Raw genomic sequence first — 56,501 nt, 5'->3', positions numbered from 1 at the left:
AGTGCCGCACCCCGCGCGCCTCGAAACCGCGGGACTCGCGGGCGATCCTCATCCGCCGCAGCTCGTCGGTGATGACATCGCCGTAGCGGACCATGAACGACGCGATCTGCACCAGCAGCGGCGGGAGCCTCAGCCGCTGGAGGCCGAGCAGCAGTTCGCGCAGCTCGGTGGTGGAGGCGAGGAGGACGGAGGCGGCCACGCCCAGGGTGCCCTTGGCCAGGACGTTCCAGGCGCCCCACAGCCCGTTGACGCTCAGCGACAGCCCGAGGACCCCGACCCGCTCGCCCTCCGCCACGAACGGCAGCAGCACGGCGAAGGCGACGAACGGGACCTCGATCAGCAGCCGCTTGAGCAGGAAGCCGGCCGGCACGCGCGCGGTGTACGCGACGAGGCCGAGCAGTCCGGCGTACACGGCGAACGCCCACATCGCCTCGCGCGGGGTCGACACCACGACCACGACGAAGGCGAGGACGGCGGCGAGTTTGGTGTGCGGCGGCAGGGCGTGCACGGGGGAGTGCCCGTGCCGGTAGAGCCGGTGCGCGTGGCCCGCTCCCACGTCAGACGCTCACGTCGGTGGGCGAGCCGGCGTCGGCCCTGTCGTCCGTACGCCTGTCGTCCGTGCGCCTGTCGTCCGTGCGGCGCCTGCGGACCACCCAGAACACGCCGCTGCCCGCGACGACGGTCGCGCCGACGCCGAGCACGCCCGCGAGGCCGCCGGAGAGCCGGGCGTCGTCGACGTCCTCGACGCCGTAGTCGGCCAGCGGTGAGTCGGCGAGCGCGTGCTCCTCCGCCTTCTTGTCGATGCCGTGGTCGGTGGCGACCTTCTCCAGGCCGTCGGGGTCGGCGGAGGCGTAGAAGCTGACGAAGCCGGCGAGGACGAGCGACGTGACCAGACCGGTGATCCAGAGGGTGCGCCGGGAGCGGGCGGCGGCGGGGACGGGCTCCGGCACCGAGGTGTCCGGGGCGTCGACCAGTTCGCCGTTCACCCGCAGCTTCAGCCTCTGCCGCAGTCCGCGCGCCCCGTGCACCAGGTCCGGGCGCACGGCGACGACCGCGCCGACGGTCAGGGCGGTGATCACGGCCTCGCCGACGCCGATGAGGACGTGCACGCCCACCATGGCGGTGGCGACCTTGCCCAGCGAGACGTCGGTGGTGCCGCCGACGGCGTAGAGGAGCGTGAAGACGACCGCCGAGGCCGGGACGGAGACCAGCGCGGCGACGAAGGCCGAGGCCGTCATCGAGCGGCGCGTGCGGGGCAGCACCGTCACCAGGCCGCGGAAGAGCGCGTACGCGACGATCGTCGTGGTGATCGCCATGGTGGTGATGTTCACGCCGAGCGCGGTCAGCCCGCCGTCGGCGAAGAGGACGGCCTGCATCAGCAGGACGACGGAGACGCAGAGGACCCCGGTGTAGGGCCCGACGAGTATCGCGGCGAGGGCGCCGCCGAGCAGATGGCCGCTGGTTCCCGCCCCGACGGGGAAGTTCAGCATCTGCACGGCGAAGATGAACGCCGCGACCAGCCCCGCCAGCGGTGCCGTCTTCTCGTCGAGTTCCCTGCGGGCGCCGCGCAGGCTCACGGCGATCGCGCCGGCGGCGGCGAGACCGGCCACGGCGGACACGGGGGCGTTGATGAATCCGTCAGGTGCGTGCACGGATCCGATGATGTGGCCTGTTGCAACCCTTTTGCAAGAACGAGTCGCTCGTCCCGCCCGGCAGGCATCGCATATGTGATGTCCGCCTCCCGGACGCGCGGATTCCGGAAACGATGCACGATTGAACCGGGGGTGGGTATACGGAGTGCACGCCTTTCATGCACAGCGGGACGCAGCGTAAGGGGCCCACCGATGTCCGTTGTCGAACAGTACGCGCGAGTCCACATCGTCACCGATGCGAATCCCCGTCTCGAGGACCGCGGTGCCGTCTTCGTGGTGCTGCGGTACGACCCCGTGTCCGACCCCAGGCGCGTGCGCGTGAGGCTGCCCGGCACCGCGGACCGCGAGTGGGTCGTGGAGCGGGAGCTGCTGGAGAGGGGCCTGCGCGCCCCCGTGGCCAGCGGCGGCGTACGGGTGTGGCCGTGCGGCCGGGTGCAGGCCGTGATGGAGTTCCACGCCCCGCAGGGCGTCTCGGTGGTGGAGTTCGAGACGAAGACCCTGACCCGGTTCCTGCGCAGCACGTACGTCGCCGCCGCCGAGCCGGTCGCGCGCTGACCTGCCCGGCCCCCGGCTCAGCCGCCGTGCTTCAGCAGCTCCGCCACGATCGGTCCGGCCGTCGAGCCGCCGTGGCCGGCCGCCTGCACGACCCCTGCGGCCGCCAGGTCGCCACGGTACGCGGTGAACCAGCCGTTGGGCTTCTTCTGCCCGTCGACCTCGGCCGACCCGGTCTTCGCGCCCCGGTCACCGCTCACCCCGGCCATCGCCTCCGCCGCCGTGCCGTAGGAGGCGGTGTACGACATCAGCTCCCGCAGCTGCGCCAGCGTGCCGGCCGACAGCGTGCGCGAGGCCGTCGCCACCCGGCGCCCGTCGACCTCCGGTGAGACCAGGTACGGCTGGTGGAACACGCCCGCCTTGACCGTCGCCGCCACCGACGCCATGTTCAGCGGGTTCATCCGCACCCCGCCCTGCCCGATCAGGGAGGCCCCCATCGGGGCCGCCGACTGCACCGGCACCGAGCCGTCGAAGGTCGGCACGCCGACCTGCCAGTTGTTCAGCCCCAGCCCGAACACCTGCTGGGCCTGCTTGGTCAGGTCGTCGTTCTTCAGCTCGGGCGCCTGGCTGATGAAGGCCGTGTTGCAGGAGCGCGCGAAGCTCGCCTTGAACGAGCCGCCCTTGATCTCGAACTTGTCGTCGTTCTGGAACTTCCAGCCGCCGTAGCTGAAGTACTTCGGGCACGGGTGCTTCTCGTCCATCGAGGCGAGCCCCTTCTCGATCAGCATCGAGGCGGTGATCACCTTCATCGTGGAGCCCGGGGCGAGGGAGCCCTGGAACGCGGTGTTGAAACCCCGCGAGGAGTTCGCCACCGCGAGGATCTCGCCGGTCGACGGGCGCAGCACCACCACCGACGCCCGCTTCTTCTTCGCCACCTGCGCCTCGGCGGCGGCCTGCAGCGACGGGTTCAGCGTGGTTCTCACCGTGCCGGGCGTGCCCTCGCTCAGCTCCAGCAGGGTCTTGTCGGACAGCTTCGCCTTCTCCGACTCCTCGCCGCGTACGATGCGCAACTCGACGCCGGCCTTGCCGCCCGCCTTCTCGCCGTACTTCTCCCGCAGTCCGTCCAGCACCGACCCGAGGGACGGGTACGTCTCGGTGGTCAGCTCGCCGCCGTCCCGGTCCAGCGCCTTGACCGGCGGGGTGCCCGCCTCGCCGGTGACGAGCCTGTCGCCCTCCTTGAGGTCGGGGTGCACGACGGACGGCTCCCAGTGGACCCGCGGCTCCCCGTCCCCGGCCCGGCGCACGACGGTCAGCGCGCTGTCGTACGCCAGCGGCTCGGCGGCCTCCCCGTAGGACACCGTGCCCTTGACGGAGAAGGGGACCTCGGCCCCGGTGGCGGTGCCCGGGGTGAGGGTGACGTTCCCGATCCGGGCGTCCTTGGCGTACGCGGTGAGCAGGGCGGTGGCCGCCTCCGGGTCGTCCGTGGCGGCGGCGGCCTCGCTCGCCTCGCCCGACGCCCAGGCGGTGAGGAAACGCCCGGCCGCGGTGGTGACCTCGTCGGCGGACAGCGGGCCGGTCCTGACGTCGTCCTGCACGGAGGCGGCGCGGGTGCCGTCGTCGTCGGCGGCGGCACCGCCCCCGAGCAGCGCGTAGGCGCCGAAACCGCCTCCCCCGACGAGCACGGCGATCACTGCACCGACCACGGCGGGCTTCGTCTTCCGCCGCTCACCGGCGCGCGCTCTGTTCCCCACTGCTGTCCGTTCCTCCGCTGCCCGCCGGGCTCCCCGTGACCCGCGTGGCTCTTGTGGCGCCTCTGGCCCCCTGGCCCTCCGTGGCGCTCAGGTGCGCCACGACGGCCACCACCCTAGAGTCCCGCCCGGCACATGATGCGATCAGCCTCCTGCTCGTAGCACGGCTGCGACAATCGGGCCGGCCGCGTCGCCGCCGTGGCCGCCCTGCTGGGCCATGGCCGCCGCCGCGACGTCGCCCCGGAAGCCGGTGAACCAGCTGTCCGACGTGGCGTTGCCGTCGACCTCGGCCGACCCGGTCTTCGCGCCGATGTCGCCGTCGAGGCCGGCCATGGCCTTCTGCCCGGTGCCCTGGGTGGCGGTCAGCCGCACCATCTGCTTCAACTGGGCGGCCGTGCCCGCCGGCAGGCCCTTCGCCCGCGCCGGCTGCCTGCCGTCGAGGTCCGGGGAGACGACGTACGGCTGGCGGAAGGAGCCTGTGATGGCGGTGGCCGTCACCGAGGCCACGGTCAGCGGGTTCATCTGCACCTGGCCCTGCCCGATGGCGTTCGCCGCGCGGTCCGGGCCAGGTGCAGCGCGTTGTCCGTGTACGACGCCGCCCGGTCCGCCTGCCCCTCCTCCCACGCCGCGAAGAACGCCTCGGTCGTCTTCCTGACCTCGTCCTTGGAACGCCCGATGGGCAAGGGGGTCAGGGCCGCCGGACGACTCCCCCGTCACGCCCCCACGTCTTCTGAACGCGTTCAAAAGCCCGACGCGTGAGCACTCCATGCGGCCGGGATTCCGGGCCGGGACGTCTGTTTCCGTTCGTTGTCCGAACGGAGGCCGCGCCCCACGCGATCCGGCCACCACCCCGCGCACTACACCCAGGTGTCCAGCCACATCCGCGAGCGCCAGTCGTCGATCGGGATCGGGGTGCCGGTGAGGATCGGCCAGAAGTAGATGAAGTTCGTGTGGTCGGGGCCCGTAGGGCCCCGACCAGGACGTTTGTCTCTGGCCGGGGCCGGATCAGGCGGCTTGGGCCGTCCCGGGGCCGTGATCTTGAGGATTGGACGCCAGATAGAGGCTGTCGACTGCCTTCCGGGTGCGTCCCTCGCTGCTTGGCATGAGGTGCGTGTACGTCCGGAGCGTGAACCCGGGATCGCTGTGACCGAGGTACTGACTCAGGGCGCGGATGTTCTCGCCCGCGTCCAGCAGCACGGACGCGTAGAAGTGCCTGAGCGCGTGCATCCCGTGCTCGCGCGCGGACGCGTAGCGCTCGCCCGGCTTCGCCTTGGGGATGATGCCGGCGGCGGCCAGGGCGGGCTTCCAGTGGTGATCGTTGAAGACGCTCACGCGTACGTGGTTGCCCTCAACTCCGCTGAAGAGGAGCCGCTTGGTCATGAGAGGGCCGTCCGGCGTACGCCAGGGAAGCGTCACGTCGATAGGTGCGCATTCCTTCGAGTGTTCTCGGAGCACGGCCGCCACAGCCTTGGGAAGCGGTACGTCCCGGACCTTGCCGCCCTTGGGCAGAGCGAAGACGTACTTGCCGCGGATTCGCTTGAGTTGATGGCCCACGGCCAGCCATCCGCCCTCGAAGTCGAGTTCATTAATGGCCAGACCGAAGATCTCGCCCTGTCGCAGTCCACATCCGGCCCCGGCATCAACGGCGGCCTGGTAGCGCCGGGGAAGGGCGGCGCGTACGCCGAAGACCTGCTCCGCCGTCCACGGAATGACGCGCGGCTTACCGGGTTTCGGGAGCTGCACCGTGCGGGCCCGGCACGGGTTCTTGCTGAGTAGGCCGTCGTCGACAGCCGCGCTCAGCGCCGCGGAGACGGTGCCCACGATGATGCGCCGGTGCGACTCCGCCGGCACCGTGGCTTCAAGGGCGGCGATCCAGGCGCGGATGTGCTCGGGCTTGAAGGAGCCGAGCGGGCGCGAGCCGATGTGGGGATAGGCATGAAGCCGGAGCCGACGCTCCGCAGCCTCCCGGCTGTTGATCTCGCCGGTGTGCGTCTGCACCCAGCGTTCCGCGTACTGCCGGAACGTCGTCCGGGAGGATCGGGGGTCGACGTACTGACCGCGGGACATGTCCGCCTCGATGTGCGCGAGCCACTGTTTGGCAAGCCGCAGTTCCTTGTCACGGAACGACTTGCTCTTCTCGGTGCCGTCCGGGCCGACGTACCGGGCGCGGTAGCGCAGACCCGTCCCATGGCGGTCGGTCTTGACCTTGACGGGCTTCCCGTTGGCGTCGGTTTCTGTCTTGTACCAGCGGTCTTGGATGTGGCCTGCCATGTGGTGGCGGTCCTTTCTCAACGCAGCAGGGAGAGCCGCGTGCTGCGGCTCTCCCTGGTGTCTGTGGTGCTGTCTTGCTAGGCGGCGGTGGCGCTGTTCTTGCGGCTGGTTACGTAGGTGTGCACGTCAGCGGGGTCGTAGCGGAGGTGCTTGCCGATCCGGAAGCCGGACGGGCCGATGCGCTTCTTACGCCACTGGTAGACGGTCTCTTTCGGCACGCCGAAGATCTCGGCAATGTCGTCGGGGGTGAGGTACCGGTCGGGGAGGCCGCGTCGGAGAGTGGCGCGGGCGTCGGGGTCTCTCGGTTGTGCCATAGGGACTCCAGGAGGGAGGGCATGGCCGGGTCTGTCCGAGGTGCGGAATTCTGCGTCATCGCGTCGCCTGCGGCACTCGTCGCGCTGACCTGCGGTTTCAAGGTGACGCTGGGCTCTTGTGCGCGTCATCTGGTGACGCGGACCTTCGCCGTTGGGTGACGCGGTGACGCCGGGTGACGCAGCCTGAGGGCGCCTGCGTCATCTTTGTTGCGGCAGGTCGCGGGACGCTTGCCGTTTCTGGTGACGCGGGTGACGCTGCGTCTCTTTCCTTCGGACAAGAGAAGGGTTTGGTGTCTGTTGTGGTGCGGCTCCAAGCGTGTAGAGGGAGCCGCTTCGCGGCGCGACCATCGCAGGGCGGCTGCGCCGCCGAACAGCAAGAGGAGCACGCCGCGCGGGGGTGCTCCTCTTGCTTGTATGAGGGCGGGGGCGGCGCCGGTCAGAACGCGGGTGCCTGCTCGTGCGGGGACGCCGGGGCCGGCGGGCGGCTCATCTCGATGTAGCGGGCCGTGCGGGTGCGGCCCCAGTCGATGAGGACGCCTCGGGCCGCGAGGGTGGGCTGCAGACGCTTGAGGCGGTCCGAGAGGACCTTGCCCGTGGTCGGCCAGCCCTTGGGCAGGGGACGGCACTCCTCACCGCTGTAGAGGACAGTGAGGCAGTGCAACCACTCGGTGGACGTCATCCGCTGCTCTGCTCCCGCTTCCAGGCCGGCGGCGTGCTTGAGCACGGTCTGCGCTAGGAGGTCGCCCTCGATGACGTCGTCATTGAGGTCGTCCAAGGCGGCCCTGTAGGCCCCCAGAGCTCCGAGACCGGTGGCCGCGTCGAGCTGCGCGCACAGGTGGGCGAAGTCGGCCATGCGCAGGTCGGTGGGGATATCCGCTGTCGCCGCGCGCACCTGCACCGTGAGGTTGAGAAGCGATCCCAGGATCACGGGGAGGGCTTCTTCGAACTCTGCCCACAGTTCCGCTTCGGTGCGCCGGGTGTGGGGGCGTTCGAGTCGGAGCGGGAGGAGCCGTTCGGCGAGGTCGGGTCGGATGACGCCGACGTCGATGCCGGTGAGGAGCAGGGGGCGGCGGTAGCGGGCGCGGACGACGTCGCCGTCGGTGTAGAGGGCGCGTTTGATGGTTTCGGCGCCGGTGACGATGCAGCACATGAGGTCGGACAGGTCGGGGGCCAGGTGGGAGAGGTTGTCCAGGGCGGTGACCCATCCGGCGGCCACGGCCGCGATCAGGTTCTCCTCGTCCTTGGGGGCGCGGCGCAGGTCGCCGCTCATGCCCTCGATGATCCGGACGAGCATGCGGCCGCCGGTGGACTTGCCGGCGCCCTGGGGGCCGGTGAGGAACGGGGCGGGGACCGGCACGGACGGTTCGAGGCAGCCGATGAGCCAGGCGATGGCCAGGCACTCGGTTTCCGCGGTGGCGAAGTTGCACAGCCGCAGCAGGAGATCGATGCCCTTGCCATCGGTGTCTTTGACGGGCAGGGGCAGTTCGCCGGTGAGCTGGGTGCGTCGCCAGCACACCTCCCGTGGGTCGGGGGTGATGATGTCCCAACCGGTGGGGTGGATACGGACGGACTTCCCGTCGTTGCGGCCCAGGTCCAGCCACGTGGCGCCGTCGAAGCCTGGTGCGACGCGGATGTGCACGGACTGTACGTCCTGGCTCATCGCCAGTGCCTCGATCAAGTCGAGTGCCTCCTTGAGGGCGGTTCCGTTGAATACGCCGTGTCCGTCGTTGAAGAGGCCGACCATGAGTTCCTGCCGGTGGCTGCCCGAGGTGCCCTGTGAGCGGATCGGACGGGCCACGGGGTGGCCGTTCTTCTGCGCGTACACGGTTCCGTCGGCGGTGCGGAAGTACCGGAAGTGCGTCTGCGCGTAGTCCGCGATGACCTCGCGGGCGGGGGTCTTGTCGTCGTCGGACATGGTCACAGTCCCAACCGGGTGCGGGCGTTGGTCCACGCGTCGGTGCAGTGCCGCAGGGTTTCGCCCTTGGCCTGCGCGGCGGTGAACAGCCGGGCGACGTGGGCGTCGGTGAGGCAGCCGCATCGGCCGTGCGTGGACAGCACGGCGAGGAACGTCCGGTACACGGTCGCGTGGACCGCGCTGGACGCATCGGTGATGCGCTGCTCGGCCATGGCGATGCCACGGTCCAGGTAGGTGGGCGTGCGGTGGGGACACTCCCCGCCCCTGGCACCGGTGGGCACGACGGCCTCATACGGCGCCGGGCAGACCGTGGAAGGCGCCTTAACGGCCAGCGTCCGTACGGCGCCCGGCAGGTCGGCCATCGCGCCAGTGCCGGGCGCGAGATAGCGGGCGTAGGACATGGTCGACTTGATGTCGACCCCGAGACGCACCGCGTTGGACGAGCTCATGGTGCCCCGGTAGATCCAGTGTTCGCCGCGTGTCGTCGGCACCGTCCGGGTGGCGGGCAGGGTCTCTCGGGCCCATGCGACGGCCGCCGGGTCGTCCAGGTCGACCACGGTTAGACCGGCGCCGCCGGGGTGGTAGGCGACGGACACGGCCCGCCGCCATGCGGCCGTCCAGGCCGGGGAGGTGAGGACGGTCGGGTCGGTGGTGGCGGCGGCCCATGCGTGGCAGACGCCGGGGCACCGGCACGGGCCCGCAGTCTTCATGTTCGGCCGGCCGCCGCACGCGTTGTCCGCGCAGGAGCGGCAGTTGCCGAACGGCACCTTCCCCTGTCGCAGGGGCAGCACCGGCACACCGGTCGCGGCCAGTGTCAGCGCGGTCTGCAGGTGCTCGGACAGCCGCGGCCGTGGGCCGGGCACTCGCCGGATGGTAGTGGGTTGGGTCATGCTGGAGGCCTCCAACAGGTCTGTTGTGGATTGGTTGGGCAAGGGCGGCCCCGCATTCATTGGCGTGAGGTGGAGGCCGCCCTTGGCGTAGCTAGCTGTGGAAGTGGTTCCGCTTGAAGACGGCCCTGCGGATGTTCACCGTCGTGCCGCCCCTGTCGCCGCTCGTGCTGAGCACCTGGACGGCGATCCATCCGCCGAAGATGACGGCGGCGAGGATGATGAGCTGGGAGACGAACGCGGTCAGGGCGGCGATGAACGAGGTGAGCAGCAGCAGTCCGCCGCACACCGCGAGGAACCCGACGCCTCCGAGGGCGACGTTCACCGCCGTGCGGGAGACGGCAGGCTTGACCGCCACCGGTTCCGGGCGGGCGGGTTCGACGGCGTAGCCGGTGACGATCCGGCCGTCGGGCAGGACGATGCTCGCCACCGCCGGAACGTGGCCTGGCTGGGCGGGGACGACCGGCGCCGGGTGGACGACGGCGGGCGGGAGCGGGGTCGGGTGGTGGACTTCCACGGCCCGTTGGGCGGGGGCGTGGCGGAGGTTCTCGGGGTACATGCGGAATCCCTTCCAGTGCTGGCTCAGGGAGGCGGAGACACCCCCTTCGGGGTGCCGTATGGCGGGGTGTGTCGGGGGTCTGACCTGCGTGCCTCCCTGACTCCCTGAACGATCATTTGGGCAGGTCAGGGCCAGGGAGGCGGGTCAGGGAGGCGGTCAGGGAGTTCTCCCTGTCTCCCTGACCCGTCGCGGGTCGGCTCCCTGTCGTCAGTCGGCGGAAGCGGAACCGTCGGTGTCGCGGTTGGCGAGGGCGCGGGCGACGCGGTCGCGGGCGACGACCATCACGCCGTCGGACTTGTACGGCTCGGCGCCGGCGTCGTCCAGGACGCGCTTGAGGTCGATGAACGACCACTCGCCGTAGGCGCCCGGGTTCCGGGTGGCGAGCCGGGCGAGGACGTCCTTGGTGCGGACGCGGGGAGCGTCACCGATGACGGCGGCGATGTCGGCGAGCGGGTCACGCTCCTCGCCCCGGTCGATGGCGTGCAGGGTGGTGACGCCGTCGCGCATGGCCTTGGCTCGGTCGGTGATGGCGGTGGCGGCGTCGTCGTCGATGTAGTGCGTGCGCACCGTGATGGACGACTGTCCGGCCGGGATGGTGATCCCGTCGGAGGCAACCACCAGGGTTCCCCGGTCCAGTCCGGGCCGGAGCAGGTTGGGGGCGGCGCCGCCGTCGACGGCCTTGTCCCCCAGCGCCATGCGGGCCTGCGACTCGGTACCGAGGGCGAGGGAGGCGCGGGTGTGGGCGCCCTCGCGCACCAGCTTGGGCAGGTTCTCGTTGGTCGGGTCCTGCGTGCCCTGCCACATCAGCACGTTCACGGCCCGACCCTGGTTGTGAATCTTGCGGACGGCCATGAAGTACCGACTGTTGGCCTTGGACCCGCCGTAGGGGCGCTTGTCGGCGTCCTTGGCCGGGCACATGAACGCCACCTGCGCCTCGTCGACCAGCACGATGAGCGGCGGGAAGGTGGTGCCGGGCGGGGCCTGGATACGGCGGTTCATCTCGTCCACCGCGCTCTCGACCATCTCGGTCACCTGGATCACGTGCTCATCCGTCGGGCCCTGGATGAGGGTGGTGGCGAGTCCGTCGAACATGGCCCAGTCGCCCACGCCCTTGAGGTCACCCATGAGGAACTGCACCGACCGGTCCAGCGACAGCCACAGGGCCAGGGAGCGCAGGGCCACGGTCTTGCCCTGGTTCGACAGGCCGGTGATGAGCAGGTGGCGCTGGTAGAGGGACAGGGCGGCGGCGTCGCCGCGCAGGTCCTGCCCCCACGGGGCCTTGCCCTTGGCGTAGTCGGCGGTCATCGTCTCGTCGGTGACCAGCGGAGACGGGCCGATCGGCTCGTCCAGCGCCCCCGAGTCGGCGATCCACAGCCGCACGGTGCGGGCGGCCTGCGGGATGGTGATGAACACCTCGTGCTCGTGCCGGGTCAGGTTCTCGGCGAGCTTCCTGCGCTTGCTCTGCACCTCGTTGGTCGACACCCCCGAGGGAAGCGTGACGTCGACCTCCACGCCGCATCCGGCAATGGTGATAGGCCCGAGCATGCTCGCGCCGGCGTCGCCCATCTCCTTGATGGCACGGGCCAGGGCGGGCACCCCGAGGTCGCGCAGTGCCTTGACCACGATGGACGGCGTGATCGGCTCCCCCTCGCCGTTGCGGACGTTCGCAGGGAGGGCCCACTGGGGTGCGGCCTGCTGCTTGCGGCCGACCGACCACACGGCGAGCAGGGCGAGGAACGGGCCGATCGTGACCGCCGGGCCCCACACCACTTGCACGATGCGGATCAGTAAGGCGATGAAGTCGATGGTCGCCGACAGAGGCGTGACGACGTGCCCGACGTTCTCCGTGCTGATCGCCATCACTACTCCGAGGGCGACCAACACGCCGATGCTCATGCCGGCCCCGACGGCCACGCCCTTGGCGGCGTCGACCGGGGAGTGCAGGAGGTCCATGCGGCGGTGGTGTCGGGCGGCGCGGAAGCGCTGCAACCGCTCCTCCCACTCCTCGGCCGCTTCCAGGTTCCCCGCGGCCTCGGCGGCCCGGATCATGCGCTCGTAGCGGGCTCCGGTGCGGCCGTCCCAGGTGCGGCGGGCCACGATCCGCCCGCCGTTGAACGTGTAGAGGCCGTGCCGGACGACAGAACGGCCGGCCGCCCGGGTGCGCTCGTGCGTGACCGCGTGCTTCACCGCGCGGCCGGAGCGCACCCACAGCGGCACCGGCCGGGCGGGCGGCGCGTCCGGAGCCACGGTGAGCACCGTCGGGGCGTTGTCGACGGCCGCCGGTGTGTCGGTGTGCTTGTGGAGGTGAAAGACGTTCTCAGACATGCTGCAGGTGCTCCTGACTGCCCCCTTGGGGGGCGGGAGTGAGGGAGAGCCGGGGTGGCCAGGTCCGTGGAAAGAGCGGCCACCCCGGCGTGCGGGGGGTTGGCTGGTCACCACCAGCCGGAGGACTTCTTGGCGGCCTTGGCGCGGGCGGCCTCGGTGATGAGCCGCTGCCGCTCGCCGTGCAACGCGTTCAATTCCGCGGTCAGCCGCATCTCAGCAGCGCTGCCGGTGGACTCGATCTGCTGCTCCGCGCGGCCGGTGCTGCGGCCCCGTGCGACGCGGTAGGTGCCACTGGCGGCGGCGCGGAGCATGGCGCGACGCTCGCGGCCGTTCAGCGGCCACAACTCACCCCGCCGGACCGCTTCCAGCTTCTTCGTCGTCAGCCGGATCTCGCGGTCCAGGCGCCGCAGGTCAGCGTTACTCATGACGTGTGCTCCCTTCCGGCCCGTTCGGGTCGGGGTAGGCGCAGGGCACGCACGTGCCCAGCGTGGTGGGGATGACGTATCCGGCATCGCGCCGGCATGCGGGGCAGGTGCGGCGGGCGGCGTTGGCCTTGGCGAGCGCCGCCCTGCGGGCCGGGGTCATGGGCCGGACCGGCACGGCCAGGTCGACGCGGTAGAGGTAGGCGACCAGCGGGCCGCGCCGGCGGCGGGGGCGTTCGAGTTGCGCGGCCACGTCCTGACCGCCGGGCCGGAGCCCTTGGGCGCGGAGTTGGCGGCGGGTGGCGTAGCCGTCCGGGGCGAGGCGCCACCGGAACACCGGCAGCGCCCGCATCACGCGACGCGCTTCCACGCGGCCCGCAAGCGGACCTCGGATGCGGAGTGACCGGCGGCCCGGAAGCGGGCGGCCATCTCCCGGTAGGAGAGAGCCGGGGTCTCGCTGTGCCGGATCTCGTCGACGAGGACGTCCAGCGCCTCATCGGTGAGCGCGGGTGCGGCTTCCAGCGAGCGGGACGTGAGCGGCTCCGTCGGGCCCCAAATCGGGAGCTCCCAGCGGGGCGTGACGCCGGGTGTGACGCGGCCCGTCACGCTGGTCAGCGCCCTGCCGGTCTCCTCACCCGCGCGGGCCGTCTCCAGCGTCGACCACGCCCCGGAGAGGGTCTGCGCGGTCCGTGCCTGGACGCGCGCGACGCGGGCCCCCGCTTCCGTCACGGCCGTCAGCCGAGTCTCCTCTGTGGCAGCTTCCGCCCGCAGCCGGGCGCGGGCCACGGCCGCCTCGTCGCGCGCCTCCTGCTGAATCCCGCGGATCGCGTCCAGGGCAACCGGGGTGAGCGCGGTGCGCTCCCACAGACCGTGGACCAGCCACAGGGCCTTGGCCGCGATCGGCAGCCAAGCCACCGCCAGCCACGCCCCGGCGGACTCCTCGGCCGTGAGCGCGTGGGCGACCAGGACCCCGGACGCAATCACGCCGAAGGACCAGCCGACGGCGGTCACGGCCCGGTTGTGGTCGCCCTGCGCGGCGAGCCGTCGTTCGTAGGCGAGGGTGGCCAGCCATCCCCCGTCAATACCGAGACCCACGACCAGCGCAACCAGCCACGGCATGACCGGCCCGAGCCACATCACCACCACGGCCAGCGTGAGGACCATGGAGACGGCCGTCATCGCGACGGCCGGAAGAACGGTCTTGGCCCTCACGCGGCACCTCCCGGAAGGCTCGCCCCGGCCGCCCGGTTGAGGAGGGCGACGCGGGCGGCGAGGGCGCGGCGGCGGGCCCGGCGGATGCGCCGGTTGTCCAGCTCGGTCGGCGTGCGGTCCAGGGTGACGATGTGCGCGTCCAGCAGCTCGACGTCCGCCAGGATGACGGGCATCTCCCGCTCGATCGCGTCCAGTTCCGCGTTCGTCGGCTCCATGAAGTCGGCGAACGCGGTAACGGCGTCCTGAACAGTGACGATGTGCTTCATTGGGTCGTGTTCCTCTCACAGGTTGGACGGCCCGTCGCGGCTCCCGGGGGGGCATCCCGGGAGCCGCTCGCCGTTGGCGGGGTGTGGGTCAGTTCGTGCCGGTGATGCGTAGGGCGGTGACGGCCTTGTTACGGCAGCGCAGCTCCCGGCGGATCACGGACAGCGCGTCGGCCCGGGTGATCGGGAAGTCGAAGTGCGCGGTGTCGGTGATCTGCTCGCGCTCGTCGGTCTTCAGGTCGGTCACGGTCGCGGTGAACGTGAAGCTCCAGCGCGGCATGGCAGTCCTCTCAGACATGGTTGGGAGTGGAGACCGGCCCGGACAGCGGGCCCCGGCTCCCCGCACTCCCGCCCGTACGGCCCGCACAAGTGGGCGGGACGGGCGGGAGAGGCAGCCGGTCGCAGCGTCAGCGCTGCGAGACCAGAAAGCGGACCGAACTACTGCCCGGCGCCGCCGGCCGGTCCATCACGGCGACGCCCAGAGCTGTCGTTGACGCATGAGAACTCCTGGAGAGAACGGGTGTGACTGAGCTGCAAGGGGGCCCGAAGCCCCACTCTCCGGCCGTTGCTCGCGGTCACCGGGCCACCTCGCCAGTCGGGCCGAAGCCCTGTCCCCTGGCCTTGACGGGCGGTCTTGCAGCGTCCTCCGCCCTGCGTGCGGACAGCCCAAGGAGAGCCGTCCATACCCGCTGTCCCAGGACTGCGAGCCGCTGAGCAAGACTGTGACGCACAGTCCCAGGACTGTCAACAGTCCTGGGACTGTGTTTCACTTGTCCGTGTCGAGAGGAGTGCTGCATGGCGCCCAAGTGGCGGGAGCTTGCGGACCGGCTGGCCGAACAGATCAGGAATGGCGAGTACGCGCCCGGTGCTCAGTTGCCGCAGATCAGGGACCTAGTGGAAGCGGGCGAAGGCTCGAAGTCCACGGTCCATGCGGCCTACAAGGCGTTGGAAGCCGAAGGGCTGGTCACGTCGTCGCGCGGACACGGCACGGTCGTCCGCGAGCGGGCCCCGCTCAAGCGGCTCGGCATCACGCGATACGACAAGGCCAAGTGGCGGGATGGCGATGAAGTGGCGTTCATCGCGGACCGCGTGGCGTCCGGACGTACGTACAAGCGGAACGAACAGACCCAGACCGTCAGCCGTGTCCCGGCGCCAGCCGTCGTCGCTCAGGCGCACGGTCTGCCAGAGGGCGCAGAGGTCTACGCACGTGCGCGCGTGGTCAAGGAGGGCTCGCAGCCGACGCACACGCTGACGAGCTACTACCGTCCCGAGCACGTGGAAGGGACGCGCATCGTCGACCCGACGCCAGGGCCCGCCGGGCGAGGCGGTGGCTTCCGTGTCCTGTACGACGCCGGATACGAGATCGACCACATGCAGGAGACGCTGTTCGCCCGCATCCCCACGGCGGACGAAGTCCAGCTCCTCCAGCTCGCGCCGGGCGAATGGGTGGTGGAGCTGCACCGGACAACGTATACGGCCGATGGCACCGTGGTGGAGTTCGCGATCGGCGTTCACGCTGCGACGCGCTTCGCCTGGACGTACGACTTCAAGGTCCCCGACTCAGCAGAAGCGGAGGACGAGAGCAAGTGATCTCAGCGCAGGCATGGGCCGACGCTCAACGGCTCTGGGACTTTCAGCAGATGGGTCACGAGCTGCGTCCGTGCTCTGTTGCGATCGGACTCGGCAGTCATGACCTCGGAGTCGCGGACACAACCGCTGATCTCTACCACCGGGGGATGATGCCGCTGATCGTCTTCACCGGGGCGACCAGCCGCACCACACGCGACCGCATGCCGCGTGGCGAGGCTGAGCACTACCGCGAGCGGGCGATGGAACTGGGAGTGCCGGCTGATGTCATCCTCGTCGAGCCGCGGGCCCGGAACACAGGAGAGAACATCCGCTTCTCTCGCGCGCTGATCGAGGAACACCTGGCCGCCGTCTCGTCCGTCCTGCTGATCAGCAAGCCGTATGAGGAACGACGGGCCTACGCGACTGCCCGCAAACTGTGGCCCGAAGTGGAGTGGGTTAACGCATCCACCCCCATGACCCTGGCTGACTACGTCGACTCAATCGGAGACGCCCGCCTGGTCATCGACATGTTGGCGGGCGCGCAGCAGCGACTCATGATTTACCCACAGCAAGGATTCATGATCGAGCAGCGCGTGCCCAAGGACGTGGCTGCAGCGTACGAGCGCCTGCGGGATGCCGGGTTCACAAGTCGGCTCGTGACAGACACCGCAGTGTGGAGATGACGGTGCCACGGGCACCCTGTGAGCTCTTAGTCCACCTCCGGTCAACCTGCGCGCGACGCATGCCATACCCGGCGATGGCGCATATCGCGCGGGACGGACACGCGATAAATTGGCTGGTCTTGAGGATCGCCGTCCTCCCAGCGCTGTGCGCATTTCCTTCCTGCAGTAAGCGCCCGCACGGCCGCGCCGCCGCTGCGGCACGGCCTGCCTCCTGTCTGGCCTCGGCTGGCCGCGCCCGGCGGCTGCGGGCGTGAAGAGGGAGCCCCCTTCTGTGGCTGCCGACCTCTGCAAATACGTCAGCGGTAGATCGCGAGAATGTCGAGTGTTAGGGCTGGGCCGACCAGAGTCGTCTCGTCGGTCTGTTCTTGTCGAGCAGCTTGCCTGCGTTGCTGTCGACTCATCAAGGATGCGCCAGGAATCGCCAGAAGAGAGTGGGTTTCACCGTCTTTCAGTCGCTTGGCGACCTTCCCTAGGATGAAAACCTCTCCCTCAATCTCGTCGCGAATATAGTCCTTATGGAGCTTGCCGGTGACTTGAGGTCCGCCGTCTTCCTGGTCGCCGACGATGACCACATCTGATTTCATCGCTTTGCCGAAATCGCGGAAGGCTTTCGTTTCCTTCTTCCCGGGCATCCCTTCGAGGTCTTGGCCCAGCATGGGAGCCATTGCTCGGAAGGCTTCGATCATGTTCACCATGTCATCCAGCTGATCCGGCTGGCTGAACATTCGTACAAAGGGGGGAATTTCCACCTCACACTGCACTTGCATGATATCTGCCACGCTGATCGTGTCGAATTCCTCTCCCAGGTCCTCGACATCGCGATAACGCCATCGAGAGGAAGCTGCGTCGAGTGCAGTGATCAGGCGAATGAAGCGCTGACTAGCCGTCTCGCGGATGACCCGCTCTTCCTCGGATGTGGAGTCACTGCTTGCAGGTTCCCCTAGAGCAGCGGAACTTATTGCACCCGCGCTAGACGAACGCCGCATCTTTGACTCATCGGAAAGTCCTTCCTCTACTACGGAAAGGTATTCCCCAAGTCCTTTGTCGTCCAGGTAGAGGAATCGAGGGAGAGAGGGGATGGGCATGTACGGTCCTAGTCTGTCTTGTGACGGGTGCTATCTGTCAGTCTAAGGTGGGGTCGCTCGTCGATCTCAACTGTTCGAGGATGGTCGCGGCTTTGACTCGGTCTTGCTCGGTAATTTCCCCGGGCTCATTGCTGTAAGCGATGTACGCCCCGGGGCTGGTGATGTTTCCGAGCTGGATCGGAAAGGTCAGGAGATTGCTCCAATCCTTCTTATGGCCGAGCTTGCATTCGATTGTTGCCTGATGCTCTCGATGCTCAGGGGTGAAATTAGGGAACGGGGTGCTGAATTCTACGAACGCTTGAATGGCAGACCGACCCGACACCACGAAAACGCTAGGAAGTCGAGGGTCGTCATTTGTTTCAGGTCTAATCCTGTCGCGAGTAGTGCTCCAGGGTAGCGTGGCTTTATCTTGTGAAGAAGTCGAGAGAGTCAATCGCAAATTTTGTACGATGACTGGCTTCGGTCCGGTATTGAAGAAGACTAGCGGGATCCGAATGAGCGTCTTGCTGGGTGTTATCGCCGCAGCGAACGAGTGAGGGGTGTAAGACTTGAGCACCCCCTGACGCGCGTTGAGCCACCAGAATGAGGCGATGGTGAACAGCAGGGCGCACGCTGCTACCACTGCGGCAGCCGGAAGCGCCCCTGCACTGCTTGTATTCGTCGCTGCTAGCACCATCAGATTATGGCAGTCACGAAGTCTGCACGGGGCAGTTTTGGTTCAAATTGTATGGTCGCCATGGTCATGGACGGCTTGGCACAGTCGAGATGCCGGGTTGCTCCGAGCTGCCGCCGGTGCGACCTGAGTCCTTCTCTCGCTGACGGCTCCCGCCCACGGAAGCAGCGAGCGCGACGGCTGCTAGGCCGTCTTTGAGCCGTGCGAGGCCGACCGACCATGCCAGATGGTGCTCATGGGTGACCACCCCCCGCACCGCTCTGGCATGCTGCCTGAGTTGATCCTCGACTCGGACGAAGCCATGGCTAAGGTGGCTGGATAGACGTCTCCGGCTACACCTCCTGGGGTGAGTCACCCGACACAGGGGGTGCAGCGCTGTGGCCATCAGTGGGTCACGTAGCGCGTAGCCGTGTTGCGTGACAGTGCCTGTTTGCGCCCCATGCGCACTTGTGTGCGCCCCTGAACCGCCCCCTACGTTGCGACGTCAGCCAAGGGGCTTGTCGGAGGGGGAGCAACGTGAAGCCAGCAGCAGACGTACTCAGCGACCTCGCGCAGATGTCGAACGTTGCGGTGCATTCGGACGCAGCGCTGGTCGGCAGCGTAGCTGCGGCTGCGGCTAAGGATGACAAGAAGCGTAAGGAGAAGGAAGGCGAAGCGCTTCGGCGTAAGCCGGACCTGCAACCGGTATCCACTGGGGAAGTTGGCTCCCTGCAGCTGACCCCCTGGAACGTCTTGCACACGCTTGGTCGAGCCATCGCGCTGTCCCGGCGAGGCGCCGGCCGAGGGCTCGCTGAGCACTGGGGCAGTCTGAAGTACACCCAGGCTTTGGCCGGTAACTCCAGCGAGCACATGAAGCTCTCTGCTGAGGGGCGGGAGACAGCGGAGCACTACAAGGCGCTTCAGTCTGGGGAGCTGGGAGTCGGCTTCGCGTTGGCATTGGCCAAGGAAGTTCTGACTCGGCGCCACCCTGGGTACTGCGTTTCGATTGTCCCTGCCGATACGACTCTTCGGGCAGGTTGGGCCCTGAACAGTAGGGACAAGGGGCCCCGATCCGGGTACCGCTACCGTCCGCGATTCTTCGCTGAGGTCTGGAAGCCAGGTGCGGAGTCGTTGGTGGTCCCGATCGAGTGCCGAGGGCACCACGGTAACGCTGCGGACTCGGACGACCAGCTCGCGGCTGCTTCGGCCGCCGTAGAGGCAGTGCACATCGGGGGATGGAACGAAACGCCGTGCCTGGTATTCAGTACGGAGCTCCCCTTGAAAGGCCCGCTTACAGTCCACGTACTGCAGTCCACGGGCCGGGGTGGGCGTCTGACTGAGCGGGCGTCCTCCTATGAGAGAAGCCTGGACGATCGGCTCGAAGACGAGAACATCTATCCCGGCATCCAGCCGCCGTCTGAAGGCGACGAGACGCAGCCGTCCGTACCTGGTTTCCACGTGGGTCCGAAACACTATGAGTGGTTTCGCCACGTACTAGCGCGGACAGCGACTGCTGGGCTGACGGCCTTTGCTGGTGATGGGGCAGCAACAGCCCAGTATCTGACCAAGCGGCAGGGACAGCGTCACTTCACTGGCTTCGCCCATGCGGCTGCTGGCAGTGTTCAGGACGCCTACGGGGAGTTTCTGGGCATTCCCTGCGTCGGTACGGATCACGTGTTCCGCTTGAACAGAACGCGTGTGGAAGCCTTCTCGGGGATCGCTGAAGATCTATTCCGCCACCTCGAGGCGGGCAGGGTGGAGCAATACCGCAGCGAGGTGTACGTAAGGCGTGCGACCTGGCCACGTGACACCTGGGACCACGAGTGGTGGGGCCCTGTCTCAGTACACCCAGACGGATCCGTGCTGGCCATGCGCGTTCTGCAATGAGGTGACCTCCCCCAGCGCGTGCCTAGTAGATGTCAGCCAGCCCTCAGACCACATCAACGATGACGAGCCCGCAGGTCAGAGGATCTGAATCTGGTCCGTTGTAAGTCTGCTGAAGACCACAGCCGGGCCGTCACCGGGCCGTGCGAGGAGGACCAGCGACAGCCATTGACGACCAACAACGACCACGAGGGCGCGGCAGACCGCCGCGCCCTCGTGGTGTGTCTGCCCAGCTAGACCCAGGTGTCCAGCCACATCCGCGAGCGCCAGTCGTCGATCGGGATCGGGGTGCCGGTGAGGATCGGCCAGAAGTAGATGAAGTTCCACGCGATCAGCAGGGTCAGGACGCCCGCCGCCGTCGCGCCCGCGACGCGGCGGGCGTCGCCGGCGCGGGGTGGGCCGACGAGCGCTCCCAGGAGCATCGCCACGGCCAGGCACAGGAACGGGAGGAAGACGACGGCGTAGAAGAAGAAGATCGTGCGTTCCTGGTAGAGGAACCACGGCGCGTAGCCGGCCGCGACGCCGCAGGCGATGGCGCCCGCCCGCCAGTCCCGGCGGAAGAACCAGCGCCACAGCACGTACAGCAGGGCGAAACAGCCCACCCACCACAGCAGCGGCGTGCCGATGGCCAGGACCTCCTGGGCGCACTTCTCCCCGGCGTCCGACGGACAGCCGTCCACGCCGGGCGCGGGGGACTCGTAGAAGTACGACACCGGGCGGCCCGTGACGATCCAGCTCCACGGGTTGGACTCGTAGGTGTGCGGCGAGGACAGTCCCACGTGGAACTCGTACACCTGGTTCTCGTAGTGCCACAGGCTGCGCCACCAGTCCGGGAACAGCCACGACCAGTCGCTGTCGCGGCCGTCCTTGACCGCCCAGTCGCGGTAGTAGCCGCCGGTGCCGTCGGACGGCGAGAGGATCCAGCCGATCCAGGACGCGAAGTAGGTGACCACCGCCACCGGCACGGTCGACAGGAACGCCCAGCCCAGGTCACGCCGGAGGACCGCCGTCCGGGGCCGCACGGCGCCCGCCACCCTGCGCGCACCGACGTCCCACAGCACCGCCATCACGCAGAACGCGGCCATGATGTACAGGGCGTTCCACTTGGTGCCGATCGCCAGGCCCAGCATCAGGCCGGCCGCCAGCCGCCAGGGACGGAAACCGATCCGGGCGTGCTCGGCGACCTCCGCGTCCGGCCGCGTCCGGCCGTCCGCGTCCACCGGGAGCGCCGCGGCGAGTCTCTCCCGCGCCCGGTCCCGGTCGACCAGCAGACAGCCGAAGGCCGCGAGCACGAAGAACATCAGGACGCCGTCCAGCAGCGCGGTCCGGCTCATCACGAAGTGCAGCCCGTCCACCGCCATCAGCGCGCCCGCGAGACAGCCGAGGAACGTCGAACGGAACAGCCGCCGGCCGATCCGGCACAGCATCAGCACGGACAGCGTGCCCAGCAGGGCGGTCATGAACCGCCAGCCGAACGGGTCGAAGCCGAACATCAGCTCGCCCAGCCCGATGACGTACTTGCCGACCGGCGGATGCACCACGTACGCGGCGTCGGTGGGGATGGGGACGTCCCCGCCCGAGTCCAGAATCAGACGGTTGGCGTTCTTGTCCCAGTTGACCTCGAACCCGCGGTGGATCAGCGCCCACGCGTCCTTGGCGTAGTACGTCTCGTCGAATATCACCGCCTTGGGGCTGCCCAGGTTCCAGAACCGCAGGACCCCCGCCAGCAGCGTGACCAGCAGCGGACCGCCCCACGCCGACCAGCGGACGAGGCGCCCCGCGAACGGCGGTGACACCCCGAGCGTCGTCCACAGCCGGCCCGAGGGCTCGGTGTACGGCGGGACCAGGCGGTCACGGACGTCCCCTCTGGGGCCCGACGCCTGGTAGCCGAAACGGCGCAGCCGCTGCTGCCACGTCTGCCGCTCGTCGAGCGGCGACTGCTCCTGCCGGGTGTCCGTGGAGGACGCGGTACTGGTCACCGCGCCATCGTAGGGAACCGCGCTGTGTGAGTCCCGCGCATGGCCGGTATGCCCCGGCCGCGTCCGCGACTGGGAGGATGGGGGCGTGACCGGAACCCTCGTACTCGCAGGCACCCCCATCGGCGACATCTCGGACGCGCCGCCCCGGCTCGCCGAGGAACTGGCCGGCGCCGACGTCGTCGCCGCGGAGGACACGCGCCGGCTGCGGCGGCTGACCCAGGCGCTCGGCGTCACCCCCAGGGGGCGGGTCGTGTCGTACTTCGAGGGCAACGAGGCCGCCCGTACGCCCGAACTGGTCGAGGAACTGACGGGCGGCGCGCGCGTGCTGCTGGTGACCGACGCCGGGATGCCCTCCGTGTCCGACCCCGGGTACCGGCTGGTCGCCGCGGCCGTCGAGCGGGACGTCAAGGTCACCGCGGTGCCCGGGCCGTCCGCCGTCCTCACCGCGCTCGCCCTGTCCGGGCTGCCCGTGGACCGGTTCTGCTTCGAGGGGTTCCTGCCCCGCAAGGCCGGGGAGCGGCTGGGGCGGCTGCGCGAGGTCGCCGGGGAACGGCGCACCCTCGTCTACTTCGAGGCCCCGCACCGCCTCGACGACACGCTCGCCGCGATGGCCGAGGTGTTCGGGGCGGAGCGCCGGGCCGCCGTCTGCCGGGAGCTGACCAAGACGTACGAGGAGGTCAGGCGCGGCCCGCTGGCCGAGCTGGCCGCGTGGGCGGCCGAGGGCGTGCGCGGGGAGATCACCGTGGTGGTCGAGGGCGCGCCCGAGCACGGGCCCGAGGAGGTGGACGCCGCCGAGCTGGTGCGCAGGGTGCGGGTGCGGGAGGAGGCGGGGGAGCGGCGCAAGGAGGCGATCGCCGCAGTGGCGGTGGAGGCGGGCCTGCCCAAGAGGCAGGTGTTCGACGCGGTGGTCGCGTCCAAGAACGCCGCCGGGGACGTCGGTCCGCCCGGACGCCGTTAGGGACGCGGGGCTTTTCGTAGGATCGGGGGCATGTCTGCGAACGCCCCCGACAAGAACGCCGCCCCGCCGCTCCCGGAGCCCCTGCGGGTACCGGTCGCGGACTCCCACACCCACCTCGACATGCAGTCCGGCACGGTCGAGGAGGCCCTCGCCAAGGCCGCGTCGGTGGGCGTGACGACGGTGGTGCAGGTCGGCTGCGACCTCAAGGGGTCCGAGTGGGCGGCCCGGACCGCGGCGGCGTACGACGCCGTCCACGCCACGGTCGCGCTGCACCCCAACGAGGCGCCCCGCATCGTCCACGGGGACACCGACGGCTGGTCCCGGCAGGGGGCCCGCGAGCCGGGCGGGGACGCGGGGCTGGACGAGGCGCTCGCCGAGATCGACCGGCTGGCCGCGCTGCCCCAGGTCAAGGGCGTCGGCGAGACGGGCCTCGACTACTTCCGCACCGGGCCGGAGGGCAAGGAGGCGCAGGAGCGGTCCTTCCGCGCCCACATAGAGATCGCCAAGCGGCACGGCAAGACCCTGGTGATCCACGACCGCGATGCCCACGCCGACGTCCTGCGCGTGCTCAAGGAGGAGGGCGCCCCCGAGCGCACCGTCTTCCACTGCTACTCCGGGGACGCCGAGATGGCGGAGATCTGCGCGAGCGCCGGGTACTACATGTCGTTCGCCGGCAACGTCACCTTCAAGAACGCGCGGAACCTGCGGGACGCGCTCGCCGTGGCCCCGCTGGAACTGGTCCTGGTCGAGACCGACGCGCCGTTCCTGACCCCGGTGCCCTACCGCGGACGGCCCAACGCCCCCTACCTGGTGCCGGTCACGGTGCGTGCCATGGCGGCCGTACGGGGCATCGACGAGGACGGCCTGGCCACGGCCCTCGGGGCGAACACGGCCCGCGCCTTCGGCTACTGACGGGCGGCCGCGCCGCGCACGTTCCGTCGTCGTGTCCCCGCGGGTCCCGCCCGCGGGGGTGACCAGGGCGGCTCCGGGCGCCCCGTACCCTTGTCCCGTGACCAGCCCCACCCCCGACGCCCTCCTGGGCCCCGCCGACATCCGTGAACTGGCGGCCGCCCTCGGCGTACGGCCCACCAAGCAGCGCGGCCAGAACTTCGTCATCGACGCCAACACGGTCCGCCGTATCGTCCGCACCGCCGGGGTGCGTCCCGACGACGTGGTCGTCGAGGTCGGCCCGGGGCTCGGCTCGCTCACCCTGGCGCTCCTCGAGGCCGCCGACCGGGTCACCGCCGTCGAGATCGACGACGTCCTCGCCGCGGCGCTGCCCGCGACCGTCGCCGCCCGCATGCCCGGGCGCGCCGACCGGTTCGCGCTGGTCCACTCCGACGCGATGCACGTCACCGAGCTGCCCGGACCCGCCCCGACCGCGCTCGTCGCGAACCTGCCCTACAACGTGGCCGTCCCGGTGCTGCTGCACATGCTGGAGAGCTTCCCGAGCATCGAGCGCACCCTGGTCATGGTCCAGTCGGAGGTGGCCGACCGGCTCGCCGCCGCGCCCGGCTCGAAGGTGTACGGCGTGCCCTCGGTCAAGGCCAACTGGTACGCGGAGGTCAAGCGGGCCGGAGCCATCGGGCGGAACGTCTTCTGGCCCGCCCCGAACGTGGACAGCGGGCTGGTCTCGCTGGTCCGCCGCGCCGAGCCGCCGAAGACCAGTGCGTCCCGGCGCGAGGTGTTCGCCGTCGTGGACGCGGCCTTCGCCCAGCGCCGCAAGACCCTGCGGGCCGCGCTCGCCGGGTGGGCGGGGTCGGCGGCCGCCGCGGAGGCCGCGCTGGTCGCCGCCGGGGTGTCGCCGCAGGCCCGGGGCGAGTCCCTCACGGTGGAGGAGTTCGCGCGCATCGCCGAGAACGCCGAGCACGCCGAGAACAAGGAGCCCGGTCAGCAGTGAGCGTCACCGTCCGCGTCCCCGCCAAGGTCAACGTCCAGCTCGCGGTCGGCGCGGCCCGCCCCGACGGCTACCACGACCTGGCGAACGTCTTCCTCGCGGTGGGCCTCCACGACGAAATCACGGTCACCGCGGCCGAGGAGCTGCGGGTGACCTGCGCCGGCCCCGACGCCGGTCAGGTCCCCCTGGACCGCACGAACCTCGCGGCCCGCGCCGCCCTGGTGCTCGCCGAGCGGTACGGCCGTGCCCCGGACGTCCACATCCACATCGCCAAGGACATCCCCGTCGCCGGCGGGATGGCGGGCGGCAGCGCCGACGGCGCGGGCGCGCTGCTGGGGTGCGACGCGCTGTGGGGCACGGGTGCCTCGCGCGGGGAACTCCTCGACATCTGCGCCGAGCTGGGCAGCGATGTGCCGTTCAGCCTGGTGGGAGGGGCGGCACTGGGCACCGGGCGGGGCGAACGGCTGACGGAACTCGAGGTGGGGGGCAGCTTCCACTGGGTGTTCGCGATGGCCGCGCGGGGGCTGTCGACACCGGCGGTCTTCCGGGAGTTCGACCGGCTGGCAAAGGGCCGGGAGATTCCCGGGCCGGTGGCCTCGCGGGACCTGCTCGACGCGCTCGCCAAGGGGGACGTCGACGCGCTCGCCGCGACCGTCTCCAACGACCTCCAGCCGGCGGCGCTGTCACTGTTCCCGGAACTGGCGGACACCCTTGCGGCGGGGCGTGCGGCGGGGGCACTGGCGTCGCTGGTGTCGGGGTCGGGACCGACGATCGCGTTCCTCGCAGGGGACGCGGAGGCGGCGGAGGGGATCGCGGGTGCCCTGCGGGCTTCGGGCACCTGCCGCACGGTGCGCACGGCGGCAGGTCCGGTACCGGGGGCGACGGTCGTCTGAGTGGCTCGGATCAGAGCTCGTCGATGGCCGTCAGGTCGATGTCGGTGCCGTAAGGCTTGTCGACCTTGCGACGGACTCCCGGCGCGTCGGCCTCCGCCCGCGAGGGCCTACGCTGGAGAGCTGATCGATCCACCGGGCAGGAGAGAAATGGCCGTCAATCTGGTCAATGTCGAGAACGTCAGCAAGGTGTACGGCACGCGTGCCTTGCTCGACGGGATCTCCCTCGGCGTCTCCGAAGGGGACCGGATCGGGGTCGTGGGGCGCAACGGGGACGGCAAGACCACGCTGATCCGGATGCTGGCCCGGCTGGAGGAGGCCGACACCGGGCGGGTCACCCACTCCGGCGGGCTGCGGCTCGGCGTGCTCACCCAGCACGACTCGCTCGACCCCGCCGCCACCGTCCGCCACGAGGTCATCGGCGACATGGCCGACCACGAGTGGGCCGGGAACGCCAAGGTCAGGGACGTACTCACCGGGCTGTTCGGCGGGCTGGACCTGCCCGGGTTCCCCAAGGGGCTCGACACGGTCATCGGGCCGCTGTCCGGCGGTGAGCGGCGCCGCATCGCGCTCGCCAAGCTGCTCATCGAGGAGCAGGACCTGATCGTCCTGGACGAGCCGACCAACCACCTCGACGTCGAGGGCATCGCCTGGCTCGCCGAGCACCTGCGCACCCGCCGCTCCGCGCTCGTCTGCGTCACCCACGACCGGTGGTTCCTCGACCAGGTCTGCACCCGCATGTGGGACGTGCAGCGCGGTGACGTGTACGAGTACGAGGGCGGCTACTCCGACTACGTCTTCGCCCGCGCCGAGCGCGAACGCATCGCCGCCACCGAGGAGGTTAAGCGGCAGAACCTGGTCCGCAAGGAGCTGGCCTGGCTGCGGCGCGGCGCTCCCGCGCGGACGTCCAAGCCGCGGTTCCGCGTCGAGGCCGCCAACGAGCTGATCAAGGACGTGCCGCCGCCGCGCGACAGCAGCGAGCTGATGAAGTTCGCCTCCACCCGCCTGGGCAAGACGGTGTTCGACCTGGAGGACGTCACCGTCCAGGCCGGGCCCAAGGTGCTGCTGAAGCACCTCACCTGGCAGCTCGGGCCCGGCGACCGCATCGGTCTGGTGGGGGTCAACGGGGCGGGCAAGACGTCCCTGTTGCGGGCCATGGCGGAGGCAGCCAGGAGCGAGGGCGAGGTCCAGCCCGCGGGGGGCGGCATCCGCGTCGGCAAGACAGTGAAGCTCGCCTACCTGTCCCAGGAGGTCGCCGAACTCGACCCGGCCTGGCGGGTGCTCCAGGCCGTGCAGCAGGTGCGTGAGCGCGTCGACCTCGGCAAGGGACGCGAGATGACGGCCGGTCAGCTGTGCGAGACCTTCGGGTTCAGCAAGGAGAAGCAGTGGACGCCGGTCGGGGACCTCTCGGGTGGTGAGCGGCGCAGGCTCCAGCTGCTCCGCCTCCTCATGGACGAGCCCAACGTCCTCTTCCTCGACGAGCCCACCAACGACCTCGACATCGAGACCCTGACCCAGCTCGAGGACGTCCTCGACGGCTGGCCCGGTTCGATGATCGTCATCTCCCACGACCGGTTCTTCGTCGAGCGCACCACCGACCGGGTGTTCGCGCTCCTCGGTGACGGCACCCTGCGGATGCTGCCCCGCGGCATCGACGAGTACCTGGAGCGGCGCAAGAGGATGGAGGAGGCCGCCGCGGCCGCCGTTCCGGCGGCGCCGTCCCCGAGCGCGGCGCCGGAGAGGAGCGCCGCGGACCAGCGCGCCGCCAAGAAGGAACTCCAGAAGATCGAGCGCCAGCTCGACAAGATCTCCGAGAAGGAGAGCGCGCTGCACGCCGCCATCGCCGAGCACGCCACCGACTTCGCGAAGGTGGCCGGACTCGACGCCGAGCTGCGGGAGCTGACCGGTCAGCGGGAGGAGCTGGAACTGCGCTGGCTGGAACTGGCTGAGGACGCCTGACCCGGCGTACGGACCCCGCCGCGCGCCGGAGCGGGCCGGAGCGCGCGCCGCGTGGAGACGGCGTGAAGGTCAGTAACGGGCGCATCACGGGCCGGTCCTCCCTTGGGAACAGGGGCGGACGCGGCCCGGTGGCGTGTCGGTACCGGGTGATAGAAAGAGCCGTCTGACAACTGTCTGAAGACGACTCTGGGTTCCTCACGTACCTCAGGGCGTGGCTAAAAATCAGTGAGCAAGGGGGAACGCGCTGATGACTCAGCCGCCCAATCAGCCGCCGCAGGGTGGCTTCGGAGCGCCGCAGGATCCGCCGCCGGGCGGTGGGTTCGGGCCGCCGCAGACGCCGCCGCCCCCGCAGGGGCCGCCGGCCGGCGCGCCGCAGCCCGGATACGGCTATCCGCAGCAGCCTCTCCAGCAGCCGGGCTCCTACACCTCCGGCCCGTACGCCTCCGGGCCCTACGGACAGCCCCAGCAGCCGGGGCCGTACGGGCAGCCCGGGTACGGATACCCGCAGCCGCAGTTCCCCGGGGCGCCCGGCACCCCGCCCGGCGGTTCCGGTTCCCGCAACCCCTTCAAGGGCAGGCCCGCCCTCGTTGCCGGTGCCGCGGTGGCCGCGCTGCTGGTGATCGGCGGCACCGTGTGGGCCGTCTCCGGCGACGACGGCAAGAAGGACGAGAAGCCGGTCGCGAAGCAGACCGACGACCCCAAGCCGGACACCTCCGGCGGCGCCCCGGTCAACCCGGGTGACGGCAGCGGCGACGGCGGCGAGGACCCGGAGAACCTCAACGAGGGCCGCAAGGACGGCGAGTCCAAGGTGCTCTGGTACAAGGAGGCACCCGACGCCCCCGGTTCCGGCGCCGACGCCCCCGGCATGTGGATCACCGACAGGACCGCGGTGAAGGCGGCCTACAAGGAGCTGTCCGCCTACAACGTCGGTGACGGCAAGCCCACCTGGAAGACCATCGCCTTCCCGCAGAAGATCTGCTCGGTCACCGCGCAGAAGACGTCCGACGACAAGGTCGTCATCGCGTACATGAGCGGCAGCAGCGACCGGGCCAAGTGCAACCAGCTCCAGCTCGTCGACCTCGACACCGGCGAGAAGGGCTGGACGGCGAAGGTCGACGACGGCGAGCTGTTCGACTCCGCGCTCTCCATCGAGATGTCCCTCACCGGCAACACGCTCATGGTGGGCCGCTCGCAGTCCGGCACGGCCTACGACGTGCGTACCGGCAAGAAGATGTTCGACGCCAAGAGGTACGGCGACGCAGCCTGCTTCCCCGCCGCCTTCGCGGGCGGTGAGCGGCTGATCCAGGTCGCGTCCTGCGGTGCCGGCGGCGACAACGCCCACGACGAGGTCCGGGAGCTCGACCCGAAGACCGGCAAGGTCAAGTGGACGTACGCGTACGAGAAGGGCTGGAGGGTCGAGCGCGCCTTCTCCGTCGACCCGGTCGTCATCTACGCGACCAAGGACGAGGACGGCGACAAGAAGGCCTGGAACATCGCCGCCTTCACCGCCGGCGGCACGCTGCGCTCGCAGGTCGCGGTCGACGAGAACTTCGACCCCGGCTGCGGCTGGGCCATCCTCGCGCGCGACCTCCAGGGCTGCCAGGGCGTCGTCGTCGAGGGGGACACCCTCTACCTGCCCACCGAGGCGACCACCGGTGCCAACGAGATCGTCGCGATCAGCCTCGACAACGGCAAGGAGCGGTGGCGGCAGTCCTCCCCCGCCCAGGAGTCGATGGTCCCGATGAAGGCCGAGGACGGCAAGCTCATCGCCTACGTCGAGCCCTCGTACAACGCGGGCGGCCAGGTCGTCGCCCTTCCCCTCACCGGGGGCAGCCACAAGCCCGCCGAGCTGATGCAGAACCCGCAGGGTGTCGCGGACATCGAGAACAGCTTCTTCAGCAAGGCGATCGACTGGGTCGACGGGCGCTTCTACATCTCGACGACCCGGCTGACCGGGAACGACGAGTCGAAGGAGAAGCTGATGCTCGCCTACGGCAAGTGAGCGCCGCTCCCGTCACCTTCCCGCCGTCCGTCGTCCCCTTCACCGAGGTACTCACGTCATGACCCAGCCGCCCCCGCCTCCCCACCAGCCCCCGCAGCAGCCGGGGTTCGGGCCGCCGCAGGATCCGTCGCAGCAGCCCGCGCAGCCTCCGCAGAACGCTTCGCAGCAACCCGCGCAGCCTCCGCAGCAACCGTCGGCTCCTGCGGGCGGGCCCGATCTCCACAAGGCTCCCGAGCCCGGGTACGGGTATCCGCACGCTCCGCAGGCTCCGCAGAGCCCTCCGTCCGCCGCGCCTCCGGCGGCACCGCAGGGGCCCGGGTACGGGTACCCGCAGCAGCCGCCGGCCGCGGGGTACGGGTATCCGGGGCAGCCGCCGGCCGCCGGGTACGGGTACCCGGGGCAGCAGCCCGGGCCGTACGGGCAGCCGCAGCAGCCGGGACCGTACGGGCAGCCCGGGTACGGGTATCCGCAGCCGCCGACCATGCCCATGCAGCCGCAGCCGGGAGGCGGGAAGAAGTTCAACGCGCAGATGGCGATCATCGTGGCCGCGGTCGTGGCCATCGCGCTGATCGTCGGCGGCGGGGTCTGGTACGCCTCCGGCAAGGACGACGGCAAGAAGACCACCGCCGAGGGCGGCGGGGGCAAGGAGGAGAAGAACGGTGAGGGCGGGGGCGGGACCGGGGGTTCCTCCTCCGGAGGCGGAGCCAAGGAGAAGGCTCCCGCCGACACCGCCTCCAAGGTGCTCTTCCAGGTGCCCGCGCCCAAGGTGCCCAAGGGCGTCTCGAGCATCGACACGTCCGGTTCCTGGCTGACCGACACGGTGTACGCCAAGAGCGGCATCGCCGGGATCGTCGGTTACGACCGCGCCAAGGGCACCCAGAAGTGGACGATCGACCTGCCCGGACCGGTGTGCAGCGCGACCACGCACGTCACCGAGGACAACAAGACGGCGATCGTCCACAAGCCGGCGATGCCGGCCAAGGGAGAGCCGCAGGCCTGCACCCAGGTCGCGGTGATCGACCTGGAGGCGGGCAAGCAGCTGTGGTCCAAGTCCGCCAAGTCCGGCACGATGCCGATCAGCTTCAACAACGTCACCCTCAGCGGCGGCACCGTGGCCGCGGGCAGCACCAGCGGCGGCGCCGCCTGGGAGATCGCCTCCGGCAAGCAGCTGTGGGCGCCCAAGACGTCCGACTCCTGCTACGACTCCGGGTACGGCGGCGGCCAGAAGCTGGTCGCGGTCCGCAAGTGCGGTACGTACGAGCAGCGTCAGCTCCACATCCAGACCATCGACCCCAAGTCCGGGAACGTCGTCACCGAGTACAAGATGGACGAGGGCATCGAGTACGCCGCCGTCGTGTCCACCGACCCGCTGGTCGTCGCCGCCGACGTCGGTGACTCCGCCGGTGACGGCAGCGGCATCTCGGACTTCTTCTCCATCGACAACAAGACCGGCAAGCTGCGCCAGCGCATCTCCGCGCCGGGCGACGACTTCGCGGCCCGCTGCGACGCCATCTACAAGATGGAGAACTGCACCGGGCTGACGGTCGGCAACGACCGGCTGTACATCGCGACGGAGGAGCACGAGAGCAGCGGGGACTCCTACGGCCAGACCAACGAGGTCGTGGCGTTCGACCTCGCGACCGGCAAGCAGACCGGTCAGCGGGCCGACGCGGGTGACGACTACGAGATCACTCCGCTGCGGATGGACGGTGGCAACGTGATCGCGTACAAGCGTCCGCCCTACGACAAGGGCGGGCAGATCGTGAGCATCGACGGGGGGACCTTCGAGCAGACGGTGCTCCTGGAGAACCCGGCGACGGAGTCCGTGCGGGACGTCGAGGGGCGGATGCTGCCGACGTCCGCGGAGATCCTGTACTCGCAGGGAGGTCTGTACATGTCGAAGGTGTACGCCAGTGACTTCTCGACGGGTGACAAGGAGTATCTGGTCATCGCGTTCGGTACCGGCTGACCGTTCGCGCGGCGTACCGCGCGGTTTCCTTCTGCGGCCCCGTCCCTGCTCAGGGACGGGGCCGTGCGCGTACCGCTCATCATGCGCTCATCGCCACCGAATGCGGGAATTTCGGCGTTCCGGGGCGATTCTCGCCGGTAGGGGCAGCGCAACGTCGAACAAGCGTGTAGCTTCCGGGGGCATCCGGGGGTCCGGGGGTGTGTTGGTGTGGGGGGTTGGTTGTTCGATGGGTGTGCGGTTGCTGGTGGTCGACGACCACCGACTGCTCGCCGAGGCGCTGGCCTCGGCGCTGAAGCTGCGCGGGCACCGGGTGCTGGCCGCGGCGGCTCCGGCGGTGGGGGCGGCGGATCTGGTGATCAGCAGGGCGCCGGAGGTGTGTCTGCTGGGGACGGCGGCGCCGGCCGAGCCGGGCACGTTCGATCCGGTGGTGAAGATCAAGCGGGAGCGGCCTCAGGTGGCGGTGGTCGTGCTGGGGCCGGTGCCGTCGCCCCGGGGGATCGCGGCGGCGTTCGCGGCGGGGGCGTCGGGATACGTGCGGCACGACGAGCGCATCGAGGGCGTCGAGCGGGCGATCATGAAGGCGCGGGCGGGGGAGGCGGCGGTGGCGCCGCAGTTGTTGCAGGGGGCGTTCGGGGAGCTGCTGAATCCCGCGGCGCAGCCGGACGACGAGGGGCAGCGGCTGCTGCAGATGCTGACGCCTCGGGAGGTGGAGGTGCTGGTGCGGGTGGCTGAGGGGGAGGACACCCGGATGATCGCGGCGGGGATGGGGATCGCGCCGTCCACGGCGCGGACGCATGTGCAGCGGGTGCTGATGAAACTGGGCGTGGGGTCGCGCCTGGAGGCGGCGGCGCTGGCCGCCCGGACGGGCCTGCTGGACCGGGCGGGCCCGCTCGGGTAGCGCCTACGGGTGGTGGGTGGGTCGGGGTCGGGTCGGGGGTGTCCGTCCTCGGACCGGCGCGACCGGGTCGCCCGGTGGAGGTGCGGGGTGCTTGTTCGCACCAGCCGCTGCGGGCGCACACCCCCGCCCCGCCCCCTTCCCGCCGTAGGCGGCTGTCCCACGCCCACCGCACCCCGCGCTCCGCGCCGTACGCGCCTGCCACCGCTTCCGCGGGCCGCCGCCCCCGCTGTCTCCGCAGGCTGCCGCGCCCGCCGCTCCCGCGTTCCCGCGGGCAGTCGTGCCGCGTCTGCCGTTTCCGCGGGCAGTCGTGCCGCTGGGGCGATGGGGGAGGGCGGGCGCGACGGCACCCCGTTGGCGCCGGGCCGCGCGAACACCCCCGGCCCACCACCACGCGGAGCGGTCCGTCACTCCTCCCGCTCGTCCGGCAGGACATCCGGCGGTGGCGGAGCCGTCGGGCGGAGTTTGAGCCACAGCAGGAACAGCAGGCCGAGGATCAGCATCCCCAGCCCCGTCCAGAGGTTGATGTTGACGCCCTGCGCCTTGTCGATGTCCGCGTCGGACGCGGTGAAGCCCGCGATCGTGACGATGACGCCGTACACGACGAACAGCCCACCGATGATCCGCCGGATGTCGAACAGCCGGGCGGCCGTCGCGGACTTGGTCTCCAGTTCGGTGATCTCCCGCTGGAGATCACGCTCGGAGTAGTGCTCGGACATGGTCTCTCCATCCTCCCGCGGTCAGAACGAGAACGGGATGTAGCAGGCGGCAGCCAGAATCACCGCGCCCCAGCCGAGCAGCGCCGGCTTGCGGTACCACGCGTCGTCGCCCTCCGCGGGCGGCTCCGCCATGCCGGGGGAGCGCGTGCCGTAGACCAGGCCCTCCAGTTCCTCGGCCGGCTTGGGCGCGGTGAACAGCGACACGGCGACCATGACCACCGCGCCCGCGACGAAGCCCGCGATCGCGGAGACGAAGTTGGCGCCCTGGTCGGTGGGGATGTCGATGATGCCCTGCTTGTAGATGACGAAGTAGTTGACCATCGCGGCGGTGGTGCCGGCGATCAGGCCCCAGAAGCCCGACTTCATGGACGCGCGCTTCCAGAACATGCCGATGATGAAGACCACGAACATCGGCACGTTGAAGAAGGAGAACAGCGTCTGGAGGTAGCTCATGATGTTGGAGAAGGAGCTGGCCAGGAACGCCGTGCCGATGGAGGCGAGCACGCCGATCGCGGTGATCAGGCGGCCGAAGCGGACGTAGTACGCGTCCTCGCGGTGCTTGACCACGTACTTGGCCCAGATGTCGGCGGTGAAGACGGTGTTGAAGGACGAGACGTTCGCCGCCATGCCCGCCATGAACGCGGCCAGCAGGCCGGTCACGGCGATGCCCAGCACGCCGTTGGGCAGGAGCCGCTGCATGAGGTACGGGATCGCGTCGTTGTACTGCAGGTCCGAGCCGCCGGTGCCGAGCTTCGGGACCAGGACCGCCGCCACCAGGCCCGGGATCATCACCAGGAACACGATGAAGATCTTCGGGAACGCGGCGATGAGGGGGGTGCGCTGGGCCGCCGAGAGGTTCTTGGCGGACAGGGCGCGCTGCACCTCGGCGAAGTTCGTCGTCCAGTAGCCGAACGAGAGGACGAAGCCGAGGCCGAGGATGATGGTCAGCCAGTTGGCACCGAGCGGGTTGTCGCTGCCGATGCCGGTGCCGCCCCACGCGGTCATGAAGTCGCCGCCGCGTGACTCGGTCAGGGAGTCGGACAGGCCGTCCCAGCCGCCGACGCTCTTGAGGCCGAGGACGGTGATCGGGATGAGGGCGGCCAGGATGACGAAGAACTGCAGGACCTCGTTGTAGATCGCCGAGGACAGGCCGCCCAGGGTGATGTAGGCCAGGACGAAGAAGCCCGCGACGACGATCGCCACCCACTGCGGCCAGCCCAGGAGGGCCTCGACGACGATCGCGAGGGCGTAGAGGTTGACGCCCGCGATCAGGATGGCGGCCGCGGCGAAGAGGATCGAGCTGAGCAGGTGCGCCGCCTTGTCGAAGCGCAGCAGCAGGAACTCGGGGACCGAGCGGACCTTGCTGCCGTAGTAGAACGGCATCATGACCAGGCCCAGGAACACCATCGCGGGGATGGCGCCGATCCAGTACCAGTGGGTCGTGTAGACGCCGTACTGGGCGCTGTTGGCCGCCATGCCGAGGATCTCGGTCGCGCCGAGGTTCGCCGCGATGAAGGCGAGGCCGGTGACCCAGGCGGGCAGGGAGCGGCCGGAGAGGAAGAAGTCGAGGCTGGTCTTGACCGAGCGGCGGGCGGCGAAACCGATGCCCAGCACCACGACGAAGTAGATCCCGAGGATCGTGTAGTCCAGCCAGTTGGTGGGGAGTCGGAGCTCTGCGGCCAGGTATGTGGGGGTTTGCATACACACTCGCTTCGTTCGCGAACTGATCCGGTGCGGAACCTACGCCTCTGTGTTCACTGAGTGAACACGTTCGCTGACGTTTTTTGTTTGATCGTGATGAACGCGATGCGCTGGTGAGTTGTGACGTGTTATGTTTGATTCTGTTGGATGACTGGTGGGTGCAGAGGAGTGCGGCAGTGAAGAAGACCTCGACCCGACTGGCCGACGGTCGCGAGCTCATCTACTACGACCTCGCCGACGACACCGTGCGGGACGCCGTGGACCGCCGTCCGCTGGACGCCACCGTCACCACCTCCGAGATCCGCCGCGACCCGCTGCTGGGCGACGCGGTCGCCGTGGCCTCGCACCGTCAGGGGCGTACGTACCACCCGCCGGCCGACGAGTGCCCGCTGTGCCCCTCCGAGGGTGAGCGGCTGAGCGAGATCCCCGACGCGTCCTACGACGTGGTGGTCTTCGAGAACCGGTTCCCCTCGCTCGCCGGGGACTCGGGCAGGTGCGAGGTCGTCTGCTTCACCTCCGACCACCACGCCTCCTTCGCCGGCCTGGGCGAGCGGCAGGCGCGGCTGGTGCTGGATGCCTGGACCGACCGGACGTCCGAGCTGTCGCATCTGCCCTCCGTTGAACAGGTGTTCTGCTTCGAGAACCGGGGGGCCGAGATCGGCGTCACCCTCCAGCACCCGCACGGGCAGATCTACGCCTACCCTTTCACCACCCCCCGCACCGCCCTGATGCTGCGCCAAGTGGCCGCGCACAAGGAGGCGACCGGCGGGGAGAACCTGTTCGACGCCGTGGTGCGGCGGGAAACGTCGGGCGGGCGGATCGTCCTGGAGGGTGAACACTGGGTGGCCTTCGTGCCGTACGCGGCGCACTGGCCCTACGAGGTCCATCTCTACCCCCGGCGCCGGGTGCCCGACCTGCTCGGTCTCGAGGAGGCGGCGCGCACGGAGTTCCCCCGGGTGTATCTGGAACTCCTGAAGCGCTTCGACCGGATCTTCGGGGCGGACGAGCCGCCGACGCCCTACATCGCGGCCTGGCACCAGGCACCGTTCGGCGCGCTGGAGGAGTTCGACGGCGTCACGCGTGACGACTTCGCGCTCCATCTGGAGCTTTTCACCATCCGCCGCACGTCCGGCAAGCTGAAGTTCCTCGCGGGCTCCGAGTCCGGCATGAACGTGTTCATCAACGACGTGCCGCCGGAGCGCGCGGCCGAGCGACTGCGGGAGGTAGCGAGTTCATGAGCGGGAAGTACCTGGTCACCGGGGGTGCGGGATATGTCGGCAGCGTCGTCGCCCAGCATCTGATCGAGGCCGGCCACGAGGTCGTCGTGCTCGACAACCTCTCCACCGGCTTCCGGGAAGGGGTCCCCGCGGACGCCTCCTTCGTCGAGGGTGACATCCGCGATGCCGCCAAATGGCTGGACTCCTCGTTCGACGGCGTGCTGCACTTCGCCGCCTTCTCGCAGGTCGGCGAGTCGGTGCAGAAGCCGGAGAAGTACTGGGACAACAACGTCGGCGGCACCATGGCGCTGCTCGGCGCGATGCGCGAGGCGGGCGTGCGCCGGCTGGTGTTCTCCTCCACGGCGGCCACGTACGGCGAACCGGAGGACGTGCCGATCCGCGAGTCCGCCCCGACCGTCCCCACCAGCCCGTACGGCGCCTCCAAGCTGGCCGTCGACCACATGATCACCGGTGAGGCGAAGGCGCACGGACTGGGCGCGGTCTCCCTGCGCTACTTCAACGTGGCCGGCGCGTACGGGCCGTACGGCGAGCGCCACGACCCCGAGTCGCACCTCATTCCGCTCGTGCTGCAGGTGGCGCAGGGGCGGCGCGAGGCCATCTCGGTCTACGGCGACGACTACCCGACACCCGACGGCACCTGCGTGCGCGACTACATCCACGTCGCCGACCTGGCCGAGGCCCATCTGCTCGCGCTGCGGGCCGCCGCGCCCGGCGAGCACCTGATCTGCAACCTCGGCAACGGCAACGGCTTCTCCGTCCGCGAGGTCGTCGAGACCGTGCGCCGGGTCACCGGGCACCCGGTGCCCGAGGTCGTGGCCCCGCGCCGGGGCGGCGACCCGGCGGTCCTGGTGGCGTCCGCCGCCGTGGCCCGCGAGAAGCTCGGCTGGAACCCGTCGCGCGCGGACCTCGCCGGCATCGTCGCGGACGCGTGGGAGTTCGCGCGGCAGCGCGCCGAGCAGGCCAAGCAGCAGGTAACGAAGGGGCAAGGGGTCAGGTCATGAGCGAGACCGGCGGGTCCGTCGCCGAGCGGTTCGAGCAGCTGTACGGGGCCGCGCCCGAGGGGGTGTGGGCGGCGCCGGGCCGGGTCAACCTGATCGGCGAGCACACCGACTACAACGACGGCTTCGTCATGCCGTTCGCGCTGCCGCACACCGCCGTCGCGGCGGTGTCCCGGCGGGAGGACGGCGTACTGCGCCTGCACTCCGCCGACGTGGACGGGCCGGTCGTGGAACTCACGGTGGACGCCCTCGCCCCCGCGTCCGACAAGCGGTGGACCGCCTACCCGGCGGGCGTGGTGTGGGCGCTGCGCGAGGCCGGGCACGCGGTCACCGGTGCCGACGTCCACCTCGCCTCGACGGTCCCGGCGGGCGCGGGCCTGTCGTCGTCGGCGGCCCTGGAGGTCGTGGTCGCGCTGGCGCTGAACGACCTGTTCGGCCTCCGGCTGCGCGGCCTGGAGCTGGCCCGGCTGTGCCGGCGCGCGGAGAACGTCTACGTCGGCGCCCCGGTCGGGATCATGGACCAGACGGCCTCGGCGTGCTGCGAGAGAGGTCACGCCCTGTTCCTCGACACCCGTGACCTCTCCCGGCGTCAGATCCCCTTCGACCTGGCCGCCGAGGGCATGCGCCTGCTCGTCGTCGACACCCGGGTCGAGCACAGCCACAGCGAGGGCGAGTACGGCAAGCGCCGCGCGGGCTGCGAGAAGGGCGCGGCCCTGCTGGGCGTGGACGCGCTGAGGGACGTGCCGTTCGAGGCACTGGACGAGGTGCTGGAGCGGCTGGGCGACGAGGAGGAGGTGCGCCGGCTGGTCCGCCACGTGGTGACGGAGGACGAGCGCGTCGAACGCGTGGTCCGGCTCCTGGAGTCGGGCGACACTCGGGCGATCGGCCCGGTCCTGGTCGAGGGGCACGCCTCCCTGCGGGACGACTTCCGGGTCTCCTGCCCGGAACTGGACCTGGTGGTGGACACGGCGGTGGGCGCGGGCGCGCTCGGCGCCCGGTTGACCGGCGGCGGCTTCGGCGGCTCGGCCGTCGTCCTGGCCGAGGAGGCCGACGTCCCCGCCGTCACCAAGGCGGTCGGGGAGGCGTTCGCGACGGCCGGGTTCAAGGCCCCGCGGGTCTTCGAGGCGGTGCCGTCGGCGGGGGCCCGGCGGGTGCGCTGACCCTCAGGTCAGCGCCTTGGTCATGGTGTACTCGGTGATCCCCGGCGGGTAGTCGGGGATCACGCACACCACCTCGTAACCGTGCCGCTTGTAGAACTCCGGGGCCTGGAAGTCCCAGGTCTCCACGCGGGAGGCCGTGCAGGCGCGTTCGGCGGCGGCGCGTTCGGCCTCCGCCAGCAGGCGGGAGCCCAGACCCGCCCCCCGGTGACGGCCGTCGACCCAGAGGTACGTCACGTGCAGCCAGGTCGTCCAGGTGTGGCCGACCAGTCCGCCCGCGAGATCACCGTTCGCGTCCGACGCCCACACGTGCAAAGGCGCTTCACGCTCACCCGGGGTTCCGCGCAGCGCGCGCAGGACCGGTGAGGCCGCCGTGTTGGTGTCCCTCAGGCGCCTGCGGAGCAGATCGCGTCGGGCCTTGTCGACTTCTGTCTCAAGACGAAACATGCGGCTCACCATAAACGCGTCGGGCCGCCAGTTCTGCAAATATCCTTCCGCTCCCGGCCCCCGCCCGTACCCTGATGTTCAGCGCCGGTGGGGGTCGGCGCCGTTCAGGGGGCGAGACAGTCGGGTACGGCGTCCGAGGCGGGCCGGCGGCTGTCTCGGCGTCGTACCCGCGCCGGTGTCGTCCTCCCACGACGGGGTAGTTCCCTGCTCTGGTAAGAGCGTGGGGAAGGGGGTTTCGTGGTTCGCGTTCGAGTCCTGGTCGTCGACGACCATCGCATCTTCGCCGAGTCACTGGCCGCGGCACTGGCCGCGGAGCCGGACGTCGACGTGTCGGCGGCGGGCAGCGGCCCGGCCGCGCTGCGCTGCCTGGAACGTGCGGCTTCCGAGGGACGGCGCTTCGACGTGCTGCTCGTCGACGCCGATCTGGGCGGCAGGGTGCCGGGCGGCCGGCCGGCCGTACCGGTGCAGGCCGGTGACGAGGACGGGCTCGTCGACGGGATAGCACTGGTCACCGGTGTGCGTGCGGCGCAGCCGCAGGTGCGGGTCGTCGTCCTCGCCGGGAAGGACGACCCGGCGCGTGCCGCACTCGCCCTGCAGGCGGGAGCCTCCGGATGGGTGGCCAAGGACTGCTCGCTGAACCGGCTGCTCACCGTCATCCGGGGGGTGCTGCGCGACGAGACGCACCTGCCGCCGGCGCTGCTCACCGGCGTGCTGCGCGAACTGACCGCCGCCCGGCGGCACCGCACCGAGAGCGAACGGCTCGTGGAGTCCCTGACCCCGCGCGAGCGGGAGGTGCTCCGGTGCATGGTGGCGGGGCTGGGGCGCAAGGCGGTCGCCGAGCGCCTGTACCTGTCCCCGCACACCGTGCGCACGCACATGCAGAACGTCCTCGGGAAACTGGGCGTGCACTCCACCCTGGCCGCGGTGGCCCTGGCCCGCCGGGCGGGTGTCGGGCCCGCCGACCTAACCGGGGACGTTGTCGAACGGGGCGGTCAACTGGCGTAGCAGCCCGGCCAGTTCGCCGCGCTGGGCGCGGGTGAGTTCCGCGAGGATCGCCCGCTCCTGCGCCAGCAGACCCGCCAGCGCCTGGTCGGCGCGGTCGCGGCCCTCGTCCGTGAGCCGGACCAGGACCCCGCGCCGGTCACTGGGGTCGGGCAGCCGCTCCACCAGGCCCTTCTTGGTGAGGCGGTCGATGCGGTTGGTCATGGTGCCCGAAGTGACGAGCGTCTGGGTGAGGAGCTGCCCCGGGGAGAGCTGGTACGGCGTGCCCGCGCGGCGCAGCGCGGTCAGTACGTCGAACTCCCAGGACTCCAGGCCGTGCTCGGTGAACGCCAGCCGGCGCGCCCGGTCCAGGTGCCGGGCCAGTCTGCTCACCCGGCTGAGCACCTCGAGCGGTTCCACGTCGAGGTCCGGGCGCTCCCGGCGCCACGCTGCGACCAGCCGATCGACCTCGTCCTCCATGGCGATCAGTGTAGTGGTTGTGTCGACGTGAAGTCTCTTGATATCGAACATCTTGACGTCGAGAGGAACGTGGAGGGACGCTGGGAACCCGTCACCGACGACCGGGAGGCACCATGTCTGCGGCGACCCCCACCTGGGACCCCGCCCAGTACCTGCGTCACGCCGGTCACCGTACCCGGCCCTTCGCCGACCTGCTCGCCCGCGTCCCGGAGCCACCGGGGGACCGGCCCCGCATCGCCGACCTCGGCTGCGGCGCCGGCAACGTCACCGCGCTCCTCGCCGAACGCCTGCCCACCGCCCGCGTCACCGGCTACGACAACTCGCCCGAGATGCTCGACCGCGCCCGCGCCGACCACGAGGGCCCGACCCCGGGGGGCGGCCGGCTGGACTTCACCCACGCCGACGTCCGCACGTGGACGCCGGACGAGCGGTACGACCTCATCGTCAGCAACGCCACGCTGCAGTGGATCCCGGGACACGCGGACCGTTTCCCGGAGTGGATCGCCGGGCTCGCCCCCGGCGGCACCCTCGCCTTCCAGGTGCCGGGCAACTTCGATGCCCCCAGCCACGTGCTGATGCGCGAACTGGCCGCCTCCCCGCGCCACCGCGCCCGCCTGGCCGGCGTCCTGCGCCACGACGGGGCGGTGCTCCGGCCGGAGGCGTACCTGGAGCGGCTGACCGCCCTCGGCTGCACGGCCGACGCGTGGGAGACGACGTACGTCCACCTGCTGACCGGCGAGGACCCCGTCCTCGACTGGGTCCGGGGCACCGGCCTGCGCCCGGTCCTGACCGCCCTCGCCGGCGACCCGGAGGCACGGGAGGCGTTCGTCGCCGACTACCGCGACGCCCTGCGCGCCGCCTATCCCGCCACCCCCCACGGCACCCCGTTCCGCTTCCGCCGCGTCTTCGCGGTCGCCGTCAAGGAGACCTGAGAGGGGGATGCCCGCCGCCGTGCGCCACGGCGGCGAGCCGCTGCTAGGACTTGCGGTGACCTATCAGCCGCGGCTTGGGCTCCAGGCCGTCCAGGCCGTGCCAGGCCAGATTGACCAGGTGGGCCGCCACCTCCGCCTTCTTCGGCTTGCGGACGTCCAGCCACCACTGGCCCGTCAGGGCGACCATGCCGACCAGCGCCTGTGCGTACAGCGGGGCCAGCTTCGGGTCGAAGCCGCGGCTCTTGAACTCCCGGCCCAGGATGTCCTCCACCTGGGTGGCGATGTCCGAGATCAGCGAGGCGAACGATCCCGTCGACTGGGGGATGGGCGAGTCCCGGACCAGGATGCGGAAACCGTCCGTGTACTCCTCGATGTAGTCGAGCAGCGCGAACGCGGCCTGCTCGCACAGCTCGCGGGGATGGCCGGCGGTCAGCGAACCGGTCACCATGTCCAGCAGACGCCGCATCTCGCGGTCCACCACCACCGCGTACAGGCCCTCCTTGCCGCCGAAGTGCTCGTACACCACCGGCTTGGAGACCCCGGCCTTCGCCGCGATCTCCTCCACCGACGTGCCCTCGAAGCCCTTCGCCGCGAAGAGGGTGCGCCCGATCTCCAGCAGCTGCTGGCGGCGCTCCGCACCGGTCATCCGGGTGCGGCGCGCACGCCGCGGCTTGTCATCGCTGGGGGTGCTGGAGTCGGTCGCCACAGCGACCATCATGCCGCCTCGGCGGACTCCGTCCCCTGCCGGGAGCCGCCTTCCCCTGTGGAGCGGCGCGAATCGATACGCGAGCGTGACGGCCACCGCACGTCGTACGCCCAGCCCAGCTGCTCGAACCAGCGGATCAGACGGGCCGAGGAGTCCAGCTGCCCGCGCTCCACCCCGTGGCGCGCGGACGTGGGGTCGGCGTGGTGCAGGTTGTGCCAGGACTCACCGCAGGACAGGACCGCCAGCCACCACACGTTGCCCGAGCGGTCGCGCGACTTGAAGGGACGCTTGCCGACCGCGTGGCAGATCGAGTTGATCGACCACGTCACATGGTGCAGCAGCGCCACCCGGACGAGCGAACCCCAGAAGAAACCGGTGAACGCGCCCCACCACGACATGGTGACCAGGCCGCCGATCAGCGCGGGCAGCGCCAGCGAGAGCGCCGTCCACAGGATGAACCACCGGGAGATCGTGCGCAGCGTCCGGTCCTTGATCAGGTCCGGCGCGTACTTGTCCTGCGAGGTCTGCTCCTCGTCGAACATCCAGCCGATGTGCGCCCACCACAGGCCCTTCATCAGCGCGGGGACCGTCTCCCCGTACTTCCACGGCGAATGCGGGTCACCGTCGGCGTCGGAGAACTTGTGGTGCTTGCGGTGATCGGCCACCCACCGCACCAGCGGACCCTCGACCGCCATGGACCCCGCGATCGCCAGCGCGATCTTCAGGGGCCGCTTCGCCTTGAACGAGCCGTGCGTGAAGTGACGGTGGAAGCCGATGGTGATGCCGTGGCAGCCGAGGAAGTAGAAGAACACCAGCAGACCGAGGTCCAGCCAGCTCACCCCCCACCCCCACGCCAGCGGCACCGCCGCCACCAGCGCCAGGAAGGGGACGGTGATGAAGAGCAGCAGCGTGATCTGCTCGATGGAACGCTTGCGCTCGCCGCCCAGCGTCGCGGAGGGCGCCACGTCGTCGGACCGCGTCTGCTTCGAGGCTTCGTCGAGCACATCGGAAGGTGAGGTCATGCGTGTCCTCTGTGGGGTATGGGGACTGAGGGTGGGTGCCGGGCCGCCGGAACCGACGGTCTTCCTACGGTTCCGTAACCTACGGCAACGTAAGTATGGCAGCGCGCCGTCCGGCGGCAAGAGCCCGTGGGCCTGCGTCTCCGGGTCGGCACCTATCCTTGAGGTCGGTCGGACAGCGCGGTCCGCTCTGATTTCTCCCCGGACGCCCGGCCCGTGAGCGGCGCACGCCGCGCGAGGCGCCGTCCGGGTTCCCTCCCAGACGAGCTTCAACACTGCAAGGAGCCGCACCTGTGAGCAGTGCCGACGACCAGACCACCACGACGAGCAGCGAGCTGCGTGCCGACATCCGCCGGCTGGGTGATCTCCTAGGAGAGACCCTGGTCCGCCAGGAGGGCCCGGAACTGCTCGACCTCGTCGAGAAGGTACGCCGACTCACCCGTGAGGACGGCGAGGCCGCCGCCGAGCTGCTGCGCGGCACCGAACTCCAGACCGCGGCCAAGCTGGTCCGCGCCTTCTCCACCTACTTCCACCTGGCCAACGTCACCGAGCAGGTGCACCGCGGCCGGGAACTGCGCGCCCGCCGCGCCGCCGAGGGCGGGCTGCTCTCCCGCACCGCCGACCGCCTCAAGGACGCCGACCCCGAGCACCTGCGCCAGACCGTGCGGCACCTCAACGTGCGGCCCGTCTTCACTGCCCACCCCACCGAGGCCGCACGCCGCTCCGTCCTCAACAAGCTCCGCCGGATCGCGGCCCTCCTCGACACCCCGGTCATCGCCACCGACCGGCGCCGCCTGGACACCCGGCTCGCCGAGAACATCGACCTCGTCTGGCAGACCGACGAACTGCGCGTGGTCCGGCCCGAGCCCGCCGACGAGGCCCGCAACGCGATCTACTACCTCGACGAACTGCACGCCGGCGCGGTCGGCGACGTCCTGGAGGACCTCACGGCCGAGCTGGAGCGCGTCGGCGTCCACCTCCCCGACGACACCCGGCCCCTCACCTTCGGCACCTGGATCGGCGGCGACCGCGACGGCAACCCCAACGTCACCCCCCAGGTGACCTGGGACGTCCTCATCCTCCAGCACGAACACGGCATCAACGACGCCCTGGAGATGATCGACGAACTGCGCGGCTTCCTCTCCAACTCCATCCGCTACGCCGGAGCCACCGAGGAACTGCTGACCTCCCTCCAGGCCGACCTCGACGCCCTCCCCGAGATCAGCCCCCGCTACAAGCGGCTCAACGCCGAGGAGCCCTACCGGCTCAAGGCCACCTGCATCCGGCAGAAGCTGGAGAACACCAAGCTCCGCCTCGCCAAGGGCACCGGGCACGAGCCCGGCCGCGACTACCTCGGCACCGGCGAACTCCTCGCCGATCTGCGGATCGTCCAGGCCTCCCTGCGCGAACACCGCGGCGGGCTGTTCGCCGACGGCCGTCTCGCCCGCACGATCCGCACCCTGGCCGCCTTCGGCCTCCAGCTCGCCACCATGGACGTGCGCGAGCACGCCGACGCCCACCACCACGCCCTCGGCCAGTTGTTCGACCGGCTCGGTGAGGAGTCCTGGCGGTACGCCGACATGCCGCGCGACTACCGGTCCAGGCTCCTCGCCAAGGAACTGCGCAGCAGGAGGCCCCTCGCCCCCACCCCGGCGCCCGTCGACGCCGCCGGCGAGAAGACCCTCGGCGTGTTCCAGACCGTCAAGCGGGCCCTGGAGGTCTTCGGCCCCGAGGTCGTCGAGTCGTACATCATCTCCATGTGCCAGGGCGCCGACGACGTCTTCGCCGCCGCCGTCCTCGCCCGCGAGGCCGGGCTCATCGACCTGCACGCCGGCTGGGCGAAGATCGGCATCGTCCCCCTGCTGGAGACCACCGACGAGCTCAAGTCCGCCGACACCATCCTCGAGGACATGCTCGCCGACCCCTCCTACCGGCGTCTCGTCGCCCTGCGCGGCGACGTCCAGGAGGTCATGCTCGGCTACTCCGACTCCTCCAAGTTCGGCGGCATCACCACCAGCCAGTGGGAGATCCACCGCGCCCAGCGCCGCCTGCGCGACGTCGCCCACCGCTACGGCGTCCGGCTGCGCCTCTTCCACGGCCGCGGCGGCACCGTCGGCCGCGGCGGCGGCCCCACCCACGACGCCATCCTCGCCCAGCCCTGGGGCACCCTGGAGGGCGAGATCAAGGTGACCGAGCAGGGCGAGGTCATCTCCGACAAGTACCTGATCCCGGCGCTCGCCCGGGAGAACCTGGAGCTGTCCGTCGCGGCCACCCTCCAGGCGTCCGCCCTGCACACCGCGCCCCGCCAGTCCGACGAGGCCCTCGCCCGCTGGGACGCCGCCATGGACGTCGTCTCCGACGCCGCCCACACGGCCTACCGGGGGCTCGTCGAGGACCCCGACCTGCCGACGTACTTCCTGGCCTCCACGCCGGTCGACCAGCTCGCCGACCTGCACCTGGGCTCGCGGCCCTCCCGCCGCCCCGGCTCCGGCGTCTCGCTCGACGGACTGCGCGCCATCCCGTGGGTGTTCGGCTGGACCCAGTCCCGGCAGATCGTCCCCGGCTGGTACGGCGTCGGTTCCGGCCTCAAGGCACTGCGCGAGGCCGGCCTGGACACCGTGCTCGACGAGATGCACGAGCAGTGGCATTTCTTCCGCAACTTCATCTCCAACGTGGAGATGACCCTGGCCAAGACCGACCTGCGCATCGCCCAGCACTACGTCGACACCCTCGTCCCCGACGAGCTCAAGCACGTCTTCGACGCCATCAAGGCCGAGCACGAGCTCACCGTCGCCGAGGTCCTGCGCGTCACCGGCGAACAGGAACTCCTGGACGCCAACCCCGTCCTGAAGCAGACCTTCAGCATCCGCGACGCCTACCTGGACCCGATCTCCTACCTCCAGGTGGCCCTCCTCAAGCGCCAGCGCGACGCCGCCGAGGCCGGCACGGAGCCCGACCCGCTGCTCTCCCGGGCCCTGCTGCTCACCGTCAACGGCGTGGCGGCCGGCCTGCGCAACACCGGCTGACCCGCGGCCGACGCGGAGGTGCCCCCGGGCCGGTACGGCCCGGGGGCACCCCCGTCGGTCCTGACGGCCGGGTCGGCCGGCGTACCCGCGGCGGCGCAGCACCCCGCCTCAGACCGCCAGGAAAGCCGCCGTGAGCAGAGCCGTTCCCGACAGCGCCATCACCCACGCCACCCGCGTCCGCAGCAGCCCGCCCGCCACCACGACCGACGCGAGCAGCAGCGCACCGCCCAGCGGCACCCAGGAGTAGAGGATCCCCGCGGGACCGGAGCGGACCGCGTCCTCCCCGCCCGGCTTCAGCACCACGGTGTAGGTCCGCCCCTTCTCCACGGCCACCGAGTCCTCCAGGACGACCCTCTCCCGCAGCTGCGACCCCTGCGACAACGGCCTGTACGGACCCGAGCACGACCGGGCGCCGCACGAGGTCACCTCCACCGTGCCGCGCTCGCGCCCCTTCGTGAGCATCGCGTGCTGCGCCGTACCCCACGACGCCCACACACCCGCGATCAGGATCAGCGCGGCGACCGTGCCCATCGCCGCGAACCGGCCGAACCGCAGGGCGGAGGAGCCACGGGAGGAGCTGACCGCAGAAGGCATGGCCGCGATCCTTGGCCATGACATCGCGGTAGGTCAACTCCGTCGGGGGGCAGTACGGGACAAGCCCCACGAAGCCCCCCTCGGCGGATCACGAGTTGTACGTGCCCTGCGCCCGCTCCAGCCCCTCGATCACCAGACACTCCACCGCGTCCGCCGCCCGGTCCACGAAGTAGTCCAATTCCTTGCGCTCCACCGACGAGAAGTCCTTCAGCACGAAGTCCGCCACCTGCATCCGCCCCGGCGGCCTGCCGATCCCGAACCGCACCCGGTGGTACTCCCGCCCGAACGCCTGCGTCAGCGACTTCAGCCCGTTGTGACCGTTGTCCCCCCCACCGAGCTTCAGCCGCAGCGTCCCGTAATCGATGTCCAGCTCGTCGTGGATCGCGACCACCCGCTCCGCCGGCACCTTGTAGAACTCCCGCAGCGCGTTCACCGGTCCGCCCGACAGGTTCATGTACGACATCGGCTTCGCCACGACCACCCGCCGGTTCCCCGGACCCGGCGGCCCGATCCGGCCCTCCACCACCTGCGCCTGGGCCCGGCCGGCCCGCTTGAACCGGCCCCCCATCCGCTCCGCCAGCAGATCCGCCACCATGAACCCCACGTTGTGGCGGTTCATCGCGTACCCCGGCCCGGGATTGCCCAGCCCCACCACCAGCCAGGGACCCGCCGCGCCTGCCGCATCCGTCGTCACGCCATGTCTCCTTCATACGCGTCGGCCGCTGCCCCCGCACGGGAACAGCGGCCGACGAACGACGACACTCGAAGAGGATCAGGCCTCGGCGGCCTCTTCGCCCTCACCCTCGGCACCCTCGGGCGCCTCCTCGGCCTGCGCGGCCAGGACCTGCAGGACGACGGCGTCCTCCTCGACGGTCAGCGTCACGCCCTTGGGCAGCGTGATGTCCTTGGCCAGGACGGAGGCACCGGCCTCCAGACCCTCCACGGAGACCGTCACGCCCTCCGGGATGTGCGTGGCCTCGGCCTCGACGGGCAGCGCCGGCAGCACGTGCTCCAGCAGGTTGCCGCCCGGAGCCAGCTCACCCTCGGTCTGCACCGGGATCTCGACCTGGACCTTCTCACCGCGCTGCACCAGCTGCAGGTCGACGTGCTCCAGGAAGCCCTTCAGCGGGTCACGCTGCACGGCCTTCGGGATCGCCAGCTCGTTCGACTTGCCGTCGATGTCCAGCGCGATCAGCACGTTCGGCGTACGCAGCGCCAGCAGCAGCTCGTGGCCCGGAAGGGTCAGGTGCAGCGGGTCGGAACCGTGCCCGTACAGGACACCCGGAACGTTGTTCTCACGGCGGATACGGCGCGCGGCACCCTTGCCGAACTCGGTGCGCGTCGCGGCGGAGATCTTCACCTCGGACATGGTCACTCCTCGAAGTCAGAAACGGACGTGGTCACCCGGCCACGAACGGCCTGCTACGAAGAGCGCGTCGATAACGGACCGCCGTACAAGCCTCGTATGAAGCGGTACGGCCTCCCTCGCCGAGCAACTGCAACAGTCTACTCGGACCAGGAGGCCGTACCCAAAACGATCAACGGAACCCGCACGGGCGCCCGACTGCAGAACCCTTACTGCTCGTCGAACAGGCTCGTCACCGAACCGTCCTCGAACACCTCACGCACCGCACGCGCGATCGTCGGCGCGATCGACAGCACCTTGATCTTGTCCAGGCTCTCGCTCAGCTCACTCGGCGTCGGCAGCGTGTCCGTGAACACGAACTCACTCACCTTCGAGTTCTTCAACCGGTCCGCCGCCGGACCCGACAGCACACCGTGCGTCGCCGTCACGATGACGTCCTCCGCACCGTGCGCGAACAACGCGTCCGCCGCCGCACAGATCGTGCCACCCGTGTCGATCATGTCGTCCACCAGAACGCACACGCGGCCCTTCACCTCACCGACCACCTCGTGCACGGTGACCTGGTTCGCCACGTCCTTGTCCCGGCGCTTGTGCACGATCGCCAGCGGCGCACCCAGCCGGTCGCACCAGCGGTCCGCCACCCGCACACGGCCCGCGTCCGGAGACACCACCGTCAGCTTCGAACGGTCCACCTTCGCGCCCACGTAGTCCGCCAGCAGCGGCAACGCGAACAGATGGTCCACCGGACCGTCGAAGAAGCCCTGGATCTGGTCCGTGTGCAGATCCACCGTCAGCAACCGGTCCGCGCCCGCCGTCTTCATCAGATCAGCGATCAGACGCGCCGAGATCGGCTCACGGCCCCGGTGCTTCTTGTCCTGCCGCGCGTAACCGTAGAACGGCACGATGACCGTGATCGACCTGGCCGACGCACGCTTCAGCGCGTCGATCATGATCAGCTGCTCCATGATCCACTTGTTGATCGGAGCGGTGTGGCTCTGGATCAGGAAACAGTCGGCACCACGAGCCGACTCCTGATACCGCACATAGATCTCGCCATTGGCGAAGTCGAAGGCCTTCGTCGGGACGACCCCGACACCCAGCTGGTGGGCGACCTCCTCGGCAAGCTCGGGGTGTGCGCGGCCGGAGAAGAACATCATCTTCTTCTCCCCGGTCGTCTTGATCCCGGTCACAGCACTTTCTCCTCAGAGGTGTCGCAGCAGGTGGGGGTGCGGATGTGCACTTATCACGGTACGCGGTGTTCGCGGCGGCGGAATCCGGTCACCCCTCCTCGGCCGGCTCCCGGGACGCCGCCTCCGCGGCCTTCGCCGCGGCACTCCCCGGACGCTTACGGGCCACCCAGCCCTCGATATTCCGCTGCTGACCACGGGCCACAGCCAGCGAACCGGGCGGCACATCCTTCGTGATCACCGAGCCGGCAGCCGTGTAGGCACCGTCCCCGACCGTGACAGGCGCCACAAACATGTTGTCCGAACCCGTCTTGCAGTGCGAGCCGACCGTCGTGTGGTGCTTGTGCTCCCCGTCATAGTTGACGAACACACTCGCCGCACCGATGTTCGAGAACTCGCCGATCGTGGCATCACCCACATACGACAGATGCGGAACCTTCGTCCCCTCACCGATCGACGCGTTCTTCGTCTCCACGTACGTACCGATCTTGCCCTTACGGCCCAGCACCGTCCCCGGACGCAGATACGCGTACGGCCCGACCGTCGCCTCAGGACCCACCTCGGCACCCAGCGCCACCGTGTTGTCCACCCGCGCGCCCGCACCCACCCGCGTATCCGTCAGCCGCGCGTTCGGACCCACCTCGCACCCCTCGGCGAGATGCGTCGCACCGTGCAACTGCGTACCCGGATGGACCAGGACGTCCCGCTCGAACGTCACCGTCGCGTCCACCCACGTCGTGGCCGGGTCCACCACCGTCACCCCCGACAGCATGGCCGCCGTCAGCAACCGGTCGTTCAGGATCCGCCGCGCCTCCGACAACTGCACCCGGTTGTTGATCCCCGCGATCTCCCGGTGATCACCCGCCACCGACGCACCCACCCGGTGCCCCGCCTCACGCAGGATCCCGAGCACGTCCGTCAGATACTCCTCGCCCTGACTGTTGTCCGTACGCACCCTCTTCAGCGCATCCGCGAGCAACGCCCCGTCGAACGCGAACACCCCCGAGTTGATCTCCCGGATCTCCCGCTGCGCCTCGGACGCGTCCTTGTGCTCCACGATCGCCGTCACGGCACCGGTGCCGTCACGGACGATCCGCCCGTACCCCGTCGCGTCCGGCACCTCGGCCGTCAGCACGGTCACCGCGTTGCCGTCCGCCGCGTGCGTCGCGGACAACTGCCGCAGCGTCCCACCCGTCAGCAGCGGGGTGTCACCGCACACGACCACCACGATCCCGTCCACGGAACCGCCCAGCTCCTCCAGCCCCATCCGCACGGCGTGACCCGTGCCGTTCTGCTCCTCCTGAACGGCGGTGCGGACGGCCGGGGCGATCCCGGCGAGGTGCGCGGTCACCTTCTCGCGGGCGTGCCCCACGACGACGACCAGGTTCTCCGGCTCGAGTTCACCGGCGGCGGTGAGCACATGACCCACCAGGGAACGGCCACAGATGTCGTGCAGGACCTTCGGTGTGGCCGACTTCATACGGGTGCCCTCACCCGCTGCGAGTACGACGACGGCTGCCGGGCGAATGGCGCTCACGGGATGCCCTTCGGCTGTGTTGGGGTGGGGGTGACACCCGCAGGATACCGGGGCGTTTCCGGGGGGACATGAGTGCGGGCCCTGACGCAGATGTTCAGGGCCCGCACTCACTGGGCTCCCGGGGGAGGACTCGAACCCCCATAAGTGACACCAAAAGACACCGTCTTGCCCTTAGACGACCCGGGATAGCCCTTATGTCCGGTTCGATAGATCGTCCGGACGGACAGCTCCTACTATGCCGTACCACCAGCCCTCGATGCGACGGTACAGCTCGGCACCTCGCAGGACGCTGACGACGAGGCAGCCCCGGTAGTCGTCGCCGACGTTCTTGCGGACGGTCTTGGGGTTGTGCTTCTTGATGGTCGTCTTCTGGAGCAGTGCCACGTCGATCCCCAGGAGCCCGGCCCAGTGACGCTCGGCGCCCTCGACGTCGGCCGTCTCGTGGATCATGACCCGGTAGCGCAGACGACTGCGCTCCACTCCCAGCAGGTCCAGCCAGGCCAGGTAGACGTGGATCACGCCGGGGTCGCTGTTGACGAACTGGACGTTCTCACGCCTGGCGTACGGCTTGTCCTTCGCGCCTTCGGCCCAGTAGAGGGCCACGCCGGCGATGAACAGCTCGCGGTCGGTCAGTGTGCCGATCTCGCCGGCGGCGGTCGCCTTGGTCCGCTGTCGTTCCTCTTCGCGCCGCCTGAGTGTGGCTTCCCAGCCGCGCCTCGCGATCGCCGAGGCCTCCTCGCGGGTGCGTTTCCGCTCCGGCTTCGGCAGGTCCCGTACCCACAGGGAGATCGAGCTCTTGGAGCAGCCGAGCTCGACCTGGATCTGGTCGTACGTCCAGCCCTGGAGCCGGAGATCTCTCGCCCTCTCCCGCAGCCCGTCCTTCGCGTTCGGCCGTCTCGTCCATTCCGGGGCCGGTTCGCCCTGCAGGAGGCGGTTGAGGATGTCGTTGTTGTCCACGTGGAGCCGGTCGCGGATCTGGCGTCGGCTCAGTCCCGCCCGTCGCAGTTCCACCGCCCGCTCGCGCAGGCCCTCGAAGTCGGCGTATTTGCCTGGTGCGTGTGTCACACGCATACCGTCCGGGCGGAATGTGGGCTTCCTCCTTCGAACGGTGACCGATTCAGCAGTTCGAGGGATTTCGGGGCGTACCGCGTCCGATCGGTCACCCTGTGTGGTGGGGGTTTGTCGTGGAAACTCGCCGGATGACGGGTGGGGGGCGCCCGTAGGGTGGAGGCATGACCACGACGGGGGAAGACCATGTGACGGCCCGGGGAGGGCCGTGGTGGTGGGAGCGGCGCCGCAGTGCCGTGTTCGATGGGGGGCTCGCGCTGGTGTCCGCGCTGGAGTGCGGGCTTGAGGGGGTCCCGTTCGCGCGGGAGGCGGGCATCCCGGCGGCCGCGGGGATCGTGTTCGGTGTGCTGGCGGGGTCGGTGCTGCTGGTGCGGCGGCAGTGGCCGATCGCGGTGGTGCTGGTGGCGATCGCGGTGACGCCGGCCTCGATGGGTTTCCTGTTGGGCATCGTGGGCCTGTATTCGCTGGCCGCGTCGGATCTGCCGCGGCGGATCATCGGTTCGCTGGCCGGGATGCAGATGGTCGGGGTGCTCATCGTGATGTTCGTGCGGATGCGCCAGGACATCGCGAAGGAGGACGTGGACGTCGGGGACTGGATCGTGCCGTTCGCGTCGATCACGACGGCGCTGGGGGTGACGGCTCCTCCGTTGCTGCTGGGGCTGTACGTGGGGGCGCGGCGGCGGTTGATGGAGAGTCTGCGGGAGCGGGCGGACAGTCTGGAGCGGGAGCTGCAGCTGCTGGCGGAGCGGGCGGAGGAGCGGGCCGAGTGGGCGCGCAGCGAGGAGCGGACGCGGATCGCCCGTGAGATGCACGACGTGGTCGCGCACCGGGTGAGTCTGATGGTGGTGCACGCTGCGGCGTTGCAGGCGGTGGCGCGGAAGGACCCCGAGAAGGCGGTGCGGAACGCCGCGCTGGTGGGGGACATGGGGCGGCAGGCGTTGACGGAGTTGCGGGAGATGCTCGGGGTGCTGCGGTCCGGTGGGGACGGGGTGCGGCGGCGGGAGCGGGCGTCGGTGCCGTTGGCGGCGGTGGGGGTGGCCGCGGCGGCGGCGGCGTCGCGGGCGGTGGACGGGGCCGGGGGGCCGGGTGAGGGGCCGTCGCTGTCGGAGATCGACGAGTTGGTGGGGCAGTCGGCGGCCGCGGGGATGGTCGTGGATCTGTCGGTGGTGGGGGAGAGCCGTGCGTATGCGCCGGAGGTGGAGGCGACGGCGTATCGGGTGGTGCAGGAGGCGTTGACGAACGTTCACAAGCACGCGGCGGGTGCGAAGACGTATGTGCGTCTGGCGCACCGGGTGTCGGAGATCGCGATGCAGGTGGAGAACGAGCCGCCGCCGGAGGCGGCGTCGTCGGCGGGGCTGCCGTCGGGTGGGAACGGTCTGGTGGGGATGAAGGAGCGGGTGTCCGCGCTCGGCGGGGTGTTCGTGTCGGGGCCGACGGACGCGGGGGGTTTCCGGGTGTCGGCGGTGATTCCGGCGTCGTAGCCGGTGCGGGGTGGTCAGCCGGCGGTGAGGCGGACGGGTTCGATGCCGGAGACGAGGGTGGCGATGCCCTGGTCGATGGTGGGGCCGAGGTACCAGTCGCCGGTGTGGTCGAGGGCGTAGACGCGGCCGTGGGTGTCGATGGCGAGGAGTGCCTGGGTGTCGGTTTCGGCGCCGAGGGGGCTGACCTCGGTGTCGAGGGCGCGGCCGAGGTCGCCGAGGGTGCGGGCCATGTGGAGTCCGTGCAGGGGGTCGATGTGGAGGTGGGCGGGGGCGACTTGGCGGCCGGGTCCGGTGGGGGTGATGTGGAGGCCGCCGAATTCGGCCCAGGCTTCGACGGCCGCGGGGAAGACGGCGTGGCGGTGTCCTGCGGGTGAGGTGTGGTCGCGCAGGGTGTCGGCCCAGATCTCGGCCTGTTTGATGTCCCAGCGTCCGGGTTGCCATCCGGCGGCGCGCAGGGCGGCGTCGACGGGGACGGCGAAGCGGGTGGTGGAGGTGCGGTCGGTGTGCATCGGCTCTTCGTTCGTCGAGGTCGTGGGAGGTGCGGGGTGGTTCAGCCGTTGGTGGCGGCGGGGTCGACCATGCGGACGCCGAAGTGGGCGGTGAGGGCGGTGCAGGCGCGGCAGGGGGCGGCGTAGCTGCCGTGGAGGGGGTCGCCGTCCTCGCGGATGCGGCGGGTGGTGAGTTTGGCTTGCTTGAGGGCTTTGCGTGCTTCGCCGTTGGTCATGGGTTTGCGTGCGGCGCGTTTGCTGCGTGCGGCGTCGGCGGTGGTGAGGTGCCGGGAGATGAGGATGGTTTCGGCGCAGCGTCCGGTGAAGCGGTCGCGCTGGTCGCTGGTGAGGGTGTCGAGGAAGTCCTTGACGAGGGGGTGGAGGGCGGGGGGTGTGTCGCCGCGGGCGGCGGTGCCGGTGAGGGTTTCGCCGCGGACGGAGAGGGCGGCGGCGATGGTGGGCAGGATGCCGTCGCGGCGGTGGTGGAGGGTGGGGGTGGGGGTGGTTCCGGTGGCGCTCCAGCCGATGCGGGGGTCGCCGGAGCGGGGGTCGCCGGATGGGCCGGTGTGCGTTCCCGGCTGCGTCACGTTCATGATCATCATCCCCTCCCGAGCATCCCCCCGGTGGTCACAGAGTGCCAAACGGCGCGGCTGATTCGGAAGCTGGGGCGGTGCGACACGCCCGTGTCCGGGCGGGCTGTCACGGGAGGGTGACGGCTGGTCACGGAAGCGGAGGGGCGGGTGACCGGTGCCGGTGACCGGTCGGGTCGTACCGCATAGGCTGTCGGCACCGCGATCCACGCGGTGATCCGCGCGTTGAGCGTGCGGGCGCCGTGCGGGTCGTGGCGGTAAGCAGTCGAGACAGACGTGACAGTCGAATACGTTCCGTAACGGTCCGAAGGTGGGCGGTGCGGGCGTACAGAGTGCCGCAGGGGGCAACCGCCATGACGACAGGTCGGCTCGGGCTGGGGGCACCTCCCGGCCGCCAGGCCGGGGGACACGCCGCGCCGCCGAACGCGGCCTACGCCGGGCAGGTCGTGCACTTCCCGGATCCGGTGCGGGCGGCCCGCCATCCGGGAGGGGTGCGGGTGGACGAGCGTGGTTACCCCGACTTCTCGCCCTACGCGCGTGCGGCGGTGGAGATCGCGGAGCCGCCGGAGGGTTTCGGTGTCGACGAGTTGCGGCTGACGGACTACGTGTCGGCGAACGCGGCGCTGGCGGCGAGCGGGCACGAGCTGTGGGACACGGTGCCCGCGGTGGCGACGCCGCACGGCTGGACGTGGCACCACGTGGTGGGGACGCGGCGGCTGGAGCTGGTGCCGGTCGAGGTGAAGGCGCTGCTGCGGCATCACGGCGGGGTGGCGACGTCGGCGGTGGACCACGGCAAGCGGGGCACGCGGCCGTTGCAGGAGACGCGTCCGGCGCATTTCGGGCTGCCGAAGTCGGGTGTGGCGGTGACGGAGTCGCAGGTGCTGGGTGTCGAGGAGGATCTGGGGTACCGGCTGCCGGGTGCGTACCGGTCGTTCCTGAAGGCGGCGGGTGGCTGCGCGCCGGTGGGGACGGCGCTGGACGCGGAGCTGGGTCTGCTGGTGGACCAGCCGTTCTTCACGGTGCGGGACGAGGCGGCGGTCAACGACCTCGTGTACGTCAACAAGTGCCTGCGTGACCATCTGACCAAGGACTATCTGTGCGTGGCCTTCGTGCAGGGCGGTCTGCTGGCCGTGAAGGTGCGGGGCGAGCGGCAGGGTTCGGTGTGGTTCTGCGCGTACGACGACGCGCGGGACGTCGATCCGTCGTGGCCGCCGGCCGAGCGGGTGGAGCGGCTGCTGCTGGCGTGCGGTGACGACTTCGACGCGTTCCTCGCGCGGCTGGCGGGTTCTCCGCCGGAGCTGGAGACGGTGGCGAATCTGATGGTGGACGGCGGGTTCGCGCGTGCCGTTCCGGTTTCTTCCGCGGGGGAGTGAGCTTCGGCGATGGTGACGTTCGCGCAGGCGCAGGAGCGCGCGGAGGAGTGGGTCAACGGGGATGTCCCGTCGTACCAGCATCGTGAGGTGCGGGTGCGGGAGTTCGACCTCGGGTTCGTGGTGTGGGCGGAGGACCGTGCGGACGGGCCCCGTTCGGACGGTGGTGCGCAGCGGCTGGTGATCGCCCGGGACAGCGGCGAGGCGACGTTGTGGCCCGCGCTTCCGGTGGGTGAGGTGATCCGCCGGTACGAGGAGGAGTACGGCCGTGCGGCCGCGGCGCCCGAGCCGGCGCCGGTGCCGCCCGCGCGGGTGGATCTGAATCAGACGTCGTTCCTGCTGAGTCCGCCGGAGTGGCTGCAGGAGGCGGCGGACCGGCTGGGGATTCCGGACCGGCGCGGGGAGGGCGCGGGGGCCGGCGCGGTTCCGGGGCAGGTTCCGGCTCCGGGCGCCGCGTCCTCCGCATCCGCCTCCGGCTCCGGTTCGTCCGGTGGTGCGGGGTCGGGGTCGGGCCGGGCATCGGACTCCGTGCCTGCCGCGCCGGGCCCGGACGCGGGGCCGCAGGACGCTCCGGCGGGGCCGGCGGGTCCGGCTGCCGGGGCGGGGAGCGGGGCGGCGTGGCCCGCCGCCGGGGACTCCCGGGAGGGGGCCGGCATGCCCGCCGGGGCGACGCCGTGGGCCGGTACGGACACCAACGCCGATGCCGGTGAGGACCGTTCCGTGCCGCTGCCGGAGACGGTGTTCGCCCCGCAGCTGAGCGAGTCCGGCGACGACACGCCGTCCCCGCCCTCCGTGACGGCGGAGGCGCGGACGGCGCTGCTGTCGGGCGGCAGTCAGCTCCCGCCGACGGCTGTGGCGCCCGCGCTCCCGGACCCCGGGGCGGGACGGGGAACGCCGCCGCCCGCGCCGGGCGCACCCGCGCTGGGCACGCCTG

General features: G+C 70.4%; 52 protein-coding genes, 1 tRNA gene and 2 pseudogenes (1 of these 55 running past the window's edge). 21 read left to right on the top strand and 34 right to left on the bottom strand.

Translation table 11 applies throughout. From position 1 onward, the window contains the following. Together cbiQ and BU52_RS15255 are read right to left on the bottom strand one after the other, a co-directional pair. Window positions 1-556, bottom strand: the 5' portion of a protein-coding gene (gene cbiQ, locus BU52_RS15260) for a cobalt ECF transporter T component CbiQ (protein WP_037934025.1). The gene continues 206 nt to the left of window position 1, outside the view; the window shows 556 of its 762 coding nt (coding positions 1-556); its start codon is at window positions 554-556; the stop codon falls past the left edge of the window. Window position 557: 1 nt separating this feature from the next. Further along, the gene (locus BU52_RS15255; protein WP_037934022.1) at window positions 558-1,652 is read right to left on the bottom strand and encodes an energy-coupling factor ABC transporter permease; all 1,095 of its coding nucleotides are present in this window, start codon (window positions 1,650-1,652) and stop codon (window positions 558-560) included. A gap of 192 nt (window positions 1,653-1,844) precedes the next feature. On the opposite strand from BU52_RS15255, the gene BU52_RS15250 reads away from it, so the two are divergent. Continuing rightward, entirely contained in the window at window positions 1,845-2,207 is a 363-nt protein-coding gene (locus tag BU52_RS15250) for an SsgA family sporulation/cell division regulator (RefSeq protein WP_037934019.1), read from the top strand. A 17-nt stretch (window positions 2,208-2,224) separates the two neighbouring features. Here BU52_RS15250 and BU52_RS15245 read toward each other — a convergent pair whose 3' ends face one another. The 14 genes and pseudogenes from BU52_RS15245 to BU52_RS15185 all read right to left on the bottom strand — a co-directional run bounded on the left by BU52_RS15245 (window position 2,225) and on the right by BU52_RS15185 (window position 14,358). Then, on the bottom strand, window positions 2,225-3,895 hold the full coding sequence (locus BU52_RS15245; protein WP_037934016.1) for a penicillin-binding transpeptidase domain-containing protein: 1,671 nt from the start codon (window positions 3,893-3,895) through the stop codon (window positions 2,225-2,227). 141 nt (window positions 3,896-4,036) lie between these two features. Beyond that, window positions 4,037-4,468 (bottom strand): annotated as a pseudogene (locus BU52_RS15240) (penicillin-binding transpeptidase domain-containing protein); the annotation flags it as partial. After that, window positions 4,411-4,575, bottom strand: coding sequence for a hypothetical protein (locus BU52_RS35675; protein ID WP_167343521.1), 165 nt, complete (start codon window positions 4,573-4,575; stop codon window positions 4,411-4,413). The gene BU52_RS35675 and the pseudogene BU52_RS15240, both read right to left, overlap by 58 nt. 322 nt (window positions 4,576-4,897) lie before the next feature. Further along, window positions 4,898-6,163 (bottom strand): tyrosine-type recombinase/integrase, encoded by a 1,266-nt coding sequence (locus BU52_RS15235; RefSeq protein ID WP_037934012.1) that lies wholly within the window; start codon window positions 6,161-6,163, stop codon window positions 4,898-4,900. A gap of 77 nt (window positions 6,164-6,240) precedes the next feature. Beyond that, a complete protein-coding gene (locus BU52_RS15230) occupies window positions 6,241-6,477 on the bottom strand; it encodes a helix-turn-helix domain-containing protein (protein ID WP_037934010.1) in 237 nt (78 codons plus the stop codon). 436 nt (window positions 6,478-6,913) lie between these two features. Next, window positions 6,914-8,392 (bottom strand): hypothetical protein, encoded by a 1,479-nt coding sequence (locus BU52_RS15225; RefSeq protein ID WP_037934008.1) that lies wholly within the window; start codon window positions 8,390-8,392, stop codon window positions 6,914-6,916. Window positions 8,393-8,394: 2 nt separating this feature from the next. Beyond that, window positions 8,395-9,282, bottom strand: a complete 888-nt coding sequence (locus BU52_RS15220; RefSeq protein WP_051858226.1) for a bifunctional DNA primase/polymerase — start codon at window positions 9,280-9,282, stop codon at window positions 8,395-8,397. Window positions 9,283-9,373: 91 nt separating this feature from the next. Continuing rightward, window positions 9,374-9,838: a hypothetical protein gene (locus BU52_RS15215; RefSeq protein WP_037934006.1), complete on the bottom strand. Its 465-nt coding sequence runs from the start codon at window positions 9,836-9,838 to the stop codon at window positions 9,374-9,376. Between the two features lie 207 nt (window positions 9,839-10,045). Then, on the bottom strand, window positions 10,046-12,163 hold the full coding sequence (locus BU52_RS15210; protein ID WP_037934005.1) for an FtsK/SpoIIIE domain-containing protein: 2,118 nt from the start codon (window positions 12,161-12,163) through the stop codon (window positions 10,046-10,048). Between the two features lie 107 nt (window positions 12,164-12,270). After that, on the bottom strand, window positions 12,271-12,588 hold the full coding sequence (locus tag BU52_RS15205) for a hypothetical protein (RefSeq protein ID WP_037934003.1): 318 nt from the start codon (window positions 12,586-12,588) through the stop codon (window positions 12,271-12,273). Next, complete coding sequence (locus BU52_RS15200) at window positions 12,581-12,937, bottom strand: RRQRL motif-containing zinc-binding protein (RefSeq protein ID WP_037933997.1); 357 nt, start codon at window positions 12,935-12,937, stop codon at window positions 12,581-12,583. The genes BU52_RS15205 and BU52_RS15200 overlap by 8 nt, the downstream gene beginning before the upstream one ends. Beyond that, window positions 12,937-13,797 carry a hypothetical protein gene (locus BU52_RS15195; RefSeq protein ID WP_037933995.1) on the bottom strand — a complete coding sequence of 287 codons (861 nt, stop codon included), beginning with the start codon at window positions 13,795-13,797 and terminating at the stop codon, window positions 12,937-12,939. The genes BU52_RS15200 and BU52_RS15195 overlap by 1 nt, the downstream gene beginning before the upstream one ends. Next, the gene (locus BU52_RS15190) at window positions 13,794-14,063 is read right to left on the bottom strand and encodes a DUF6284 family protein (protein WP_037933993.1); all 270 of its coding nucleotides are present in this window, start codon (window positions 14,061-14,063) and stop codon (window positions 13,794-13,796) included. The genes BU52_RS15195 and BU52_RS15190 overlap by 4 nt, the downstream gene beginning before the upstream one ends. Window positions 14,064-14,151: 88 nt before the next feature. Beyond that, the gene (locus tag BU52_RS15185) at window positions 14,152-14,358 is read right to left on the bottom strand and encodes a hypothetical protein (protein ID WP_157847874.1); all 207 of its coding nucleotides are present in this window, start codon (window positions 14,356-14,358) and stop codon (window positions 14,152-14,154) included. Between the two features lie 497 nt (window positions 14,359-14,855). Here BU52_RS15185 and BU52_RS15180 point away from each other — a divergent pair, with 497 nt between their 5' ends. Then, entirely contained in the window at window positions 14,856-15,650 is a 795-nt protein-coding gene (locus BU52_RS15180) for a GntR family transcriptional regulator (protein WP_037933985.1), read from the top strand. Continuing rightward, window positions 15,647-16,312 (top strand): YdcF family protein, encoded by a 666-nt coding sequence (locus BU52_RS15175; protein ID WP_037933982.1) that lies wholly within the window; start codon window positions 15,647-15,649, stop codon window positions 16,310-16,312. The genes BU52_RS15180 and BU52_RS15175 overlap by 4 nt, the downstream gene beginning before the upstream one ends. Window positions 16,313-16,608: 296 nt before the next feature. Here the strand turns inward: BU52_RS15175 and BU52_RS35285 are convergent, their stop codons facing one another. Together BU52_RS35285 and BU52_RS35280 are read right to left on the bottom strand one after the other, a co-directional pair. Beyond that, the gene (locus BU52_RS35285; protein ID WP_157847873.1) at window positions 16,609-17,397 is read right to left on the bottom strand and encodes a DUF6414 family protein; all 789 of its coding nucleotides are present in this window, start codon (window positions 17,395-17,397) and stop codon (window positions 16,609-16,611) included. Window positions 17,398-17,434: 37 nt separating this feature from the next. Further along, entirely contained in the window at window positions 17,435-18,073 is a 639-nt protein-coding gene (locus BU52_RS35280; RefSeq protein WP_157847872.1) for a hypothetical protein, read from the bottom strand. A gap of 513 nt (window positions 18,074-18,586) precedes the next feature. Here BU52_RS35280 and BU52_RS33595 point away from each other — a divergent pair. Then, entirely contained in the window at window positions 18,587-19,936 is a 1,350-nt protein-coding gene (locus BU52_RS33595) for a hypothetical protein (protein WP_200881195.1), read from the top strand. A gap of 230 nt (window positions 19,937-20,166) precedes the next feature. Here the strand turns inward: BU52_RS33595 and BU52_RS15165 are convergent, their stop codons facing one another. After that, window positions 20,167-21,912, bottom strand: coding sequence for a dolichyl-phosphate-mannose--protein mannosyltransferase (locus BU52_RS15165; RefSeq protein WP_037933979.1), 1,746 nt, complete (start codon window positions 21,910-21,912; stop codon window positions 20,167-20,169). 85 nt (window positions 21,913-21,997) lie between these two features. Here BU52_RS15165 and rsmI point away from each other — a divergent pair, with 85 nt between their 5' ends. The 8 genes from rsmI (at window position 21,998) to BU52_RS15125 (ending at window position 32,485) form a co-directional block, all read left to right on the top strand. Continuing rightward, window positions 21,998-22,870, top strand: coding sequence for a 16S rRNA (cytidine(1402)-2'-O)-methyltransferase (rsmI, locus tag BU52_RS15160; RefSeq protein WP_037933975.1), 873 nt, complete (start codon window positions 21,998-22,000; stop codon window positions 22,868-22,870). A 30-nt stretch (window positions 22,871-22,900) separates the two neighbouring features. Then, the gene (locus BU52_RS15155) at window positions 22,901-23,782 is read left to right on the top strand and encodes a TatD family hydrolase (RefSeq protein ID WP_037933972.1); all 882 of its coding nucleotides are present in this window, start codon (window positions 22,901-22,903) and stop codon (window positions 23,780-23,782) included. Between the two features lie 97 nt (window positions 23,783-23,879). Then, a complete protein-coding gene (gene rsmA / locus BU52_RS15150) occupies window positions 23,880-24,770 on the top strand; it encodes a 16S rRNA (adenine(1518)-N(6)/adenine(1519)-N(6))-dimethyltransferase RsmA (RefSeq protein ID WP_037933970.1) in 891 nt (296 codons plus the stop codon). Then, window positions 24,767-25,660, top strand: a complete 894-nt coding sequence (locus BU52_RS15145; RefSeq protein ID WP_037933968.1) for a 4-(cytidine 5'-diphospho)-2-C-methyl-D-erythritol kinase — start codon at window positions 24,767-24,769, stop codon at window positions 25,658-25,660. The genes rsmA and BU52_RS15145 overlap by 4 nt, the downstream gene beginning before the upstream one ends. Window positions 25,661-25,807: 147 nt before the next feature. Then, window positions 25,808-27,616, top strand: coding sequence for an ABC-F family ATP-binding cassette domain-containing protein (locus BU52_RS15140; protein ID WP_037933965.1), 1,809 nt, complete (start codon window positions 25,808-25,810; stop codon window positions 27,614-27,616). A 247-nt stretch (window positions 27,617-27,863) separates the two neighbouring features. Continuing rightward, on the top strand, window positions 27,864-29,618 hold the full coding sequence (locus BU52_RS15135) for an outer membrane protein assembly factor BamB family protein (RefSeq protein ID WP_037933962.1): 1,755 nt from the start codon (window positions 27,864-27,866) through the stop codon (window positions 29,616-29,618). A gap of 58 nt (window positions 29,619-29,676) precedes the next feature. Next, window positions 29,677-31,587 carry an outer membrane protein assembly factor BamB family protein gene (locus BU52_RS15130; protein WP_078903250.1) on the top strand — a complete coding sequence of 637 codons (1,911 nt, stop codon included), beginning with the start codon at window positions 29,677-29,679 and terminating at the stop codon, window positions 31,585-31,587. A 226-nt stretch (window positions 31,588-31,813) separates the two neighbouring features. Then, window positions 31,814-32,485: a helix-turn-helix transcriptional regulator gene (locus tag BU52_RS15125; RefSeq protein ID WP_037933957.1), complete on the top strand. Its 672-nt coding sequence runs from the start codon at window positions 31,814-31,816 to the stop codon at window positions 32,483-32,485. Window positions 32,486-32,889: 404 nt separating this feature from the next. Here the strand turns inward: BU52_RS15125 and BU52_RS15120 are convergent, their stop codons facing one another. After that, the gene (locus BU52_RS15120; RefSeq protein WP_037933955.1) at window positions 32,890-33,201 is read right to left on the bottom strand and encodes a hypothetical protein; all 312 of its coding nucleotides are present in this window, start codon (window positions 33,199-33,201) and stop codon (window positions 32,890-32,892) included. Between the two features lie 21 nt (window positions 33,202-33,222). Next, window positions 33,223-34,902, bottom strand: coding sequence for a sodium:solute symporter family protein (locus BU52_RS15115; RefSeq protein ID WP_037933951.1), 1,680 nt, complete (start codon window positions 34,900-34,902; stop codon window positions 33,223-33,225). 176 nt (window positions 34,903-35,078) lie between these two features. On the opposite strand from BU52_RS15115, the gene galT reads away from it, so the two are divergent. From galT to galK, 3 genes are read left to right on the top strand one after another with little or no spacing between them, the layout of a single operon-like run. Then, a complete protein-coding gene (gene galT / locus BU52_RS15110; protein ID WP_037933948.1) occupies window positions 35,079-36,140 on the top strand; it encodes a galactose-1-phosphate uridylyltransferase in 1,062 nt (353 codons plus the stop codon). After that, the gene (gene galE, locus BU52_RS15105; RefSeq protein ID WP_037933947.1) at window positions 36,137-37,141 is read left to right on the top strand and encodes a UDP-glucose 4-epimerase GalE; all 1,005 of its coding nucleotides are present in this window, start codon (window positions 36,137-36,139) and stop codon (window positions 37,139-37,141) included. The genes galT and galE overlap by 4 nt, the downstream gene beginning before the upstream one ends. Then, complete coding sequence (gene galK, locus BU52_RS15100; protein ID WP_037933946.1) at window positions 37,138-38,298, top strand: galactokinase; 1,161 nt, start codon at window positions 37,138-37,140, stop codon at window positions 38,296-38,298. The genes galE and galK overlap by 4 nt, the downstream gene beginning before the upstream one ends. A 3-nt stretch (window positions 38,299-38,301) precedes the next feature. On the opposite strand, the gene BU52_RS15095 is transcribed toward galK, so the two are convergent. Beyond that, a complete protein-coding gene (locus BU52_RS15095; RefSeq protein ID WP_200881194.1) occupies window positions 38,302-38,754 on the bottom strand; it encodes a GNAT family N-acetyltransferase in 453 nt (150 codons plus the stop codon). A 225-nt stretch (window positions 38,755-38,979) separates the two neighbouring features. Here BU52_RS15095 and BU52_RS15090 point away from each other — a divergent pair, with 225 nt between their 5' ends. Next, window positions 38,980-39,747: a response regulator transcription factor gene (locus tag BU52_RS15090; RefSeq protein ID WP_037933943.1), complete on the top strand. Its 768-nt coding sequence runs from the start codon at window positions 38,980-38,982 to the stop codon at window positions 39,745-39,747. Here BU52_RS15090 and BU52_RS15085 read toward each other — a convergent pair. Further along, window positions 39,706-40,203: a MarR family winged helix-turn-helix transcriptional regulator gene (locus BU52_RS15085; protein ID WP_037933941.1), complete on the bottom strand. Its 498-nt coding sequence runs from the start codon at window positions 40,201-40,203 to the stop codon at window positions 39,706-39,708. The genes BU52_RS15090 and BU52_RS15085 overlap by 42 nt on opposite strands. 113 nt (window positions 40,204-40,316) lie before the next feature. Between BU52_RS15085 and BU52_RS15080 the strand changes: the two genes are divergently transcribed. After that, window positions 40,317-41,135 carry a trans-aconitate 2-methyltransferase gene (locus BU52_RS15080; RefSeq protein ID WP_037933939.1) on the top strand — a complete coding sequence of 273 codons (819 nt, stop codon included), beginning with the start codon at window positions 40,317-40,319 and terminating at the stop codon, window positions 41,133-41,135. Window positions 41,136-41,178: 43 nt separating this feature from the next. Here BU52_RS15080 and BU52_RS15075 read toward each other — a convergent pair whose 3' ends face one another. Then, window positions 41,179-41,853, bottom strand: a complete 675-nt coding sequence (locus BU52_RS15075) for a TetR/AcrR family transcriptional regulator (protein ID WP_037933936.1) — start codon at window positions 41,851-41,853, stop codon at window positions 41,179-41,181. Next, a complete protein-coding gene (locus BU52_RS15070) occupies window positions 41,850-42,863 on the bottom strand; it encodes an acyl-CoA desaturase (protein WP_037933934.1) in 1,014 nt (337 codons plus the stop codon). Before BU52_RS15070 ends, BU52_RS15075 begins: the two co-directional genes overlap by 4 nt. Before the next feature lie 290 nt (window positions 42,864-43,153). On the opposite strand from BU52_RS15070, the gene ppc reads away from it, so the two are divergent. Continuing rightward, entirely contained in the window at window positions 43,154-45,886 is a 2,733-nt protein-coding gene (ppc, locus tag BU52_RS15065) for a phosphoenolpyruvate carboxylase (RefSeq protein WP_037933931.1), read from the top strand. Window positions 45,887-45,994: 108 nt separating this feature from the next. Here the strand turns inward: ppc and BU52_RS15060 are convergent, their stop codons facing one another. The 7 genes from BU52_RS15060 to BU52_RS15035 form a co-directional block, all read right to left on the bottom strand. Beyond that, entirely contained in the window at window positions 45,995-46,480 is a 486-nt protein-coding gene (locus BU52_RS15060) for a hypothetical protein (protein ID WP_107061175.1), read from the bottom strand. Between the two features lie 88 nt (window positions 46,481-46,568). Then, a complete protein-coding gene (gene pth, locus BU52_RS15055; protein ID WP_037933925.1) occupies window positions 46,569-47,174 on the bottom strand; it encodes an aminoacyl-tRNA hydrolase in 606 nt (201 codons plus the stop codon). A 78-nt stretch (window positions 47,175-47,252) separates the two neighbouring features. Then, the gene (locus BU52_RS15050) at window positions 47,253-47,849 is read right to left on the bottom strand and encodes a 50S ribosomal protein L25/general stress protein Ctc (RefSeq protein ID WP_037933923.1); all 597 of its coding nucleotides are present in this window, start codon (window positions 47,847-47,849) and stop codon (window positions 47,253-47,255) included. Between the two features lie 206 nt (window positions 47,850-48,055). Further along, window positions 48,056-49,036 carry a ribose-phosphate diphosphokinase gene (locus BU52_RS15045; protein ID WP_037933920.1) on the bottom strand — a complete coding sequence of 327 codons (981 nt, stop codon included), beginning with the start codon at window positions 49,034-49,036 and terminating at the stop codon, window positions 48,056-48,058. An 88-nt stretch (window positions 49,037-49,124) separates the two neighbouring features. Beyond that, window positions 49,125-50,570: a bifunctional UDP-N-acetylglucosamine diphosphorylase/glucosamine-1-phosphate N-acetyltransferase GlmU gene (glmU, locus tag BU52_RS15040; RefSeq protein ID WP_037933917.1), complete on the bottom strand. Its 1,446-nt coding sequence runs from the start codon at window positions 50,568-50,570 to the stop codon at window positions 49,125-49,127. A gap of 115 nt (window positions 50,571-50,685) precedes the next feature. Further along, window positions 50,686-50,756, bottom strand: a tRNA-Gln gene (locus BU52_RS35275). Between the two features lie 6 nt (window positions 50,757-50,762). Further along, entirely contained in the window at window positions 50,763-51,635 is an 873-nt protein-coding gene (locus BU52_RS15035; RefSeq protein WP_037934263.1) for a hypothetical protein, read from the bottom strand. Window positions 51,636-51,802: 167 nt separating this feature from the next. On the opposite strand from BU52_RS15035, the gene BU52_RS15030 reads away from it, so the two are divergent. Further along, complete coding sequence (locus tag BU52_RS15030; protein ID WP_037933914.1) at window positions 51,803-53,119, top strand: sensor histidine kinase; 1,317 nt, start codon at window positions 51,803-51,805, stop codon at window positions 53,117-53,119. Between the two features lie 14 nt (window positions 53,120-53,133). Here the strand turns inward: BU52_RS15030 and BU52_RS15025 are convergent, their stop codons facing one another. Beyond that, window positions 53,134-53,628: an SUKH-3 domain-containing protein gene (locus tag BU52_RS15025; RefSeq protein WP_037933911.1), complete on the bottom strand. Its 495-nt coding sequence runs from the start codon at window positions 53,626-53,628 to the stop codon at window positions 53,134-53,136. Between the two features lie 41 nt (window positions 53,629-53,669). Continuing rightward, window positions 53,670-54,200, bottom strand: a complete 531-nt coding sequence (locus BU52_RS15020; RefSeq protein WP_107061181.1) for a YwqJ-related putative deaminase — start codon at window positions 54,198-54,200, stop codon at window positions 53,670-53,672. 350 nt (window positions 54,201-54,550) lie between these two features. Between BU52_RS15020 and BU52_RS15015 the strand changes: the two genes are divergently transcribed. Next, window positions 54,551-55,570 (top strand): SMI1/KNR4 family protein, encoded by a 1,020-nt coding sequence (locus BU52_RS15015; protein ID WP_037933908.1) that lies wholly within the window; start codon window positions 54,551-54,553, stop codon window positions 55,568-55,570. A gap of 9 nt (window positions 55,571-55,579) precedes the next feature. Continuing rightward, a pseudogene (locus BU52_RS15010) lies at window positions 55,580-56,501 on the top strand (SUKH-4 family immunity protein); the annotation flags it as partial.

Source organism: Streptomyces toyocaensis (assembly GCF_000725125.1).
GTDB lineage: Bacteria > Actinomycetota > Actinomycetes > Streptomycetales > Streptomycetaceae > Streptomyces > Streptomyces toyocaensis.
This window is presented reverse-complemented; position numbering and strand designations above follow the sequence as displayed.

Excerpts from the sequence above, each read along its gene's own strand:
- BU52_RS15250 (WP_037934019.1), top strand. The coding sequence starts at position 1,845 with ATGTCCGTTGTCGAACAGTACGCGCGAGTCCACATCGTCACCGATGCG.
- BU52_RS15235 (WP_037934012.1), bottom strand. The coding sequence starts at position 6,163 with ATGGCAGGCCACATCCAAGACCGCTGGTACAAGACAGAAACCGACGCC.
- BU52_RS15230 (WP_037934010.1), bottom strand. The coding sequence starts at position 6,477 with ATGGCACAACCGAGAGACCCCGACGCCCGCGCCACTCTCCGACGCGGC.
- BU52_RS15225 (WP_037934008.1), bottom strand. The coding sequence starts at position 8,392 with ATGTCCGACGACGACAAGACCCCCGCCCGCGAGGTCATCGCGGACTAC.
- BU52_RS15220 (WP_051858226.1), bottom strand. The coding sequence starts at position 9,282 with ATGACCCAACCCACTACCATCCGGCGAGTGCCCGGCCCACGGCCGCGG.
- BU52_RS15215 (WP_037934006.1), bottom strand. The coding sequence starts at position 9,838 with ATGTACCCCGAGAACCTCCGCCACGCCCCCGCCCAACGGGCCGTGGAA.
- BU52_RS15210 (WP_037934005.1), bottom strand. The coding sequence starts at position 12,163 with ATGTCTGAGAACGTCTTTCACCTCCACAAGCACACCGACACACCGGCG.
- BU52_RS15205 (WP_037934003.1), bottom strand. The coding sequence starts at position 12,588 with ATGAGTAACGCTGACCTGCGGCGCCTGGACCGCGAGATCCGGCTGACG.
- BU52_RS15200 (WP_037933997.1), bottom strand. The coding sequence starts at position 12,937 with ATGCGGGCGCTGCCGGTGTTCCGGTGGCGCCTCGCCCCGGACGGCTAC.
- BU52_RS15190 (WP_037933993.1), bottom strand. The coding sequence starts at position 14,063 with ATGAAGCACATCGTCACTGTTCAGGACGCCGTTACCGCGTTCGCCGAC.
- BU52_RS15185 (WP_157847874.1), bottom strand. The coding sequence starts at position 14,358 with ATGTCTGAGAGGACTGCCATGCCGCGCTGGAGCTTCACGTTCACCGCG.
- BU52_RS15180 (WP_037933985.1), top strand. The coding sequence starts at position 14,856 with ATGGCGCCCAAGTGGCGGGAGCTTGCGGACCGGCTGGCCGAACAGATC.
- BU52_RS35285 (WP_157847873.1), bottom strand. The coding sequence starts at position 17,397 with ATGCCCATCCCCTCTCTCCCTCGATTCCTCTACCTGGACGACAAAGGA.
- BU52_RS35280 (WP_157847872.1), bottom strand. The coding sequence starts at position 18,073 with ATGGTGCTAGCAGCGACGAATACAAGCAGTGCAGGGGCGCTTCCGGCT.
- BU52_RS15155 (WP_037933972.1), top strand. The coding sequence starts at position 22,901 with ATGTCTGCGAACGCCCCCGACAAGAACGCCGCCCCGCCGCTCCCGGAG.
- BU52_RS15140 (WP_037933965.1), top strand. The coding sequence starts at position 25,808 with ATGGCCGTCAATCTGGTCAATGTCGAGAACGTCAGCAAGGTGTACGGC.
- BU52_RS15135 (WP_037933962.1), top strand. The coding sequence starts at position 27,864 with ATGACTCAGCCGCCCAATCAGCCGCCGCAGGGTGGCTTCGGAGCGCCG.
- BU52_RS15130 (WP_078903250.1), top strand. The coding sequence starts at position 29,677 with ATGACCCAGCCGCCCCCGCCTCCCCACCAGCCCCCGCAGCAGCCGGGG.
- BU52_RS15125 (WP_037933957.1), top strand. The coding sequence starts at position 31,814 with ATGGGTGTGCGGTTGCTGGTGGTCGACGACCACCGACTGCTCGCCGAG.
- BU52_RS15120 (WP_037933955.1), bottom strand. The coding sequence starts at position 33,201 with ATGTCCGAGCACTACTCCGAGCGTGATCTCCAGCGGGAGATCACCGAA.
- BU52_RS15115 (WP_037933951.1), bottom strand. The coding sequence starts at position 34,902 with ATGCAAACCCCCACATACCTGGCCGCAGAGCTCCGACTCCCCACCAAC.
- galE (WP_037933947.1), top strand. The coding sequence starts at position 36,137 with ATGAGCGGGAAGTACCTGGTCACCGGGGGTGCGGGATATGTCGGCAGC.
- galK (WP_037933946.1), top strand. The coding sequence starts at position 37,138 with ATGAGCGAGACCGGCGGGTCCGTCGCCGAGCGGTTCGAGCAGCTGTAC.
- BU52_RS15095 (WP_200881194.1), bottom strand. The coding sequence starts at position 38,754 with ATGGTGAGCCGCATGTTTCGTCTTGAGACAGAAGTCGACAAGGCCCGA.
- BU52_RS15085 (WP_037933941.1), bottom strand. The coding sequence starts at position 40,203 with ATGGAGGACGAGGTCGATCGGCTGGTCGCAGCGTGGCGCCGGGAGCGC.
- BU52_RS15080 (WP_037933939.1), top strand. The coding sequence starts at position 40,317 with ATGTCTGCGGCGACCCCCACCTGGGACCCCGCCCAGTACCTGCGTCAC.
- BU52_RS15075 (WP_037933936.1), bottom strand. The coding sequence starts at position 41,853 with ATGATGGTCGCTGTGGCGACCGACTCCAGCACCCCCAGCGATGACAAG.
- BU52_RS15070 (WP_037933934.1), bottom strand. The coding sequence starts at position 42,863 with ATGACCTCACCTTCCGATGTGCTCGACGAAGCCTCGAAGCAGACGCGG.
- BU52_RS15060 (WP_107061175.1), bottom strand. The coding sequence starts at position 46,480 with ATGCCTTCTGCGGTCAGCTCCTCCCGTGGCTCCTCCGCCCTGCGGTTC.
- BU52_RS15050 (WP_037933923.1), bottom strand. The coding sequence starts at position 47,849 with ATGTCCGAGGTGAAGATCTCCGCCGCGACGCGCACCGAGTTCGGCAAG.
- BU52_RS15030 (WP_037933914.1), top strand. The coding sequence starts at position 51,803 with ATGACCACGACGGGGGAAGACCATGTGACGGCCCGGGGAGGGCCGTGG.
- BU52_RS15025 (WP_037933911.1), bottom strand. The coding sequence starts at position 53,628 with ATGCACACCGACCGCACCTCCACCACCCGCTTCGCCGTCCCCGTCGAC.
- BU52_RS15020 (WP_107061181.1), bottom strand. The coding sequence starts at position 54,200 with ATGAACGTGACGCAGCCGGGAACGCACACCGGCCCATCCGGCGACCCC.
- BU52_RS15015 (WP_037933908.1), top strand. The coding sequence starts at position 54,551 with ATGACGACAGGTCGGCTCGGGCTGGGGGCACCTCCCGGCCGCCAGGCC.